The 57,671-nt window shown below is 32.6% G+C and carries 52 protein-coding genes (2 of these 52 cut by a window edge); 29 read left to right on the plus strand and 23 right to left on the minus strand.

The genetic code is table 11. The features are described 5' to 3' along the window. From secDF to R2782_RS05105, 7 genes are all read right to left on the minus strand, one after another. Positions 1-813: the 5' end (the start) of a protein translocase subunit SecDF gene (secDF, locus tag R2782_RS05075; RefSeq protein WP_371266995.1), read on the minus strand. Its footprint begins 2,151 nt before the window's first position; the window shows 813 of its 2,964 coding nt (coding positions 1-813); its start codon is at positions 811-813; its stop codon lies beyond the left edge, outside the window. A gap of 192 nt (positions 814-1,005) precedes the next feature. Then, positions 1,006-1,941 carry a malate dehydrogenase gene (gene mdh / locus R2782_RS05080; RefSeq protein ID WP_371266996.1) on the minus strand — a complete coding sequence of 312 codons (936 nt, stop codon included), beginning with the start codon at positions 1,939-1,941 and terminating at the stop codon, positions 1,006-1,008. A gap of 30 nt (positions 1,942-1,971) precedes the next feature. After that, the gene (gene gyrB, locus R2782_RS05085; protein ID WP_371266997.1) at positions 1,972-3,912 is read right to left on the minus strand and encodes a DNA topoisomerase (ATP-hydrolyzing) subunit B; all 1,941 of its coding nucleotides are present in this window, start codon (positions 3,910-3,912) and stop codon (positions 1,972-1,974) included. Positions 3,913-4,235: 323 nt separating this feature from the next. Next, the gene (asnB, locus tag R2782_RS05090; protein ID WP_371266998.1) at positions 4,236-5,858 is read right to left on the minus strand and encodes an asparagine synthase B; all 1,623 of its coding nucleotides are present in this window, start codon (positions 5,856-5,858) and stop codon (positions 4,236-4,238) included. 176 nt (positions 5,859-6,034) lie between these two features. Beyond that, positions 6,035-6,478 (minus strand): hypothetical protein, encoded by a 444-nt coding sequence (locus R2782_RS05095; protein ID WP_371266999.1) that lies wholly within the window; start codon positions 6,476-6,478, stop codon positions 6,035-6,037. A gap of 99 nt (positions 6,479-6,577) precedes the next feature. Further along, a complete protein-coding gene (locus R2782_RS05100; protein ID WP_371267000.1) occupies positions 6,578-8,344 on the minus strand; it encodes a TonB-dependent receptor in 1,767 nt (588 codons plus the stop codon). 23 nt (positions 8,345-8,367) lie between these two features. Continuing rightward, entirely contained in the window at positions 8,368-11,382 is a 3,015-nt protein-coding gene (locus R2782_RS05105) for a tetratricopeptide repeat protein (RefSeq protein ID WP_371267001.1), read from the minus strand. 301 nt (positions 11,383-11,683) lie between these two features. Here R2782_RS05105 and R2782_RS05110 point away from each other — a divergent pair, with 301 nt between their 5' ends. Further along, positions 11,684-12,367 carry a cell division ATP-binding protein FtsE gene (locus R2782_RS05110; protein WP_371267002.1) on the plus strand — a complete coding sequence of 228 codons (684 nt, stop codon included), beginning with the start codon at positions 11,684-11,686 and terminating at the stop codon, positions 12,365-12,367. Here R2782_RS05110 and R2782_RS05115 read toward each other — a convergent pair. Further along, complete coding sequence (locus R2782_RS05115) at positions 12,336-13,583, minus strand: ArnT family glycosyltransferase (RefSeq protein ID WP_371267003.1); 1,248 nt, start codon at positions 13,581-13,583, stop codon at positions 12,336-12,338. The genes R2782_RS05110 and R2782_RS05115 overlap by 32 nt on opposite strands. Before the next feature lie 92 nt (positions 13,584-13,675). Here R2782_RS05115 and R2782_RS05120 point away from each other — a divergent pair, with 92 nt between their 5' ends. The 3 genes from R2782_RS05120 to R2782_RS05130 are packed head-to-tail and all read left to right on the plus strand — an operon-like array spanning position 13,676 to position 16,243. Further along, entirely contained in the window at positions 13,676-14,407 is a 732-nt protein-coding gene (locus R2782_RS05120; protein WP_371267004.1) for a glycosyltransferase family 2 protein, read from the plus strand. A 2-nt stretch (positions 14,408-14,409) separates the two neighbouring features. Further along, positions 14,410-15,291: a glycosyltransferase family 2 protein gene (locus tag R2782_RS05125; RefSeq protein WP_371267005.1), complete on the plus strand. Its 882-nt coding sequence runs from the start codon at positions 14,410-14,412 to the stop codon at positions 15,289-15,291. 4 nt (positions 15,292-15,295) lie between these two features. Beyond that, positions 15,296-16,243 (plus strand): glycosyltransferase family 2 protein, encoded by a 948-nt coding sequence (locus R2782_RS05130; RefSeq protein WP_371267006.1) that lies wholly within the window; start codon positions 15,296-15,298, stop codon positions 16,241-16,243. Here R2782_RS05130 and R2782_RS05135 read toward each other — a convergent pair. Together R2782_RS05135 and R2782_RS05140 are read right to left on the minus strand one after the other, a co-directional pair. Continuing rightward, positions 16,237-16,653, minus strand: coding sequence for an FdtA/QdtA family cupin domain-containing protein (locus R2782_RS05135; protein WP_371267007.1), 417 nt, complete (start codon positions 16,651-16,653; stop codon positions 16,237-16,239). The two genes, R2782_RS05130 and R2782_RS05135, sit on opposite strands and share 7 nt — an antisense overlap. Next, a complete protein-coding gene (locus R2782_RS05140; RefSeq protein WP_371267008.1) occupies positions 16,628-17,452 on the minus strand; it encodes a glycosyltransferase family 2 protein in 825 nt (274 codons plus the stop codon). Before R2782_RS05140 ends, R2782_RS05135 begins: the two co-directional genes overlap by 26 nt. 43 nt (positions 17,453-17,495) lie before the next feature. On the opposite strand from R2782_RS05140, the gene R2782_RS05145 reads away from it, so the two are divergent. Then, complete coding sequence (locus tag R2782_RS05145) at positions 17,496-18,632, plus strand: glycosyltransferase (RefSeq protein ID WP_371267009.1); 1,137 nt, start codon at positions 17,496-17,498, stop codon at positions 18,630-18,632. A 23-nt stretch (positions 18,633-18,655) separates the two neighbouring features. On the opposite strand, the gene R2782_RS05150 is transcribed toward R2782_RS05145, so the two are convergent. The 4 genes from R2782_RS05150 to R2782_RS05165 are packed head-to-tail and all read right to left on the minus strand — an operon-like array spanning position 18,656 to position 22,994. Then, the gene (locus R2782_RS05150; RefSeq protein WP_371267010.1) at positions 18,656-19,669 is read right to left on the minus strand and encodes an acyltransferase family protein; all 1,014 of its coding nucleotides are present in this window, start codon (positions 19,667-19,669) and stop codon (positions 18,656-18,658) included. Beyond that, on the minus strand, positions 19,669-20,940 hold the full coding sequence (locus R2782_RS05155; protein WP_371267011.1) for an O-antigen translocase: 1,272 nt from the start codon (positions 20,938-20,940) through the stop codon (positions 19,669-19,671). The genes R2782_RS05150 and R2782_RS05155 overlap by 1 nt, the downstream gene beginning before the upstream one ends. After that, on the minus strand, positions 20,941-22,041 hold the full coding sequence (locus tag R2782_RS05160) for a DegT/DnrJ/EryC1/StrS family aminotransferase (protein ID WP_371267012.1): 1,101 nt from the start codon (positions 22,039-22,041) through the stop codon (positions 20,941-20,943). After that, complete coding sequence (locus R2782_RS05165) at positions 22,038-22,994, minus strand: FemAB family protein (RefSeq protein WP_371267013.1); 957 nt, start codon at positions 22,992-22,994, stop codon at positions 22,038-22,040. Before R2782_RS05165 ends, R2782_RS05160 begins: the two co-directional genes overlap by 4 nt. Before the next feature lie 62 nt (positions 22,995-23,056). Here R2782_RS05165 and R2782_RS05170 point away from each other — a divergent pair, with 62 nt between their 5' ends. Further along, positions 23,057-24,868, plus strand: a complete 1,812-nt coding sequence (locus R2782_RS05170; RefSeq protein WP_371267014.1) for a gliding motility-associated C-terminal domain-containing protein — start codon at positions 23,057-23,059, stop codon at positions 24,866-24,868. Here the strand turns inward: R2782_RS05170 and R2782_RS05175 are convergent. Both R2782_RS05175 and R2782_RS05180 read right to left on the minus strand, forming a co-directional pair. Continuing rightward, the gene (locus R2782_RS05175) at positions 24,865-25,467 is read right to left on the minus strand and encodes a trimeric intracellular cation channel family protein (RefSeq protein WP_371267015.1); all 603 of its coding nucleotides are present in this window, start codon (positions 25,465-25,467) and stop codon (positions 24,865-24,867) included. The two genes, R2782_RS05170 and R2782_RS05175, sit on opposite strands and share 4 nt — an antisense overlap. Before the next feature lie 27 nt (positions 25,468-25,494). Then, positions 25,495-26,238, minus strand: a complete 744-nt coding sequence (locus R2782_RS05180; protein WP_371267016.1) for an RDD family protein — start codon at positions 26,236-26,238, stop codon at positions 25,495-25,497. 20 nt (positions 26,239-26,258) lie between these two features. On the opposite strand from R2782_RS05180, the gene R2782_RS05185 reads away from it, so the two are divergent. The 10 genes from R2782_RS05185 (at position 26,259) to R2782_RS05230 (ending at position 37,620) form a co-directional block, all read left to right on the plus strand. After that, complete coding sequence (locus tag R2782_RS05185; protein ID WP_371267017.1) at positions 26,259-27,236, plus strand: stage II sporulation protein M; 978 nt, start codon at positions 26,259-26,261, stop codon at positions 27,234-27,236. A gap of 4 nt (positions 27,237-27,240) precedes the next feature. Beyond that, entirely contained in the window at positions 27,241-28,182 is a 942-nt protein-coding gene (locus R2782_RS05190; protein ID WP_371267018.1) for a hypothetical protein, read from the plus strand. Next, positions 28,175-28,936, plus strand: a complete 762-nt coding sequence (locus tag R2782_RS05195) for a DUF4129 domain-containing protein (protein WP_371267019.1) — start codon at positions 28,175-28,177, stop codon at positions 28,934-28,936. The genes R2782_RS05190 and R2782_RS05195 overlap by 8 nt, the downstream gene beginning before the upstream one ends. After that, entirely contained in the window at positions 28,933-30,141 is a 1,209-nt protein-coding gene (locus R2782_RS05200) for a DUF4350 domain-containing protein (RefSeq protein ID WP_371267020.1), read from the plus strand. The genes R2782_RS05195 and R2782_RS05200 overlap by 4 nt, the downstream gene beginning before the upstream one ends. Positions 30,142-30,160: 19 nt before the next feature. Then, positions 30,161-31,168, plus strand: coding sequence for an AAA family ATPase (locus tag R2782_RS05205; protein WP_371267021.1), 1,008 nt, complete (start codon positions 30,161-30,163; stop codon positions 31,166-31,168). Between the two features lie 12 nt (positions 31,169-31,180). Further along, positions 31,181-32,515 (plus strand): DUF58 domain-containing protein, encoded by a 1,335-nt coding sequence (locus tag R2782_RS05210; RefSeq protein WP_371267022.1) that lies wholly within the window; start codon positions 31,181-31,183, stop codon positions 32,513-32,515. A gap of 74 nt (positions 32,516-32,589) precedes the next feature. After that, on the plus strand, positions 32,590-33,375 hold the full coding sequence (locus R2782_RS05215) for a TrmH family RNA methyltransferase (RefSeq protein WP_371267023.1): 786 nt from the start codon (positions 32,590-32,592) through the stop codon (positions 33,373-33,375). Positions 33,376-33,500: 125 nt separating this feature from the next. Continuing rightward, positions 33,501-35,726 (plus strand): bifunctional (p)ppGpp synthetase/guanosine-3',5'-bis(diphosphate) 3'-pyrophosphohydrolase, encoded by a 2,226-nt coding sequence (locus R2782_RS05220; protein ID WP_371267024.1) that lies wholly within the window; start codon positions 33,501-33,503, stop codon positions 35,724-35,726. A 96-nt stretch (positions 35,727-35,822) separates the two neighbouring features. Beyond that, positions 35,823-36,293: a Fur family transcriptional regulator gene (locus R2782_RS05225; RefSeq protein ID WP_371267025.1), complete on the plus strand. Its 471-nt coding sequence runs from the start codon at positions 35,823-35,825 to the stop codon at positions 36,291-36,293. A 55-nt stretch (positions 36,294-36,348) separates the two neighbouring features. Beyond that, the gene (locus R2782_RS05230; RefSeq protein WP_371267026.1) at positions 36,349-37,620 is read left to right on the plus strand and encodes an adenylosuccinate synthase; all 1,272 of its coding nucleotides are present in this window, start codon (positions 36,349-36,351) and stop codon (positions 37,618-37,620) included. 60 nt (positions 37,621-37,680) lie between these two features. On the opposite strand, the gene R2782_RS05235 is transcribed toward R2782_RS05230, so the two are convergent. The 3 genes from R2782_RS05235 to R2782_RS05245 all read right to left on the minus strand — a co-directional run bounded on the left by R2782_RS05235 (position 37,681) and on the right by R2782_RS05245 (position 40,294). Then, positions 37,681-38,070 carry an ankyrin repeat domain-containing protein gene (locus R2782_RS05235; protein WP_371267027.1) on the minus strand — a complete coding sequence of 130 codons (390 nt, stop codon included), beginning with the start codon at positions 38,068-38,070 and terminating at the stop codon, positions 37,681-37,683. A 167-nt stretch (positions 38,071-38,237) separates the two neighbouring features. Beyond that, positions 38,238-39,185 (minus strand): phosphoribosylaminoimidazolesuccinocarboxamide synthase, encoded by a 948-nt coding sequence (locus R2782_RS05240; RefSeq protein ID WP_371267028.1) that lies wholly within the window; start codon positions 39,183-39,185, stop codon positions 38,238-38,240. Positions 39,186-39,343: 158 nt separating this feature from the next. Continuing rightward, positions 39,344-40,294, minus strand: coding sequence for a PhoH family protein (locus tag R2782_RS05245; protein ID WP_371267029.1), 951 nt, complete (start codon positions 40,292-40,294; stop codon positions 39,344-39,346). Between the two features lie 106 nt (positions 40,295-40,400). Between R2782_RS05245 and R2782_RS05250 the strand changes: the two genes are divergently transcribed. The 5 genes from R2782_RS05250 to dnaN all read left to right on the plus strand — a co-directional run bounded on the left by R2782_RS05250 (position 40,401) and on the right by dnaN (position 45,178). Then, positions 40,401-41,228 carry an S-adenosyl-l-methionine hydroxide adenosyltransferase family protein gene (locus R2782_RS05250; RefSeq protein WP_371267030.1) on the plus strand — a complete coding sequence of 276 codons (828 nt, stop codon included), beginning with the start codon at positions 40,401-40,403 and terminating at the stop codon, positions 41,226-41,228. A gap of 1 nt (position 41,229) precedes the next feature. Then, entirely contained in the window at positions 41,230-41,526 is a 297-nt protein-coding gene (locus R2782_RS05255; RefSeq protein WP_371267031.1) for a putative quinol monooxygenase, read from the plus strand. Between the two features lie 73 nt (positions 41,527-41,599). Further along, the gene (gene gldF, locus R2782_RS05260) at positions 41,600-42,328 is read left to right on the plus strand and encodes a gliding motility-associated ABC transporter permease subunit GldF (protein ID WP_371267032.1); all 729 of its coding nucleotides are present in this window, start codon (positions 41,600-41,602) and stop codon (positions 42,326-42,328) included. Further along, on the plus strand, positions 42,325-43,989 hold the full coding sequence (gene gldG, locus R2782_RS05265) for a gliding motility-associated ABC transporter substrate-binding protein GldG (protein WP_371267033.1): 1,665 nt from the start codon (positions 42,325-42,327) through the stop codon (positions 43,987-43,989). Before gldF ends, gldG begins: the two co-directional genes overlap by 4 nt. 70 nt (positions 43,990-44,059) lie before the next feature. Next, the gene (dnaN, locus tag R2782_RS05270) at positions 44,060-45,178 is read left to right on the plus strand and encodes a DNA polymerase III subunit beta (protein ID WP_371267034.1); all 1,119 of its coding nucleotides are present in this window, start codon (positions 44,060-44,062) and stop codon (positions 45,176-45,178) included. Positions 45,179-45,460: 282 nt separating this feature from the next. Here the strand turns inward: dnaN and R2782_RS05275 are convergent, their stop codons facing one another. Continuing rightward, positions 45,461-47,002, minus strand: a complete 1,542-nt coding sequence (locus tag R2782_RS05275) for an AbgT family transporter (protein ID WP_371267035.1) — start codon at positions 47,000-47,002, stop codon at positions 45,461-45,463. 186 nt (positions 47,003-47,188) lie between these two features. After that, positions 47,189-48,031 carry a universal stress protein gene (locus R2782_RS05280; RefSeq protein WP_371267036.1) on the minus strand — a complete coding sequence of 281 codons (843 nt, stop codon included), beginning with the start codon at positions 48,029-48,031 and terminating at the stop codon, positions 47,189-47,191. A 256-nt stretch (positions 48,032-48,287) separates the two neighbouring features. Here R2782_RS05280 and R2782_RS05285 point away from each other — a divergent pair, with 256 nt between their 5' ends. The 8 genes from R2782_RS05285 to R2782_RS05320 all read left to right on the plus strand — a co-directional run bounded on the left by R2782_RS05285 (position 48,288) and on the right by R2782_RS05320 (position 56,159). Then, positions 48,288-49,256 (plus strand): Gfo/Idh/MocA family protein, encoded by a 969-nt coding sequence (locus tag R2782_RS05285; RefSeq protein ID WP_371267037.1) that lies wholly within the window; start codon positions 48,288-48,290, stop codon positions 49,254-49,256. A gap of 99 nt (positions 49,257-49,355) precedes the next feature. Next, positions 49,356-50,243 (plus strand): 3-hydroxyacyl-CoA dehydrogenase family protein, encoded by an 888-nt coding sequence (locus tag R2782_RS05290; RefSeq protein WP_371267038.1) that lies wholly within the window; start codon positions 49,356-49,358, stop codon positions 50,241-50,243. 61 nt (positions 50,244-50,304) lie between these two features. After that, complete coding sequence (locus R2782_RS05295) at positions 50,305-51,522, plus strand: DUF1015 domain-containing protein (protein WP_371267039.1); 1,218 nt, start codon at positions 50,305-50,307, stop codon at positions 51,520-51,522. A gap of 22 nt (positions 51,523-51,544) precedes the next feature. Continuing rightward, positions 51,545-52,204 (plus strand): YggS family pyridoxal phosphate-dependent enzyme, encoded by a 660-nt coding sequence (locus R2782_RS05300; protein ID WP_371267040.1) that lies wholly within the window; start codon positions 51,545-51,547, stop codon positions 52,202-52,204. A gap of 67 nt (positions 52,205-52,271) precedes the next feature. Next, a complete protein-coding gene (locus R2782_RS05305; RefSeq protein WP_371267041.1) occupies positions 52,272-53,633 on the plus strand; it encodes an exonuclease domain-containing protein in 1,362 nt (453 codons plus the stop codon). 30 nt (positions 53,634-53,663) lie between these two features. Continuing rightward, on the plus strand, positions 53,664-54,494 hold the full coding sequence (locus R2782_RS05310) for an ion transporter (RefSeq protein WP_371267042.1): 831 nt from the start codon (positions 53,664-53,666) through the stop codon (positions 54,492-54,494). Next, positions 54,487-55,410 (plus strand): tRNA (adenosine(37)-N6)-dimethylallyltransferase MiaA, encoded by a 924-nt coding sequence (gene miaA, locus R2782_RS05315; RefSeq protein WP_371267043.1) that lies wholly within the window; start codon positions 54,487-54,489, stop codon positions 55,408-55,410. The genes R2782_RS05310 and miaA overlap by 8 nt, the downstream gene beginning before the upstream one ends. Before the next feature lie 5 nt (positions 55,411-55,415). Next, a complete protein-coding gene (locus R2782_RS05320; RefSeq protein ID WP_371267044.1) occupies positions 55,416-56,159 on the plus strand; it encodes an acyl-[acyl-carrier-protein] thioesterase in 744 nt (247 codons plus the stop codon). 50 nt (positions 56,160-56,209) lie between these two features. Here R2782_RS05320 and R2782_RS05325 read toward each other — a convergent pair whose 3' ends face one another. After that, positions 56,210-56,923 carry a response regulator transcription factor gene (locus R2782_RS05325; RefSeq protein WP_371267045.1) on the minus strand — a complete coding sequence of 238 codons (714 nt, stop codon included), beginning with the start codon at positions 56,921-56,923 and terminating at the stop codon, positions 56,210-56,212. Positions 56,924-56,946: 23 nt separating this feature from the next. Continuing rightward, positions 56,947-57,671 carry the 3' end of a sensor histidine kinase gene (locus tag R2782_RS05330; protein WP_371267046.1) on the minus strand. 859 nt of this gene lie beyond the right edge of the window, so 725 of the gene's 1,584 nt are visible here — the last part of the coding sequence; its start codon lies beyond the right edge, outside the window; the stop codon is at positions 56,947-56,949.

Genomic DNA, 57,671 nt, shown 5'->3' on the forward strand with positions numbered 1-57,671 from the left:
TGTTTGTGTATTTTCCTTTACTTCTACTTTTACTTCAGTAGCTTTTAATGCTTCATTTAATTGACCTAAATAGGGAGCAACTTCTTCAAATTTGTGTGTCTCCCAAAACTCTAATTGGGCTGTACTTTGTAATAATTTTTTGATTCGATCAACATCCTTTGCACCAGGTAACTCAACTAATATTCTACCGGTTTCTCCTAATTGTTGGATATTGGGTTGTGTTACACCAAATTTATCGATACGTTTTCTTAATACTTCAAATGCACTTAAAACGGATTCGTTTACTTTTCTTCGAATAACTGCTTTAACCTGCTCATCATTCATTTTTAAATCAATCTCACCATCTAAATTCTTATTGAAGAAAACATCCGGAGAAGCTAATTTTACCTTTCCTTGCGATGCAGCATCAAATGCTTCAAAAAAAGCATCCAGATAAGTTTGATTTCCTTTAATATTTGTTGTTGCATCAGCTAAAGCTTTATTAAAAACAGGGTCTTGTGACTCATTTGATAAACCAACCAAAATGTCTTTTACCGATATTTGAAGAATAACATTGATTCCCCCTTCAAGATCAAGACCTTTATTGATTTGTTTGTCTTTAACTTCATTGTAGGTGTAATCAGTAAACCCTAAGCTAAATACTTTTTCTCTGCCAATTGAATCTAAATATTTGGCTTCTTTAGCAACATCATTTCCGGCAAAAGCTTTGGCATCTGATTTGACTTTATTAGCTACGAAAGTGAATGAAAGTTGGTATATACACACCAATGCAAATAAAATTGCGAAAAATTTAATAAGTCCTTTACTCTGCATTATTACTCGAATTAATTAATTTTTGTTGGTTAAGGTTTTTTATTTATTAGCGAAAAGAAAATAAGGATGTCTTTTCGATTTTATAAAACGTGCAAATATATAATTATGAATAGGATTAACCAATAAATTTTTTGATTAATCTCAAAAAAAAGACTGCAAAAATGCAGTCTCTTATATATCAAACGAAAAAAATTAGGCTAAAACTGATTTTAAATCTCCATTCATTGCTCTAACGGCATCTGCACTTTTCGCAAATTTTGCTTTTTCATCCTCGTTCAAATCAATGCTTACAATTTTTTCTACTCCGTTTTTACCAATTATACAAGGTACACCGATACAAATATCATTTTGTCCATACTCTCCTTCTAACAATACAGAACAAGGTATCATTTTCTTTTGATCATTTAAAATACTGTCCACCAAATAAGCTACTGAAGCTCCGGGTGCGTACCACGCAGATGTCCCAAGTAAAGCAGTTAAAGTAGCTCCACCTACCATTGTATCTGCTGCCACTTTTTCTAGACGTTCTGAAGATAAAAATTCAGATACAGGTACACCATTATAAGCTGCTAAACGAGTCAATGGAATCATTGTTGTATCACCATGACCTCCAATTACCATACCGTGTATATCATTCGCAGGTTTATCTAATGCTTGAGACAAATAGGTTTTGAAGCGAGAACTATCTAGAGCTCCACCCATTCCGATGATTCTGTTTTTAGGCAATCCGGTTGCTTTTAAAGTTAAATAAGTCATGGTATCCATTGGGTTAGAAACTACAACGACAATTGCATTAGGAGAATGTTGCAACAAACTTTCAGCTACAGACTTAACGATTCCTGCATTAATTCCGATTAATTCTTCACGAGTCATTCCGGGTTTTCTAGGTATACCTGAAGTTATTACAACTACATCACTTCCGGCTGTTTTTGAATAGTCGTTTGTGCTTCCTGAAACTTTAGTATTAAACCCCAACGTTGTTTGCGTTTGCATAATATCCAATGCTTTTCCTTCAGCAAAACCTTCACGGATATCTAATAATACTATTTCGCTGGCAATTCTTCTGTAAGCAATTGCGTCGGCACATGTTGCACCAACATTTCCTGCTCCTACAATGGTAACTTTCATTTTAATTATTTTTAAATTATCTAAATTAACTTATGCATCAATATTTGCATAAACTGCATTTTTCTCTATAAACTCTCTTCTGGGTGGTACTTCATCTCCCATTAACATTGAAAAAATTCGATCAGCTTCGGTTAAACTATCAATTGTAACCTGACGTAATGTTCTAAAGTCAGGATTTAAAGTAGTTTCCCATAGTTGCTCTGCATTCATTTCTCCTAAACCTTTGTAACGCTGGATTGAAGCAGAACCTCCCATACGCTGATTAATCATATCGCGTTGATCATCATTCCATGCATATTCTTTTTTATTACCTTTTTTAACTAAGTATAAAGGTGGAGTAGCGATGTAAACGTGACCGTTTTCGATTAACTCTTTCATAAAACGGAAGAAAAAGGTTAAAATCAATGTCGATATATGACTTCCATCCACATCGGCATCACACATGATGACTACTTTGTGATAGCGTAATTTTTCCAAATTTAAGGCTTTCGAATCGTCTGCCGTTCCAACAGTTACCCCCAAAGCGGTGAAGATATTTCTAATTTCTTCGTTTTCGAATACTTTATGATGCATTGCTTTTTCTACATTCAAAATCTTTCCACGAAGAGGTAAAATTGCTTGAAAAGCCCTGTCACGACCTTGTTTAGCCGTTCCACCTGCTGAATCTCCCTCTACTAGGAAAATTTCACATTTTTGTGGATCTTGTTCAGAACAATCCGATAGTTTACCCGGTAATCCACCCCCACCTAATACGGTTTTGCGTTGTACCATCTCACGAGCTTTCTTCGCTGCGTGACGGGCTTGAGCGGCTAAAATAACTTTTTGAACAATGATTTTAGCATCATTAGGATTTTCTTCTAAATAATTTTCTAGCATTTCTGCCACAGCCTGACTTACCGGAGAAACGACTTCACGGTTACCCAACTTCGTTTTTGTTTGTCCTTCGAATTGAGGTTCTGCCACTTTTACAGAAATAATCGCTGTTAAACCTTCACGAAAATCATCCCCTGAAATTTCAAATTTCAACTTCTCTAACAACCCTGAATTATCTGCATATTTTTTCAGTGTACGGGTTAATCCCATACGAAAACCTTGCAAGTGCGTTCCACCTTCGTGTGTATTGATATTATTCACGTAGGAAAAAATGTTTTCAGAATAGCTTTCATTATAAACTAATGCTACTTCCACCGGAATTTCACCTTTATCGTTTTCCATGCTAATTACAGAAGCTATAATAGGCACTCTGTTTCCATCTAAAAACTTAACAAACTCTTTCAGACCTTCTTTAGAGTGAAAAACTTCTCCTTGAAAATTACCTTTCTCATCTTTATTTCGTCTGTCAGTTAAGGTAATGGTAATTCCTTTGTTCAAAAAAGAAAGCTCACGCATTCTTGCCGCTAACGTATCATAGGAATATTCTAATGTTTGAGTGAAAATTGTTCCATCCGGTTTAAACGTAACAATCGTTCCTCTTTTCTCTGTTGTGCCAATTTGTTTGACAGGATAGAGGGCTTTTCCTCTTTCATATTCTTGCTCATATATTTTACCATCTCTGTGAACAGTGGCTCTTAAATGATCGGAGAGTGCATTCACACAAGAAACACCAACACCATGAAGACCTCCTGAAACTTTATAAGAATCTTTATCAAACTTACCTCCGGCCCCGATTTTGGTCATTACTACCTCTAAAGCAGAAACGCCTTCTTTTTTGTGTATATCAACCGGAATACCCCGTCCATTATCTTCTACCGAAATAGAATTGTCTTCGTTAATAATTACACTAATAGTGTCGCAATGCCCGGCCAATGCCTCATCAATCGAATTATCAACCACTTCATAAACCAAGTGGTGTAACCCTCTTACACCAGTATCTCCAATATACATGGAAGGACGCATTCTAACGTGCTCCATTCCTTCTAAGGCTTGAATACTATCTGCCGAATAATTATTCTTTTTAATTTCTTCGCTCATATAAACTTTATGCTAAAATGTATTTTTTGTCAAACACGCAAATATACGGAATTGTGAGGGATTTTCTATGCTAACTCCTTCACAAAGAAGATAAGTTATTAACAAATTGTTGATTTATTTTGGCTGATTTTATTAGTATTTACTTTCTTTATTATTACAAAATTTATTTGAAGGAATTTCTCTAAACAATCTTTTAATTTATTGTTATAATTTCATTATTAAGAACCCCACTTATTAATTAATTTGGACTTGTAAATAAAAAAAGCGTTCCCCACAACGAGAACGCCTTTAACAAACAAACTAAACTTCAATCTTGAACTCTTTTAAACCGGTATATCAATTTTAATTTTTGCAATGGTTGTGTCTGCCTTTACGTGAGCCGCATTGGCTCTTCCGCTCGGATCTTGGTTTTCTTGCCATTTCGGAATCCATTTTCGAACCGTTTGAGCTGCCGCCACTTGCGGAAAATGTTTATGAAAAATACTTCTGTAAAAAAAGGCTTCTTTGGTAACTGGTGTATTGTAGGGATACAACTCAGCTGCCTTTTCAAATTCTTCATCTGTAACTTGACCGGAACAATAATCGATTAACGTATCAATCCAATTATACCCTACTCCATCTGAAAATTGCTCTTTTTGACGCCATAATACCTCATGAGGTAAATACGGTTGATCCGGAGTATCAAAAGCTTTACGAAGGATATATTTTTCAATTCCATCATAGGCTGAAGGCATTTTTTCTTCCGGTTTTACTTTAATGGCCAATTCTAAAAAGGCTTTGTCTAAAAACGGAACTCTTGCCTCTAATCCATGAGCCATCGTAGATTTGTCTGCACGCAGTAAATCGGCTGTAAATAGTTTTTGCACACGTTCAATTGTTTCTTTTTGAAAATCTTCTACACTTGGTGCATTTCTGAAGTACAAATAGCCTCCAAAAATTTCATCGGCTCCTTCTCCGGAAAGCACCACTTTGATTCCCATATCAGTAATAGCTTTCGATAAAAAGTACATAGGTGTACTGGCTCGAACCGAGGTAACATCATACGTTTCCAAATGCCAAATTAATTTATCTAAAATTTCAATTCCTTGTTGTATTGTAAAATGAATTTCGTGGTGTTGTGTCCCTAAAAACTCCGCCACTTTTCGAGCTGCTTGAGCATCCGGAGCTTCGGAATCTAAACCTATTGAAAACGAATGCAAAGTTTTACCCATCTCTTTCATGTAACGAGATGCAATAGAAGACGTTAATGATGAATCCAATCCGCCGGAAAGCAAAACACCAATTGGCACATCGCTCATCAAACGTTTCCGAACACTTTCGGATAAGGTTTCACGTATGGCTTTCAAGTCTAATTCTTCAACCGCCAATGTTTCATCTTCCCATTTCGGTTGGTAATACTTTACAAAACCGGTTTTTTCGGTGTAATAATGTCCGGGTGGAAAAGTGGAAAATGTTTTACATTGATCGGCTATTGCTTTCATTTCGGAAGCAAAGTACATTCTGCCACGCTCATCAATACCATAATAAAGAGGCTTAATACCGAGAGGGTCACGACCGGCAATAAAATCATCCCCATCAACCACTACAAAAGCAAACATTCCATCAAGCATATCGCAAAAATCGTAACCGAATTTTTCATATAAATGCACAATTACTTCCGAATCGGATGTAGTTCTGAATTTGTGATCCTTTAAAATCCCGTCTCTTAATTTTTGGTGATTATAAATTTCGCCATTGTGAATCATCCAAGCAGATGATGTTCCTTGAATAGGTTGTTTTCCGGTATGCAAATCAACAATTGATAAACGCTCATGAGCTAAAATGTGTCCATTTTCTGTTACATGCAAATCACTCTCATCCGGACCGCGGTGCGACATTCGCTTAGACAATTCTTGAACCAATGATTCATCTTTTCCTTTTCCTATAATGGCTAAAATTCCACACATAATATTTTTACTTTTCTATTATACTTTAATTGATGAAGCAAAAATGAATAATGTGTTTATTTATTTAAACACAAATAAAATAATTGATTATAAATTATAACCAATAGAATGATTTTTTATAAAATATAAAACATTAAAACTCGATTTTTGAAGTTTTCAACTACAATCTTTAAATTTTATGAAATGGATTGGATTATGTATGTTACATTATTGAGCGACATTTCGTCGCCTAAATCGCATCCTATTAACATTTGAGCTAACGGAGCTTGAGGAGAAATCGCAAAAATGGTCTTTCCTCCCAGTTCAACTTTTGGCAAACTAACCGAAATTAAAAAGTAAATATCATTGGCTAAAACCAAACTTCCGGTTGTTACTTTAGCATTCGTTTTTTCAAAATAAATGGAGTCAAAAATGGATTTTGTTTCTATAACTTCTTTCAGTTTTTGATTGAGTTTTTCTTGTTCCAAATGCATCATAGATAAAGCCGTTTCGTGTTTATCTCCGGCAGAACCTTTGGCATCGTTTTTGGCATCTTCGGTTAAATCAGTAATCATTTGACGAAGTGAATCGATTTTGGATTGGAGGAAATTGGAATAGTGTAGAATGATTTTTTGTTTCATTTTATGAAGTTGCTAAGGTTCTGAGGAACTAAGTTAAAAAGTCCGCAAGGTTCATTTAAAACTTTGCGGACTTTGAGTAATCTTTGCGGTTTAATAAACTTAAAAATCAAACTTATAATTTGCTCCTAACACCACTTGAATTTGTTGAGCCGGAAAGTTCATCCACTTTTCATACGATTGATTAAATAGGTTATTTCCTCTTAAAAACAAAGTTAAACGTTCGTTGTATTTATAACCTACATTAGCATTCACATCAAAATAACTGTCTAACGTTTTGGTTGTAAAAGCATTGAAAGCAGGATCATTCAAAATATCCGGTGCAATAACTTGGTCTTTTCTTTCTCCAACAAAGAATAGATTCAATCCGGCATACCATTTTTCTGTAATGTTAGCATCTAGATTTGCTCCAAAAGTGATGGAGGGCAAATTCCATACTTCATCTTGATTTTTGGCAGATAAGCTTCGGAAAGTTCCATTGATTCCGGCTGAAATGTTTTTGGATAAATCAGCTTTTACTTCACCAAAAAAGCTTAGTGTTTTTACATCATCATAAACAACATCAAAAGAATTTCCAAAAGCATACGGTTCAACATCATTGGGTAATGCCGGATCTGTAGCCAACGGAAATACATTATTTCTAAACAACGCTTTATCATTTTCCTGCATGAAAGAACCTCTGATGGTATAACTTATATTTCCGGCTAATTTTCCTTTTAAACCAGCAAAAATATCATACGGTCTACTCGTTGGTGCTACATACAAAGTCGGTGACAAAAACGGATTTTCGTTTGTAAAATCTCGATAGGTATTTTGCTGTAAACTTCCATCTGCCCCGGCATAAAAGATCATCAAATCACCTACTAATTTATAAGAAGCTGTAATGTTTGGATAGATAAAAAACTTACTTTCGCTATGTTCTAAATCTGCACTGTAAAAAAGCGAAACACCAATATCAAAAGCCCAATCATCTTGCGTTAGAGAAATAGAAGGATTTAATCCGAAGTTTGTAAAACCATATTTAATTTCATCCAAATCAAAATAATTGCGTTCAAAACTTCCGGAAACATAGTCTACGATTACATTTGTTTTTACGGCAGCATCGATGATATCAAACTCAAATGAAGGTTTTAGTAGAAAACGATTTTCGGCAGAACCGAAATTATCCCAAAAACGGTTAAAAAGTAAACTGGCACCGCTAAAAAAACTCTCTTCAACACCAATTTTTCCACCCAAATTAAAATTATGATATGTGTGCGAAGGATCAATTGCATTATAAAAAGTCTCGTCTTGGTTGTAATATGATTGGTTAATGCCATACCAATTATAAATTTGGTGTTGGTAACCTAAATCGGCGTTCCAATTAAAATTGCGTTGCTGACTTCCATAGGTTAAATCCAACGAAGTGTTATAGAATTTATCATCCAAAATCGCTTCTTCAATTCCGCCTTGCGAAGAATGATGTCGGAACATTCCGCCCACATAATCTGAACGACTCAATTGTTCGGTAACAAACAATTCACCTACAATTCTTGCATAATTTCCAAAACCTAGCGTAGCATAGTTAGAAAATAATTTTTCTTTTTTAGGTTTATCAACACCTGCCGCTTTACCTTTTGCCGGAGTAAATGTAGAGGCAACCGGAAATGAAAAAATATTGTATTTAATTTCTTCTTTTTTGGTATTTTCATCGTCATCTAAAGAAGGTATTTCTTTTACTTTAAACGCGTCTGATATAGTAGCAGAATACGGTTTAACAATGTTTACAACTTCGGTGCCTATATTTTCATCTTTTTTTTGAGAAAAACCAGTTTGGCTAATCAAAAAAAGAATTACTGCGATGGTTTTATTTAGATTTGAAATCTTCATGTTTATCATTTTTGTACAATAAATTAGTTTTGGATGGATGAATTGCGTTTAGATTCTTCGGCTTTTATGGCGTCTAATTCTTTTTGAGCTTCTTCAACTATATCTGGAAACTCTTCAAAATTCTTAATTACACTTTCTAAAATATAAGTTGCTTGAAAACTATCGTTCAATGCGTAATTATTTTTAGCCATTAAAACTAATCCTTTGGCACTAAAATATTTATATCCTGAATAATCTTTTGCCAATTTTTGTATCACAACATTCGACGGTTCATATTTTCCTTCTTTGTTTTTAAAATAGGCGTCATAGTATAAAGCCTCAGCAGCTAATTCACCTTTTGCAATGGCTTGCAATTTTGCATACGCTGTTTTTGCTTTCGCTTCATTGTTAGTTTTGATGGCTGAACGAGCAATAATAATTTGAGCATCACTTTTAATTCTGTCATCCACTTTCTGATTAGCTAACACTTTATCGGCATACAAAACAGCGTTTGTATAATCGTTTTGTTCATAATATGATTTCATCAAATTCGATTGTGCGAATGTGACATTTTGAGGAAAATCAGCTTCTGTTTCTAAACGTTTTAAAACCGGAATGGCTTTGGCATAATCTTTTTTCTTTAAATGAATTTCTGTTAAACGGGCCAAACTTTGTTCGGTATATTCACTTCTCGGTTTAGAAACTACAAATTCATAATGTGGAATGGCATTGTTTTCTAAACCATCTGCAAAATACAATTGAGCTAAATAAAAATTAGCTTTTAACGAATGAATTCCATTTGGAAAACGAGTAACATAGTTGCTAAATCCTGTAATTGCTCCTTTGGGGTTGTTTTGTAAATACTGTTTTTCAGCTGATTCATAGGAAGTATTATCTAGATCAGCATCGGAAACTTCTACATAATCTAATGTTTTTACCCAATCGGCATATTCATTTACATTTCCGGTATCTACATAAATTTGGCGAGCGGTATTCACTGCTTCCAATGATTCCGGTGTTCTTGGATATTCAGCTGCCACTTTTTTCAATTTTGTGATAGCCAATTGCGGTTTTTCATCGTTGTAATAAATTAATCCCTGTCGTAATATGGCTTTGGCAGCAAAAGAACCATTTTTATATTCACTAATTAATTGGTCATAGGTTTTTAAGGCCAAATCAGATTTATTATTATTAGTATATGTATTTCCTAATTCAAACAGAACATCATCACGGTATTGTGATTTAGGATAACTTTTAAGAAATGTATTCAAATCTTCTATTTTCTTGTCATTTCTGTTTACGAAACCATAACTTAATGCTTTTTGATAAGCAGCATAATCGGCATCAACACCTTTTAACTCTATGGCTTTGTTATAAGCTTCCATAGCCGGCCAATACTTAGCCGAAACAAAATAGCTATCACCCATTCGTAAATAGCTATCATTCAAACGCACTTTATCGTCTTTTACGGCATCAATATGATTTTGAAAATAGGTTCCAGCTTGTTCGTATTCTTTCAATTTAAAATGTGTATAACCAATATTATAATTGATGTTTTTGTATTCCGGGGTAGATTTAGCTTCAGCAAAACCATAAAATTGTTTAAATGTTAGCAATGCATCGGTAAAATTATCCAACACATATTCGGTCTCACCCTTCCAAAAAGTGGCACGAGCGGTAAATTTTGCATCTCTTGGCTCGGCAATTGATTTTTTAAACATTTTCATGGCTTCAGTAAAATCACCATCGGTGTATAATTCTAACCCTCTGTAAAATGTAACTTTTTGATAAGCTGCTTTATTGGAAAAATTTTTATTTCGTTCGATTAACTCTAAAGCCCCTTTGTAATTTTTTGAAGTAATGTAAGAGTTAATTAATAGGTTTTCAACTTCTAACTTGTTGGGGTTATTGGGGTATTTTTCTAAAAAAGCGGCCAAAACTCCTGGAATCGATTGGTATGAATTACCTATTTCATAACTTAATTTGGCATAATTTAAAAAAGCATCTTCTTGAATTTTTAGATCAAATTCCATTTCAGAAGCATTTTTAAATGCATTCAACGCTTGTTGTTTTTTGTCTGTCTTTAAATAACTTTCTCCCAAATGATAGTAAGCATTTTGAGCAACGCCATCATTTCCGCTTATAATCTTGTTGAATTGGTTGATTGCATTTTCATAATCCCCTTGTTTGTAATATGAATATCCAAAAAGATAGTGATCAGTATTACTCCACTTCCCTTTTTTTCCTCTATAATCTTTTAGGTAAGGAATCGCTTTGTCATATTGTTTTAAATTAAAATAACTTTCGCCTATAATTTTATTTAATTCTGATTTTTCTATGGCGTCACTTTTTGCCATAGCAACTGTTCCCAAATCAATTGCTTTTTGAAAATTTCCAAGCTTAAAGTTCATATCAGCTTGGTAGTAAGACATTTTCTCCTTGTACTTTTGCTCACCTTCCACTTGATCAAAATATTCATTGGCTACTTTATAATCGTCTTTTTCATATGACATGTAGCCCAAATAATATTTTGCCTGTGAACCATATTCTTTAGAATTTACCACTTTATTGAAATAATTGGTCGCCTCTTTTTTCTTTCCTCCGGTAAAATTGGCATACCCTTTTTGAAAATTAAATCGTTCCCGTTCACCAGCCGTAAGATTACTTTCATCTACTTTTTCAAACCATTGCAAAGCTTGCGGAAATTTTCCTTCATCAAAATAATAGTGAGCAACTTCTATGAAGGCTTGGTTATGTTTAGAACTGGTAGGATAATCCGCAACAAATTTTTCCATCAACAAATCAGCATTCGGTTGACTCAGTCGAATGGCACAATTGGCTATGTAATAGGCACAATCTGATTGTAACTCTTCGCTATCCCTTTCTTCTTTTACTTTTTTAAATATAATTTGTGCAGACAAATATTGTTTTTCCTTGTACAATTCAATAGCACGATTATATTCTTTTAAATCATGAGTGTAGATTTCGGTTTGTTGTGCTACAGCATTGTTAGATATTAACAACATTAACAGAAACAAGAACCAGTTTTTCTTTTGCATATGAATCAATTTTGTTTAAAATACAAATTTAAGGTTTGCTTATCGTTGTAACGAAGTAACAAAGGTGTTTATTATGAACAAGGTTGTAAACAATTGTTAATCCTCCCCCACTTGATTACTCCAAAGTAAAGGCTAGCCGAAATGTAGAAATCTTTATCATTTTTTTCCAACAAATTGGAGAGTAAAATTATATCAATTTAAAACTCTGTTTATCAGTAGCTCAAACACTCAGTAACTTTAAAAAAATAAAATTTTGAAAACCATCCTTAACTTAGTACTTTTACCACTTAAATTATACTTTATGTCGACTACAATTGCCTCACTAAAAAACGTAAACATCTTTCAAGACCAAAATATGGTATTAAAAAACATCTCTTTGGAAGTGAACAGAGGTGATTTTATTTACATTATAGGCAAAACAGGTTCCGGAAAGAGTAGTTTGATGAAGACTCTGTATGCAGATTTGCCTCTCACACAAGGAGAAGGCTCAATAGTAGATTTTGATTTAGCCAAATTGAAAGAAAAAGAAATTCCGTTTTTGCGGAGAAAAATTGGTATTGTGTTTCAAGATTTTAAATTATTACCAGATAGAAGTATTTTTGAAAATCTAGAATTTGTATTGAAAGCTACTGGTTGGAAAGATAAAGCAGAAATGCAGTTCAAAATAGATGAAGTTTTAGAAAAAGTAGGCATGAAATCAATGTTGCATAAAATGCCTCACCAACTTTCGGGTGGTGAGCAGCAACGTGTTGCCATTGCCAGAGCTTTGTTAAACGATCCGGAATTAATCTTAGCCGATGAACCAACCGGAAATCTTGACCCTCAAACGAGTGTTGAAGTAATGGAAGTGTTGCGAAAAATCAACCAAAACGGAAAAACTATCATTATGGCCACGCATGATTATGCCTTAATTATGAAATTCCCGGCAAAAACACTAAAATGTGAAGACAGCACTATTTTTGAAGTGGTGCAAAGAACGGTTTAGCTGTGAGATATTTTGCCAGTAAAATAAGGGTAAATGGGTATGTAATAATGTGAAAGCGATCACCTTGATTACTTGAAATACCTGAAATCCCAATAACATATAGTACCAAGAGAGCAGTAAAAAGTATAAAAAAATTATGCTTTTTATAGTTTACTAAAGTAAACATGCTCAACAAAAGTCCCAAAATTGTCATTATTCTGTTTTGATATTTTGAAACCCAAATAAGAACAGATTGGGTAACTTCAAATTTTTTAGAATTAGTAATGTTTGAATAAGCTATTGGGACAGTATTTGCAGAAATAGTATTCCAAAAAAAATTATGTAAATACGCTTTTACAACATTAACTTTATTATTCTTTAATTGCTCTTTGATATCCTCATTGACTATTTTCTTCTGTTCGTGTACCTTAAATGTAAACAGATAATCTGCTCTCGGATTATTCATTTGGTCAAATTCAGTTCCTTTTCTGTAACAATCAGCTTTAGAAAATAAATAATTATAAAAAGTAATACTATCGATATAACTGATTGTAAAATCACCAAATTGGTATTTTATACCAACTGCTTGAAATAAACATAGACCAATTGAAGCATACAAAAACATCATTATCCTTTGTTTATAATTTTTAATTAATATCCTCATAAAATAAATCAGCATCAGCAAAGCAAAAAATTTACTTGCCGGTTTTATCAACATGCTTAAAAACAGAATTGCTAAAGCAAATACTAACCACTTAAATAGTTTTGTTTGATTGTATTTTTGAAGAAAATAATAACTTAAGACTAAAAAGAACAGAAAAGGAATTTCCGCTAAAAAATGAAAATTATATAATGTAATTCCCATAAAACTGATGAATACTATTGTTAACCAAAAAGCTATTTTTTTTGTGGTTTGCTGGAGTAGAATTTCATAGAATAAAACAATTGTTAGAAGCCATAAAAAAGCATTGATAAATTGTGCAATTACATATAAATCAGTATCTGAAGCACCTAAAAGTAAAGGCAAACCGTAAATCGTTGCCATTAAAAGTGGCCTATTACAATGTCCTCTTAAATGCCAAAATAAATTTGTTGCCGATTCATTGTAATTGGAAGCATCCGGAAAAATAATTGTTTGCAAATTGATGTCTAATAACCCAATCAGCAATAGTATCCAAACTAATCCTATTCCAACTAAAAGAAAATGATTATTGTACTTTTTTAAAAAAAGTGTCATAAAATTATATAAATAAGTTTGGTTTTTGTTGAAAAGAACTAAATTGCTCATTTAAAAACACTGACCAAAAATAGGGTTTTATTTTCAATTTTATGGAAAACAAAAGCAATCCGAAAAAATTATCTATTATTATTCCAGCATATAACGAAGCTCGAACTATTCATTTCATATTAAATAAAATTAATCAGGTTGTACTTCATGATTCTTTGGTAAAAGAAATTATTATAGTGAATGACGCTTCAACCGATGATACTGAAAAAGCTGTCCTTGCATTTCAGAATAACTATTTTGAAGAGATTCGCTATTACAAACATCATTCTAATATGGGAAAAGGAGCTGCCATACAAACAGGTATCAAAGAAGCCAGCGGCGACTATATTATCATTCAGGATGCCGATTTAGAATATGACCCAAACGAATACAACATTCTACTTAAACCTGCTTTAGAAGGATATGCTGATGTTGTCTATGGCTCTCGTTTTATGGGTGGCAAGCCGCATCGAATCCTCTTTTTCTGGCACACAATTGGCAATCGATTTTTAACTTTTTTATCTAATATGTTCAGTAATTTAAACTTGACAGATATGGAAACCTGCTATAAATTGTTTGATGCTAAGATTCTAAAATCTATTCCATTAAAAGAAAAACGATTTGGATTTGAGCCCGAAATTACTCAAAAAATTGCACGTATCAAGGGAATTCGAATTTATGAAGTTGGTATTTCCTATTACGGCAGAACTTACGAAGAAGGTAAAAAAATAAATTGGAAAGATGGATTTAGAGCCATTTGGTGTATTTTTAAATATGGCTTATTCAAACTATAATAATGTTATCTATTCTCATTCCTACATATAATTATTCTGTCATTGAACTTGTTCAAAACTTACACCAACAATGTATAGCTTGTTCCATAACTTTCGAAATCATTTGTTTGGATGATAAATCTGCACCTGTTTTTCAAATTGAAACCCAAAAAGTTAAAGAATTAACCAATTGTTATTATTACACCAATGAATTAAACCTTGGCAGAACAAAAACAAGACAACTTTTAGCCGAGATGGCAACATTTGATTGGGTTTTATTTTTAGATGCTGATGTGTTGCCCGAAGATGAACGTTTTATCAAAAGATATATTGCCGAACTAAACAACAAACAAACTATCGTTTTTGGCGGATATAAGTATAAAGAAAATCAACCAAAATCTTATCAAATTCTTCGCTATACATATGGAAAGGATAGAGAAGAAAAACCTGCTTCATTTCGAAATAAAAAACCCTATCAGTTTGTTTTTTCAGGTAATATGCTCATTCAAAAAAAAATATTTTTAGAGCTGAATTACGCTGAAAACGAAAAGTTTTATGGAATGGATATTTATTTTGCTTACCAACTTTATGTAAAAAAAATACCTATTCATCACATTGATAATGCTATTTATCACCTTGGACTAGAGCCCAACGAAGTGTTTTTTGAAAAATCGCTACAAAGTGTTGTATCCAGAAAACACCATTTAGAAAACAAAAAAGCGATAGAAAAATTAAATCCTCTTCTATCCTATTACTTTTTGATAAAAAAATTTCGTTTACTTTTTATTGCACGATTTATTTTTAAAATTTCTGAACAACTTTTAAAAAAAAATATCTTGAGTAAGAAGCCAAATCTATTCCTTTTTGATTTATATCGTTTAGGTTATATTTGTTCAATAAAGTAATCTGATGCAACCTTATTTCTCTATAATTATCCCGCTTTATAACAAAGCCAATTCAATTGAAAAAACATTGAAAAGTGTTTTTAGTCAATCGTTTACCGATTATGAAGTGATTGTGATTAATGATGGTTCTACTGATAAAAGCGAGGAAACAGTAAATACATTTACAGATAATCGACTACGGTTAATTTCTACTGAAAACAAAGGTGTTTCTCAAGCCAGAAATTTGGGAATTAGCCAATCAAAAGGAAAGTTAATTGCTTTTTTAGATGCAGATGATTATTGGTTTTCACAGCATTTAGAATCTTTTTTTCAATTGCATCAGTCTTATCCTGAAGCCGGCTTATTGGCTACAAACTATCAATTTTACTATTCAGAAAAAAAAATAATTCAGCCATTTTTTGATACCATTCCAACAGAAAAATGGAGTGGAATTATCCCGGATTTTTTTCATTCGAGTATGAAATTCAGAATAGCTTGGACTAGTGCGGTAGCAGTACCTAAAAATGTGCTTGATGAAGTTGGAAATTTTGATGAAACAATTACCCTTGGTGCTGGTGAAGACACCGATCTATGGATTCGAATTGCTTTAAAATATCCTGTTGCTTTTGACAATGAAGTTTCGGTTTATTACCAAATTGCCGCTGAAAACCGAATTTCTTTGAGCAAAACCAAAAGAAGACGTTTTTCAAAATTAGATAAGTTTGCCATTGAAGAAAAAGAAAATCCTTCTTTAAAAAAATTTTTGGATTTATATCGAACAGAATATGCCTTGAAACACAGAACAATTGGTGATTTATCAACATACTGCTTTTACAAAAAAAACATTTCTTCTAACAATTTGAATTGGAAGATTAAATTGTTATTTATACTTCCTCCTTTTGTATTGCGACTACTGTATTTTGTTAAATCAAGATACAACCTTTTCGTTGCTCAACCACCTGTTTATCATTGATTTTTTGCCATCAAAAAAGAGTCAAAATTTCTGATGTAATCTTCTTCCATAAAAATTTCTGAAGCCAAAACCAAACAAACTGAACCGGATGAAAAATTTTTAAGTTCACGCCAAATGCCTTCTGTAATCAATAAACCTTCATAAGGTTTGTTTAAAGTAACTGTTTTAACAGTTTGACCATCATTTAAAATCACATCAAAACTACCGCTTAAAGCAATGAGCAATTCATTTTGCTCTATATGAGCATGACCTCCTCGCTCTGCTCCTGCCGGCACATCATATAAATAATAAACGCGTTTGACTTCAAACGGAATTAAATTATTTTCTATTACCGAGAGATTTCCACGTGTATCAGGGATTTTTGGTATTGAAATTAGTTCACAATCAGATACTGATTTTTTTATAGTCATTTTTTCCTAAAATTGCTTGTTTGTAAAGGTTTGATACATCTGAAAATGATATTTTTCTTTGCTTTAATTCGAAAAATAATTTTAAAAGTACCCAAAATTGATACGTTGAACCAAAATTACGATAAAAAAAAGCTCCGGAAGAATAATAAACCGTCGGTTTACTTGTACTTATCGAAGAGTGCTTTTCATCATGATAACATATAACTTCAGGAACAAAACCGATAGGAATATTTTCTTTATTGAAATCTAAAAGTATAGAATTTTCTTCTCCAAATTCAAATTTTGCACCTAATCCAAAGTTTTCATCATATAAAATAGTTGTTTTGTCAAAAACACTTTTTCTAAAAACAAGTTCAACCGACATCGTATTTAGTAACTCAAATTTATTTAAACTTTCAATAAAGTTTGTTGGATAGTTTCTTAAAAATTTCTTTTTAAATGATTGAACCTGAAACCTAAATATGGCTAAATTTGGTGAATTAGTAAATGCCTCAATCACTTTTTTGTAAAAATCATCAGCAAAAACAACATCATCATCGGTTAGAATCAAAATCGATTTTGTGGCATTTTTTATACCTAAATTACGACTTTTAGACAATCCTTTTTCAAACGAATTAATTACTTTAACCGATTCAAATTCAGAAGTTAACAAGTTGTTCTTGGTCGTTTGATTAATAATTAAAATAGAAAATGCTGAAAAATGACTCATCGGAAACATCGGAACTAAAAATTCCAACGAAGTTTGATTCATCGTTGAAATAATAATTTCCAAATCATGACGGCTAAAATGGTTTGTCAATTTATTTTATATTTACACAAATATAAAGATTTCATCTTCATTCATGCGAATACTTTTAATTGGAGAATATAGCCGTTTACACAATTCCCTAAAAGAAGGATTAGTTACTTTGGGTCATGAAGTATATATTGTAAGCGGTGGTGATCATTTTAAGAATTACGACACAGATTTTTCAATAAAACCAATTCTTTTTTCTAACTATTGGATTACAAAAAAAGTGCGAAATGCTTTTAAACAATTTTTTAATTTTGATTTTGAAAAAATTGAAAGAGCCATTCGATTTTATTTGATTTTACCAAAATTAAAAGGATTTGACCATGTTCAATTGATTAATTCGGATGCGTTGGAACTCTATCCGAAAGTATCCTTATTTTTTTATAAAAAATTATTTACTCAAAATAATAAGGCTTCACTTTTGGTTTGTGGAGATGAAACTCCGGTAATTGAGTATTTGTTAAAAAACGAAATGAAACATTCTATTTTGAGTCCGTATCTGAATGATTCTTCTCTTAAAAAACAATACCATTTTTCGTTAAAATACATTCAACCCAACTATTCATCTGTTTTCAATTGGGTGAAAGACAATGTAAGTTCTATTATTGTTTCGGATTTGGATTATAAAATTCCGATGGAAAAAATGAATTACAAAGTAAACTTCATTCCAAACCCCATCAATACGCAGAAAATAAATTTTTCTGCGTTAAAAATGGATGAGAAAGTAATTATTTTTTTAGGAATTAATCGATTGAGCTATAGTAAAAAAGGAATTCATTTTTTTGAAAAAGCGTTGAAAATAATCGAGGAAAAATATGCTGATAAAGTAGAAATTATTATCACCGAAAACATTCCTTATCAACACTACATTTCACTTTATAACAAAGCTCATATTCTTTTAGACCAAGTTTATGCCTATGATCAAGGTTACAATGCCTTAGAAGCAATGGCAAAAGGAAAATTGGTATTTACAGGTGCTGAACAGGAATTTATTGATTATTATAAGTTAACTGAACGAGTTGCCATCAATGCTTTGCCTGATGTGGATGAATTGGTGAAAGAACTATCCATCTTAATTGAAAACCCAAATGAAATCATCAAAATTGGAAAAAATGCGAGAGCTTTTATTGAAAAAGAACATGATTATGTGCGGATTGCGAAGAAGTATTTGGAGGTTTGGAAATAGGACAATTTCTCCTTTCCAAAAAATTAATTGATTTTATTCATAAGTTTTTTTAAATATTTGTCTTCCAATATGGTATAAAAATAACTAACAACGATTGTTAGTGTCAAACAAATCAAAAATAAAAAAATCAATTTGGCATTTCCATTATATCCAAAGTCAAAACGCTCAAAAAATCGAATAATTAATTGATGCCACATGTAAAAAGGATAACTTAAAGCTCCTAATAACAGAAATATCGATTTTTTTAAAATACAGCTAGAAATTATTCCTTTTTCTGCACTAAAAATCAATATTAAAAAACCGAGAGGTATCCAAAAATAAATTGAGTACGCAAAAGGTAAAAAAATCTCCGGAAACAAATTGGCCACTATAAAAAAGCTAAAAAAAACAAATAATGAAAAAGCTTCTAACACAGTATAATTATGTTCTTTTTTGAGGAAATAGTTACTCAATTTAAACAAATAGATTCCAAAAATAAAATCAAAAATTCTTAAAAATGGAGATATGTAGAACAATGCATGATGCAGTTTTTGGGGAACAAAAAACATCATAATAAAAATCCCAACAACAACTGAAAGAATAAAAAAGGTAAATTTTCTCAATGTAATTGTAGAAAAATACGGAACAATAAAAGGAAAAACAAAATAACAAAACATTAATACTGAGACATTCCAAGATACTCCGTTAAAACTAAAATAGATTTCACCCAAAGGGATAAAAGCTTGCAATAAAAAAAAGTTGACAAAAAACTTTGCTGAAAAAAAAATAAAATTTTCATGGATTTCATAAATCACAAATAATATAGAAACAAGCAGTGTAATGATATGAAGCGGATATATTCTCTGTAGTCGTTTTAAAAAAAACTCTTTCTTTGATATTGAATTGGAAATCAGTCTTTTTTCATAAACATACATTAAAATAAATCCACTCAAAATTATAAAAAAAGCATGCCCGACGGAAACTTTTGTTAGCCCTAAATGCCCAATAAACACCAAAAAAGAAAAGAAAAAACGCAATGAGGATAATGATTCTTTCATTAAAACAAGTATTTTCTAAAGTTAATTGAAAGTATTATTAAATAAAACACATAGGTTACTGCATGAGCTAAAACCGCTCCTTTTGCTTCAAAATAATTGATTGCAAAGTAACCGAAAATGATTAACATCGAATAAGATAGTATTTCCGTTACAAAATAGGCAAACGTTTGTCTTTTGGCTAAAAAATGTAATGCTAATATCCATGAACAAACCTTGAAAAAATCGCCTAGTAATTGCCAAAAGAATAAACTTGAAACCGGTTGAAATTCCTCTGTAAACAGAAGCGATATTATCAAATTACGACAGAAATAAATCAACACGATTCCTAACAAAAAAAAGGGAACAATTGTTTTGAAGTAATTTCGAAAAATTAATTTAGTCTCTTCTTCATTGGAAACGGCTAATTGTGGGAGAAAATACATACTCATCAACGATGACACAAAAAGCATGTAATAACTTGAAATTCTGCTCATTGACTCCCAAAATCCGGCTGTATTAATTCCGGCTGTATCAATAAGGTGATTTCGTAAAAAAATATAAATCATTGGTCCGGTTATAGCCGAAAAAAGAGCCATTGCCGAATAAGAACTTAAGTTTTTAAGAATCCTTTTATCGAAAAATTTTAATCGAATAAATTGGAATAACTTAATTTCTTTAAAAACAAAAAATGAAGCTATAAAAAAATTAGTTGTTGGAGCTAAAACCATTGCAAATAAAGCTCCTTTTACATTGAAATTTAGTACTAAAAAGAGAGAAAAAAAGAATCCTATGATGTTACCAATGATTGAAATATAAACGACTTTTTTGTATTTCTCTAATCCGTTGATTAGGGAAGTAAAAAAAAGTGAAAACCCATAAAATGGTAAACTAAAAATTATAGCTTTAATAATTATTTCATAATTGTTTTCTGAGCTAAAAAGATAGAACGAAATGGGTTCTCTGAAAATAAACAATCCAATTCCAAAAAGTAAGATGAACAGGGCAATAGTAATAGAAACTGTAGAAATTAATTTCTTAAATTGCTTGTTATCTTCTTTTAATTGTGCGGTATATTTTATAATTCCGTTCTGAAAACCAAGCGTTGCAAAGCTTTCAAGAGAAGTTTGAAAATTACGTAAATTTCCAACCAACGCCATTCCGGCAGGACCAACATAGATAGCCAAAACTTTTGAAATGACCAGTCCGAATCCGATCCTTAAAAGTATAGCAAAACTGTTCAATGAGGATATTTTGAACCAAGCTGCACCGATTATATCCTTTAAAAATTTCAATTAGTAGTGATTTAGTGCATAAATTATTCTACTCACTTCCTCCTCCGCTAACTCAGGACTAATTGGCAAACTCAATACTTCCCGATGTATTTTTTCTGTGATTGGGAAAGATAACGAATTAAATTCTTTCAAAGCTTTTTGCTGATGCGGCGGAACAGGATAATGAATCATGGTTTCAATTCCGTTTTCTTTTAAATATTCTTGTAATTCATTTCTGTTTTCTGTCCGAATGACAAATAAATGAAAAACATGATTAGTTGAACCATCATAAAAAGGTAAGGCAACTTTATCGTTTTTAATTTCATCTAAATAACGATTAGCAATTTCTCTCCGTTTTTGATTATCTGCATCTAAATCAGGTAATTTCACATTTAAAAAAGCGGCTTGCAATTCATCCAAACGCGAATTGATTCCGATAAAATCATTCACATATTTTTTCTCGGAACCATAATTTCGCATGGCTCGAATGATGCTATTCAAATCATCATCATTGGTTACCACTGCTCCTCCATCGCCTAAGCAACCTAAATTTTTAGAAGGGTAAAAGCTGTAAGCTTTCGCAATGCCGACTCCTGACTCCGAACTCTTAACTCCTGAATCCGTACCATGCGACTGGGCTGCATCTTCGATAACTAATAAGTTGTTTTGCTTTGCTATAGCTTCAATTTTATCCATTTCAGTCAATTGACCATATAAATGAACTACTAAAATGGCTTTTGTTTTAGAAGTGATTTTTTCAACTATTAAATCGGGATTTAAATTGAAGGTTTCAAGTTTTGGTTCAACTAAAACCGGAACTAAATCGGCTTGCAAAATGGCTAAAATACTGGCAATATAGGTGTTTGCAGGAACAATCACTTCATCTCCTTTCTCTAACTTTCCTAATTCGATATAGGCCTTAAAAATTAAAACCAATGCATCGAGTCCGTTTCCAACACCAACACAGTGTTTTGACTGACAATAGTTTGCAAAATTTTCTTCAAATAAAGCTACTTCATCGCCTAAAATATACCAACCTCGTTGCATGAATTGTTCGAACTTTTCATGGAAAGCTGCTTCATAACGTTGATTGACTTTTTTTAAATCGTAAAATTTAATCATAAGGCGATGGAATAATGACTTTGTGTAAAAATAGAACAACCTAATTCAACTTTTTGTTTTAGTAAACCCGGATTAAAAATTTCGCCTTGGTTTGTACTCACGGTTCCCATATCAAAAAAAGAAACTTTATCTTTCAATTCATTAATCAGATTAATAAATAAAAAATCCAATGCTCGCATTTTTTCTCCCAAAGAAGTTGTAGCTCCATATTGAGATTTCACTCCGTTTTTAAAAATAAAAAGTGTAATTCCGGCTAAAATTTCATCATCTAAATATACGTTATACTGTTTAATATGTTGAGGGAATTTTGAATGTAAATATATAATTTCCTCAACAGAATGAACCGGTTTTGCATTGTGTTTTACGTTTAATCTCGGAATCAATACATCATCCCAAAATAATTGAAAATTGTTATCAATTCTAATTTCTAAACCCAAAGAAGATACTCTTCTAAAATGTTTTAATTTACTTTTTGAAATTGAATAGTGACTTTTAAAATTAACAACCAAATTCATATCATTCCGATACAAATTGGCTTTATTTTGTGTTAATACAGATTCTATTTCAATAAAACTTCCTTCAGTGTAAAAAGGCAAAATAGGTTTTAAAAAAAGAGTTTTTAATTGATTTCTTTTTAAGTAATCTATAACAGCTTCAAAAATTGCATTGATAATTATTGGGTCTAAAATATGTTTAAAAACAAATCCGCCATATGTTAAACCTTGGTGAGAAAAAATAGCATCCTCTACTCTATTTGCCGGTAAAACCGCTACCCATGCTTTTTCATTTTCAATAATTAACGAATAATCTTCAAAGCGATCTTGATGGTATTCCATAAAATCGCGATGAAACAAAAAAGTGGCATTTTTAGCTTGAGCGATAAAGTCATTCCAAGCCGTATAATCTGCTGAAGTATATTTTCTGACGGTATAACTTGGCACGAACTTTTGCAAAATATAAATCTTAATAAATAAAAACAGTATCTTTAAATCCCAAATAAAGATAACGATTCAATATGAAACGAAAATACAATTATTTTCTGTTATGGTGGTTACATTTTTTTTTATTCCCGGCGTTCGGGCAGGAAGTACAACTATATCAGCAATTTAATGGTCGTTTTGATTTTACTTTTATTGGAAACACATTGAATACGCAGGAAAATCTTGGGATTTTGAATTCTCCTTGTATCATCAATACTTCTGCTTCGGCAGAATTGACATTACAACCGGATGATGAATTAGAAAAAGCCTACCTATACTGGGCAGGCTCAGGCCCGGGTGATTTTAATGTAAAGTTAAATGATATCGATATTACACCGGATCGCACATTTAACTTAACACAATCAACCTCAGGTTTAATTTTTTTTAGTGCCTTTAAAGATGTTACAGAACAAGTACTTTTAACCGGAAATGGCACCTATACATTATCAGAATTTGATTTATCTGAAATTATTCCTGACTACTGCACCAATGCAACCAATTTTGCAGGTTGGGCTATCGTATTGATTTATAAAAATGACAATTTGCCTTTGAATCAACTGAATGTATATGATGGTTTGGACTACATTAGTTTAGGAAATGAAAATTTAAATTTCTCTCTCAATAGTCTCAATGTAATCGATAATATAGGAGCTAAAATTGGCTTTATTGCTTGGGAAGGTGACTCTAACATCTCTGTTAATGAAACGCTACGAATTAACGAAAGTATTTTAAGTAATCCACCGTTAAATCCGTCCAACAATGCTTTTAACGGAACAAATTCTATTACCGGCAGTAACAGTTTATACAATATGGATTTGGATGTGTATGATATCCAAAATTATATTCAGCCCGGTGATCAAACGGCTGAAATAGCACTCACATCCGGTCAGGATTTTGTAATGATTAATACCGTTGTAACCAAATTAAATAGTCAGGTTCCGGATGCAACCATCACAATAGATAATTTTTATTTGGAATGTGATTCCAGAGAAATTGTTGTTGATTATACGGTTTACAATCTTGAAACGGCAACCAACCCACTTCCGGCGAATACGCCAATTTCAATTTATGCCAACGGTGTTTTGATTGAAACAACCAATACAATTAATAGTATTGAAGTAAATGACAGTGAATCTAATACCATTTTACTTTTTATTCCGAGTGAAATTTCTAATCCTTTTGAATTGACATTTTCAGTGGATGATTTAGGTGATGGAACCGGAGTTGTGAATGAAATTAACGAAAACAATAATGTTGATGTGGTAGAAATTTCGTTTTTACTTTCACCTGAATTTAATTCATTGGAACCTATTTTTAGTTGTAACGAAGGTTTCGGCATTGGAACTTTTGATATATCTGCTATTGAAAATTCTTTATTGATTGATTTTTCAAATACTGTCAGTTTCCATCAAACACTTTCGGATGCTGAACTAAATCTAAATCCAATCATCAACCTGACTAATTATCAAACAAACACAGGAACAATTCTTTACATTCGAGTAGAAAATGAATTCTGCTATAGTATCACTACGCTTGAATTGATTACTAAAAACTGTCCGCCCACGGTATATAATTTTATTTCAGCCAACGAAGATGGTTTTAACGATTTTTTCTTTATTGATGGATTGCGTAATATCTTCCTAAACTTTGAAATCGAAATTTACAATCGATGGGGACATTTAATTTGGAAAGGAAATCAAAACACCGAAGATTGGCGTGGCGAAGTCACCGAAGAAGTGAAATGGAACGGAAACATTTCTGCCGATGGAACTTATTTTTATTTACTTTTTCTAAATGATTCGGATTATCCAAAACCATTACAAGGATTTCTTTATATCACGCGTTAAACTTTTCCAATAGTTGGTAGATACCACTTAAATTTTACAGCCATCAAACGAATCGTGATGATAACTAACGAGGTAACTAAATACAACACATCGTTATTCAGATTAAAATGTTTTAAGGCAAAGAATACCATTCCACCAATAATACAAATGGTCGCGTAAATCTCTCTTCTAAAGATAATTGGAATTTCGTTACATAAAATATCACGAATAACACCGCCAAAGCAAGCCGTCATCGTTCCCAAAGCAATGCAAATGATGGGATGCAAACCTGTTTCAATTCCTTTTTCTAAACCAATTAACGTAAAAACACCTAAACCAATCGTATCAAATAAAAAAAGTGACGTTCGCAATCGGTCAAGCTTTTTCCTAAAAATTAGAGCGAGTACAAAACCAAGTAAAATCACATATACATAAGTCAGGTCTTGCATCCAGCCTACTGGTGTCCTGCCTATAAGAACATCTCGCAATGTTCCGCCGCCAACAGCTGTCACAAAAGCAATGATAAAAACACCAAACGGATCGAGTTTTTTATTCAAAGCGGTTAAAACACCGGAAATTGCAAAAGCCATGGTTCCGATAACGTCGAGGAGGTGAAACATAATTTGTTTTTTTATTCTAGATTAGAACTACATATTCTGAGTGTAAAAACTATAGTCTTTTAAAACAGTTCTAATAAAATCGGTGTCATTTCCCGAAATATTTTTAACTCCGGTTACTTCTTCAATTTTAGTACGAAGTTTAATCAACGTAGCATAATCGCGTTTGGCAACTGCAACGTTAAATGTTTCTTTAATAATTCGGGCATCATTATCGCTTAATTTGATAACCAAAGGATAAGTTGGTACATAAGCTGAATCTGTTTCCTCCAAGATAGTATGATTGATGTTGATATCATTTTTCAAACTAATTACAGCGGTTCCGGCAGTCATATCGCCTAATCGTTGTGTTTTAGAACTGGTAATCATGGTAATTAAACCAATTACTCCACTACTTAAATTTACATCAATAATGCGAAACAGCCAACGCATTAAATAATCGCCAAATGAAGCCTGATAACCATCTATTTTAACAACCTTCATTTGAAGTAATCGTTTACCTATGGTTTGTCCTTCTAATATACTTTCAAAAATTAATGAATAAAATATAACCGGAGAATACACAACAATAATAATAGCATAATATGACCAATTGTCTAAACCAAGCATTCGTTGATTAATTCCAAGATAATAAAAAAAGATACCCCAGACTACGATAACATAAGCCGATTTGATCAGAAAATCAAGTAAATAGCCCAACATTCTATGCCCAACCGAAGCAGCTGTAAAATTTATCGTAACATTTTGTGTTGTTGTAATAGATAATTCTGACATATTTTATATTTTAGCGAACCATGAGAGAAGTTGCATTCATAAAGCAAAATAAAGCAAAATGGCTCGAATTTGAGCAAGCTATTTTTGGCAAAGCTAAAAAAAATCCGGATGAAATGGCTAGTTTATATATCCATTTGGTCAATGATTTATCGTATGCACAAACCTATTACCCTAAAAGTAAGACGGTTGTATACCTCAATTATCTTGCATCACAAATTTATCAAAAGATTTATAAAACAAAACGCACAGAGCAAAATAGAATTGTTTATTTTTTCTCTACCGAAGTTCCTTTGATTGTATATGAATACAGACGTTACTTGGTCTATGCTTTTGTTTTGTTTTTTTTATGTACAGGAATTGGTGTGATTTCTGCCAAATACGATGTTGATTTTGTTCGACTCATTCTTGGTGATAATTATGTGAACATGACACTCGAAAACATCAAAGATGGTAATCCGGTAGCTGTGTATAAAAGCGGTAGTAATTGGGGTGGATTTATTGCTATTACAATGAATAATCTATATGTAGGAGCACAATGTTTTATTTGGGGAATATTTGTTGGTGTTGGCACCTTTTATATAATGTTACAAAACTGTATCATGCTTGGCTCCTTTCAATACTTTTTTTATCAAGAGGGTGTTTTTTGGGAAAGTGTTCGTGGTATTTGGATTCACGGATCCATGGAAATTTTTGCCATTGTAATTGAAACAGCGGCTGGATTTATCTTAGGAGCTTCCATCCTATTTCCTAAAACTTACTCTCGTTTAAATTCTTTCAAAATTGGTTTCAAAAACGGGTTGAAAATATTTTTGAGTACAATGCCTTTTACAATTGCAGCTGGTTTTTTAGAAGGTTTCGTTACTCGATATTCATTAGAAATGCCCAACTGGCTCAATGTAGTTATTATTTTAACCACATTGAGTCTCATTTCATTTTATTTTTTAATTTTTCCTTTTATAGTGAACAAAAAAATAAAAGCCTTTCCATTAAAAAAGTAAATCTATGTTTCAACTTTTCAAGAAAAGAAATTTTAGCGATTATATTAGTGATACCTTTAGCTTTTTTAAAGTCACCGGAAAACATTTTTTTAAAAACTATTTTATCATCAATGGTACACTTTTAATATTGCTGATGGTACTCACCTATTTTGTTTTCAAAGTGTATTTTGAAATGATGTTTGCTAATATTGGCTCTTCTGCTCCAAATTTTTTAGAAGATTATTTCAACAACAACATCGGATTGATTATTGGTGTATTCCTACTGTTTTTTCTGTTGGTGATGTTTATATCCTTACTCAATTATGCCTACCCCGTCATTTATATGAGTTTATATGACAAATACAATGGAAGCCATTTTGAATCCAAAGAGATTATTTTAGAGCTAAAATCAAAGTTTGGCAAAATGTTGATTTTTTTTATTGTCTTATTTTTATTGGGAATAACTGCCGGGTTAATTATCATGGGATTAGTGGTAGCTTTGATGTTTATTTTGGTTGGATTTTTATTACTATTTATTCTGGGTCCGGCACTACTGGCTTTTGTTCAATTGAGTTTCTACGAATACTTGAATACTGAAATTGGAATTTTCGATGCCTTTGGAAGAGGATTTGAAAAACTAAAACAGCGTTTTTGGCCAATCATTGGATCCACAATTGTGATGTATTTTATTATTCAAATTGTGGTGAGTATTTTTTCAATTATCCCATATATTCTTGGTATTGCGAGTATTTTCACAAGTTTAGAAAACCAAGGATCGCAAGAAGAAGCTTTTTCTACTTTTGCCATTATGATGGTTATTGTAATGTGTATTTCAATACTATTTAGCTTAATTTTGAATAATTTATTGCTTGTTAATAATGGCATCATATATTACAGTTTAAGAGAAGAAAATGAAAAAAGAAATACGATTAATGATATCGATTTGATTGGAACGGATAGTGAATAAGTTTCTCTACATATTCTTTTTGTTTACTTGTGTCAATTCTCTTTCGCAAGATACATTGACCTATCAAGAAGTGAATGTAGAAAAAGTTATTTTCACCGAAAGAGATATCAAAATTGATTCTTCAACTATTGAAAACAGAGTATTTGAAGAAAATTTTAAAGATAACTACCAAGACAATGACTATATTTATGAACAAGCCATAAAAGAATCAAATTGGTGGGATCGGTTTAAACAATGGTTAGCCGATTTTTTTAAAAATCTATTCAATTTGAGCAGTGACACCGTTTCCGGAAAAATGGTCGATATTTTGATCAAATCGCTTGCTGTTATTCTTATTGTTTTTGTCATTTATCTAATTGTAAAATCCATCATGAATGGTGAAGGTCAATGGATTTTTGGAAAATCATCCGATAAAAAGGTGATTCATTATGAAGATATTGAGAAAAACCTACATTTAGTTGATTTTGAAAAACTTATCAAAGAAACCCTAAACTCCGGAGAAAATAGATTAAGCATTCGCTATTACTATTTGTGGCTTTTGAAAAAAATGGCCAATCAAAACATCATCGAATGGGATATTGAAAAAACTAATTCCGATTACTTGTATGAAATTAAAGACCTTAACTTCAAATCAGATTTTGAATATGTCTCCTATTTGTACAATTACATTTGGTACGGCGAATTTGAATTGGATGAAACAACCTTTGAAAAAGCTAAAAATGCTTTTGAAAAAATTATCAAATCCATCGAATGAGTAAAACAATTAAAATATATGTTGTTTTTTTAGTTGCAATGATGGCTTTAATCGTTGTGGTAGATGCTAATCGTCCGAGACCTGTCAATTGGATGCCCAGTTTTGACATCAAATCTAAAATACCGTTTGGATTAAAAGTTTTTCAAGATGAAAAAGACAAGTATTTCAAAGGTGATACCCTAACAGAAATTCGGGTTACACCGTATGAATTTTTTGATACTCATTATGATTATGATACATTGATAAATACCTACGCTGTCAAGGGTACATTTTTATCAATTGATAATTACTATAACATCGACGAATCATCGACAGATGAAATTTTGTATTTTGTTTCGCACGGCAATAATGCTTTTTTAAGTATGAATGCTTTTTCGCAGAAACTACAAGATTCTCTTCATTTTGATAGTAATAACCATTATTTCAATGATCGAATTACAACCACTTTGGCTAATAACAAAATTGATGATAAAGAATACCAAATGAAAATGGGTGTCTCCGGCTATCATTTTTCTTCCTTTGATACTTTAAAAACAACAGTACTAGGCTACCATCACACAGAAGACTCTACCTATGTTAATTTTATCAAAGTCCCTTATGGTAATGGTCATTTCTATTTGCATACACAACCATTTGCCTTTACCAACTATTACTTACTGAAGGATAGAAATTATCAGTATGCCGAAAACGTTTTATCCTACATTCCGAAAGGAACTGTTTTTTGGTATCCGAATAAAACTTATAATAGTACTGCTTCTGAATCACCATTGCGGTTTATCCTCAGTCATGACGGATTAAAATGGGCTTGGTATCTGTTTTTAATCGGAATGATTATCTTTATGATTTTTAACGCCAAGCGGAAACAACGAATCATTCCAATCGTTAAACCTTTAGAGAACACTACCGTTGATTTTACTAAAACAATTGGAAATTTGTACTTCCAAGAGGGTAATCACGATACCATAATGGAAAAAAAGATTATCTATTTCCTTGAAAAATTAAGACAAGACTATTTAATCGACACACAAAATTTAGACGATGATTTTATCAAAAAAGTACATCAAAAAACCGGAAAAGATATTTCCCTAATTGAAAAAGTTGTTTTACTGATTAAACGTCAACGGAAAACATTTAAAAGTACAGAAGCAGATTTGATTGAATTAAATAACACACTCGAAAAGATTTTAGAAAACAAAATAAATTGAATTAAAAGAAAATAGATATATGGAAGAAAATCAAATCCCATCGCAACCAGAAGAAAACGTCAACTTTGAATCCCGCATTGACCTAAAACCCTTGCAAGAAAGTATTCAAGCCATAAAAGAAGAATTGAATACGGTAATTGTAGGTCAACACAAAATGATTGACCAATTGTTGGTAGCTATTTTATCCAATGGTCATGTTTTGCTCGAAGGTGTACCCGGTGTGGCCAAAACCATTACAGCAAAATTATTAGCCAAAACGTTGAGTATCGGATTTAGTCGAATTCAGTTTACACCCGATTTGATGCCTTCGGATATTTTAGGAACTTCAGTTTTCGATTTAAAGAAATCAGAATTTGAATTTAAAAAAGGTCCCGTTTTTTCCAACCTTATTTTAATTGATGAAATCAATCGTGCTCCTGCAAAAACTCAAGCTGCTTTGTTTGAAGTGATGGAAGAACGACAAATCACCATAGACGGAACAACGTATGCGATGACCGCTCCATTTTTGGTTATTGCCACTCAAAACCCAATTGAACAAGAAGGAACCTATCGTTTACCGGAAGCCCAATTAGACCGTTTCCTGTTCAAAATCAATATCGATTATCCAAAATTAGAAGAAGAAATTACCATTCTTCAAAAAGAACACGCCTTATTAAGTGATAATAAATTAAGTAATATCAAAACCTTACTTACTGCTGAGGATATTAAACAATTTCAGGTAGTAGTGAAACAAGTTTTAGTGGAACCTAATTTATTAGAATACATTGCCAAATTAGTAGTGAACACCAGAGAAAATGGCTTTTTGTATTTAGGAGCTTCTCCTCGTGCTTCCATTGCTATTTTAAATGCTGCTAAAGGGTTTGCAGCCCTTCGCGGACGTGATTTTGTAACACCGGAAGACATTAAAGAAGCAGCTATTCCTGTTTTGCAACACCGTGTGATTGTAACTCCTGAACGCGAAATGGAAGGCATCACAAGCAAAGAAATTATTCAACAAATTATTGAATCGATTGAGATTCCAAGATAAAACGCATTCATTTTGAAAAAAGGTTTTAAACAACTTTACATTAACAATTTCTTTTTTTACTTGCTAGGCGGCATCATAGCTGTCTTTGTGCTAAGTTTCTTTTTTCCCTTGTTTTATAATCTAGCGTGGTATTTTCTGCTTATCACATCATCTTTCTTAATATTAGATTGTATTATTCTATTTACAGCAAAAACAGGAATAGATGCAACCCGAATATCGCCTGAAAAATTATCAAATGGCGATGAAAATCCTATTAGTATTTCCATTCGAAATTATTATACATTTTCAATTTTTACTAAAGTAATTGATGAAATTCCATTTCAATTTCAAGTGAGAAATTTCAATATTAATCGAAAAATAAAAGGTTCTTCACAAGATGATATTCAGTATTTTCTTCGTCCGGTTGAACGAGGTGAATATGTTTTTGGTAATTTGAATGTGTATGTTTCTTCGCCATTGCGAATCATTTCGCGACGATTTACGTTTGATAAAGATCAAATGGTACCTACTTATCCATCTTATATTCAACTTAGAAAATATGATTTGATGGCTTTTTCAAACAATTTGTTTCAATACGGTGTAAAGAAAATTCGGCGTATCGGTCATACAATGGAATTTGAACAAATTAAAGAATACATTCAAGGTGATGACATTCGCACCTTGAATTGGAAAGCAACCGCTAAGAAAAACAGTTTGATGGTTAACCAATTTCAAGACGAAAAATCGCAATCAGTTTACATGATTATTGATAAAGGAAGAGTAATGAAAATGCCTTTTAACGGATTAAGTTTATTGGATTACGCCATCAATGCAACCTTGGTTTTATCAAACGTTATTTTAAAAAAACATGATAGAGCCGGTATGTTTACCTTCTCCAAAAAAGTAGAAAATAGAGTCGTTGCCGAAAAACGTTCCTCGCAAATGCAATTGATTATGGAATGTTTGTATAATATCAAAACCGATTTTTTTGAAAGTGATTTCAGTCGATTATATACCGATGTAAAGAAAAACATCAATCAACGTAGTTTGCTTTTGCTTTACACCAATTTTGAAACCTTAGATGGATTACACCGTCAACTTCCATATTTAAAAGGTATTGCCAAAAACCATTTACTTGTAGTTGTTTTTTTTCAAAATACAGAATTGAACGAACTTATTCATAAAAAAGCAGAAACCATCCAAGAAGTATATGATAAAGTTATTGCTGAAAAATTCATGTTCGAAAAGCGATTAATTGTCAATGAACTTAAAAAATACGGTATTTATTCTATTCTCACACAACCGGAAAATTTAACATTGGACACGATAAATAAATATTTGGAGATCAAAGCAAGAGGGATTTTGTAGGCCTGTTATCAGTTGTCGGTTGTCGGTCATCTGAAACATAAAATTACCTATCTTTGTTAACAAAATTCATCACTTTGAAAATCATTACTTCGGTACAAAATCCATTCATTAAATCATTGGTACAATTGCAGGAAAAAGTCAAAATCCGCAAGCAAACAGGTACTTTTTTAATGGAAGGAAAACGTGAAATTGATTTGGCTATCAAAGGAGGTTATCAAATAGAGACCATTTTATTTTTACCCGAATTAGTTTCTGAAAAAGAATTGAAAAAAATCGCTGTTTCCGATCACATTGAAATTTCAAAAGAAGTCTATCAAAAGTTAGCCTATCGCGACACAACCGAAGGAATTTTAGCGGTAGCGAAATGTAAATCGCATGACTTATCCGATTTACAATTATCTGATAACCCACTCATTTTAGTTGCGGAAGGAATAGAAAAACCTGGAAATATGGGTGCTTTGTTACGAACTGCCGATGCTGCTAACATCGATGCAGTGATTATAGCCAATCCAAAAAGTGATATCTACAACCCAAATGTGGTTCGTTCAAGTGTAGGATGTTTATTTACTAATCAAATAGCAGTTGCAACGAGTGAGGAAGTTATCGAATATTTAAAAAAGAAGAATATTGCCATTTATTCGGCAACGTTGCAAAACGCAAATGCATATCATCAAGAAAATTATACTTTGCCTACGGCTTTGGTTGTTGGCACAGAAGCCACCGGATTAACTGAATTATGGCGAATCAATAGCAAACAAAATATCATCATTCCCATGCAAGGTGAAATCGATTCGATGAATGTATCTGTAGCAGCGGCTATTTTATTGTTTGAAGCAAAACGCCAGAGAGGTTTTTTGTAATTTGACACAATTAAATCAGTACTCAAAAATCCCTTTTGCAGATTTCAAACTACATTAAATTTCAGCTTTTTTATTGTTGCATAATTCAAATCAATTTCCTACTTTTAGTTAGTTAAGAATTTGCTATGACAGAAGTTGAGATTGAACAAGAAAATAAAGCCATTGCTAAGGAATATAAAGAGTTACTTCGCATTAGTTACCAAACACTTACACCGGAAGATAAAAAAATAATCCGGAAAGCTTTTGATGTGGCCGTGGAGGCTCACAAAGATCAACGACGTAAATCGGGAGAAGCCTACATCTTCCACCCTATTGCTGTAGCAAAAATTGTTGCTTCCGAAATTGGTCTGGGTGCTACAGCCATTGCCGCTGCTCTAATGCATGATGTTGTGGAAGACTCACCCACAACTGTGGCAGAAATTGAAAAAATGTTTAATCCGAAAATAGCTCAATTGGTGGACGGATTAACTAAAATTGCCAAAGTAAAAACCGATCAGGAAATTTCGATGCAAGCCGAAAATTTCCGTAAAATGTTGCTCACATTAAACGACGATGTTAGGGTTATTCTCATCAAACTGGCCGACCGTTTGCACAATATGCAGACCATGGAATCGATGGTGGATTATAAACAAGCAAAGATTGCTTCGGAAACATTGTACATCTATGCTCCTTTAGCTCATCGCTTAGGGCTTTACAACATTAAATCAAAATTAGAAGATTTAGGGTTAAAATACACCGAACCTAATGTTTATTCCGATATAGTTAGCAAAATAAAAGAAAGTAAAGAAGAACAAGAGGCCTACATTGAATCTATTTCGAATGTATTAAAAAAATCCTTAGACGAAGAAGGAATTGAATACACCATTAAAGGCAGACCAAAATCAATTTATTCTATTCGTCGAAAAATGCTGGCTCAAGGAGTTACTTTTGATGAAGTGTATGATAAATTTGCTTTGCGAATTGTGTACAAATCAAACCAACACGATGAAAAATTTATTGCCTGGAAAATTTATTCAATTGTTACCGATCATTATCGTCCGAGTCCAAGCCGACTTCGTGATTGGATATCTTCGCCTAAATCAACCGGCTATGAAGCACTTCACATTACTGTAATGGGCCCCAAAGGAAGATGGGTTGAAATTCAGGTTCGCAGTGAACGAATGGATGAAATAGCAGAAAAAGGATATGCAGCACATTATAAGTATAAACAAGGAATTTCAGAAGAAAACACCTTAGATACTTGGCTTAATTTATTAAAAGAAGCCCTGGAAAATTCTACCTCGAATGCAGTTGATTTTGTAGAGGATTTTAAACTAAATCTCTATTCCAAAGAAATTTATGTTTTTACACCCAAAGGAGAAATCAAATCACTACCCAAAGGAGCAACTTCATTGGATTTTGCCTTTAGTATTCACTCTGAAATTGGTGTAAGAACACGTGGAACAAGAGTAAACGGAAAATTAGTTCCCTTAAATCACGTATTGAATAGTGGTGATCAAATTGAAGTAATTACTTCACCCAATCAAAAACCTAATTCACATTGGTTAGATTATGTAACCACTTCCAGAGCTAAAAATAAAATAAAGAATGTACTCAATGAAGATACTAAAAAAATTGCCGAAGAAGGAAAAGAATTACTCACCCGAAAGCTACGACATCTAAAAATAAGCCTAAACGAAACAACAATTAATGAACTAGTGGTTTATTTTAAACTTAAAACAAGCTTGGATTTATTTTACCGTGTGGGAATAGGCACAATAGACAACCAACAATTGAAAGATTTTGCCGCTCAAAAGAGTAGTACTTTAATGAACTTTTTCAAAAAAATTAAACGTTCACCAAGTGTAGCCCCTGAGCAAATTCAAAAATACGAAATAAGCAAAAATTTTGATATGCTCGTTTTTGGAGCAGAACAAGATAAATTAGATTACAAACTATCCAGTTGTTGTAATCCCATTCCAGGTGATGATGTTTTTGGTTTTTTAACAATAAATGATGGTATTAAAGTACATAAAAAAGATTGTCCAAACGCAATTAGTTTGCAATCAAATTACGCATATCGCATCATTCAAGCAAAATGGATTGATTCTTCCCAAGAAGACTTCAAAGCAATTTTAAAAATTACGGGAATGGATACGTTAGGATTAACCAATGAACTTACTAAAGTGATTTCCAACCAAATGCATGTAAATATTCAAAGTATTTCATTAAGTGGAGAGGCAGGTATATTTAACGGACAAGTTACTGTAATTGTTCAAAACAATACCATTTTAAAACGACTTATTGAGAATATCAAAAAAATTGATGGCATTGATAAAGTAACACGTATGACAAATGCTAAAATGAATTAATTATTGACAATTTTTGTTAATAATCTTCAGTGAAATATAGCTCACAAAATCGTCTAAATATAAAAATAATGTATCTTTGCATTTATTGAAAATCCTATGGAAAATAATAAAAATCAGGATATCGTAAAAAACGTTTTTACCAAATTTTTGGAAGAAAAAGGGCATCGCAAAACTCCTGAACGTTATGCTATTCTTCAGGAAATTTATAATAATTTGGAGCATTTTGATATTGAATCATTATATATCAAAATGAAAAACAAAAATTATCGAGTGAGTCGAGCAACTCTTTACAATACAATCGAATTGTTATTAGAATGCGGTTTAGTAAGAAGGCATCAATTTGGTCAGAATCAAGCCCATTATGAAAAATCGTATTTTGACAAACAACATGATCATATTATTATGACAGATACCGGTGAAGTTATTGAATTTTGTGACCCTAGAATTCAGCAAATAAAAAAAACAATAGAAGAAATTTTTGGTATTCATATTCACAATCATTCACTTTATTTGTATGGTAGTAAAAAAACGGACACGATAAAAAATCCGGTAGTACCATCAGAATGATAAACAAACACAAATAAATGAGGGATTCTTCCCTAAAAAAAACAACCAACAAAAAATGACTGTAGATTTATTGCTCGGCCTACAATGGGGAGATGAAGGAAAAGGAAAAATTGTAGATGTACTTACTTCAAAATATGATATTATAGCCCGCTTTCAAGGTGGACCTAATGCAGGGCATACTCTAGAATTTGACGGAATTAAACATGTATTACGGACCATTCCTTCCGGAATTTTCCATCAAAATGCCATAAATATTATCGGGAACGGAGTGGTTATGGATCCGGTGGTTTTTCAGAAAGAATTAGAAGGCTTGGAAAAATTCAATATGGATGTAAAATCTAAATTGTTGATTTCGAGAAAAGCCCATCTAATTTTACCAACACATCGTTTATTAGATGCAGCTTCTGAAGCCGCTAAAGGAAAAGCTAAAATCGGCTCAACTCTGAAAGGAATTGGACCAACCTATATGGATAAAACTGGTAGAAACGGAATTCGTATTGGCGACATTGAATTGACTGATTTTAAAGAACGCTACCGTTCTTTGGCAGACAAACACGAAGCCATGATTGCATTTTATGACGTGGATTTAGAGTACGATTTAAAAGAAATGGAAGAAGAGTTTTTTGCTTCAATTGAAATTTTAAAGTCACTCACTTTTATTGATAGTGAAGAATATTTAAACCAAGCTATAAAAGCCGGAAAATCAATTTTATGCGAAGGTGCTCAAGGTTCTTTATTAGACATTGACTTTGGTACTTATCCTTTTGTTACTTCTTCGAATACTACAGCTGCTGGTGCTTGTACCGGATTAGGTATTGCTCCTAATAAAGTAAAAGAGGTGTTTGGAATTTTTAAAGCCTATACAACTCGTGTTGGAAGCGGTCCCTTCCCTACTGAATTATTTGACGAGGATGGACAAACCATGGCCAAAGTAGGAAATGAATTTGGTTCAGTTACAGGAAGAGCAAGACGTTGTGGATGGTTAGACCTGGTTGCCTTAAAATATGCTGTGCAAGTAAACGGAGTAACTGCTTTGTATATGATGAAAAGTGACGTACTCTCTGGATTTAAAACTTTAAAAGTTTGTACTGCTTATCGTTACAAAGGTGAAGAAATAGCTCATTTTCCATACAATATCGAACCGGAAAATGTTGAACCGATTTATAAAGAGATGAAAGGATGGCAAGCCAATTTAACCGGAATGAGTTCTTATGAACAACTCCCTTCTGAATTGAAAACCTATATAGAGTTTATAGAGAATGAAGTAGGCGTACCCATCAAAGTAGTTTCTGTTGGTCCTGATCGAAAACAAACCATCATAAAATAAATAAAATCCCATCTGCTCAGTAGATGGGATTTTACATTTACAACTAACCTAAACCAATTTTTATTTTTTTGAATAATTTTTTAAAAGTGCAATTGCTTCAGTTGCTTTAGAATTCTCAGCATGATTTAACGCTGTAAAACCTCTTTCATCTTTTGCTTTAATATTTGCACCTTTTGCAAGAAGCAATTCAATAATTTCAACTTGATTGTATCGAGCAGCATACATTAACGGAGTTAATCCATTGGTTGTTTCGTTAATATCTGCACCATATTCAATAAACTTCTTTACAACATCTACTTCTCCTTTACTGATAGCAACACAAAGTGGAGTAGCATAGTATTTTGCATAAACATTTACTTCAGTTGAAGTAGTTTTAGTTGCCGGTGAAGCACTAGCTAATGTACCAAAACCCAAAAGGGCAATTCCTAAGTAAACAATTGATTTTTTCATAATGTTCGTTTTTTGATTAATGATTGATTAATTTTTGATGATTGATATAGAAATAGACGACAACAAATCCTAAAAGTTACATTTATAACTATTTATAACATTTTTTTAACATTGTAACATAAAAAAAGCCAGGCTATTGGCCTGGCTAAAGAAGTGTATAAATCAACTTATTTATTGAGATAATTTAAAACATTCTTTTCGATTCTCTCTTGAATGTTAGAAATGTCAGCTTTCACAAATTTTTCTCCGATTATATTTTCATACAATTCGATATAGCGTTCAGAGACAGTCTCAATGTAATCGTCAGTCATGTTTGGAATTTGTTGACCTTCTTTTCCCTGAAAACCATTTTCAATTAACCAACGACGAACAAACTCTTTAGAAAGTTGTTTTTGTTCTTCATTTCTATTTTGTCTTTCTTGATATCCATCAGCATAAAAATAGCGAGAAGAATCAGGAGTGTGAATCTCATCAATTAACACAATTTTACCCTCGCTTGTTTTTCCGAATTCATATTTCGTATCCACTAAAATTAATCCTCGAGATGCAGCAATTTCAGTACCGCGTTGGTATAATGCTCTTGTATATTTTTCTAAAACTAGGTAATCGTCTTCAGATACTATTCCTTGAGCTAAAATAGCCTCTCGAGAAATATCCTCATCGTGCGAACCATTAGCTGCTTTGGTAGTAGGTGTAATAATTGGATTAGGGAATTGGTCATTTTCTTTTAATCCTTCAGGCATTTCTACCCCACAAAGTAATCTTCTTCCGGCTGCATATTCTCGGGCCGCATGACCAGATAGGTAACCTCTAATGACCATTTCCACTTTAAAAGGTTCGCATAAATGCCCGATTGCAACATTAGGGTCTGGAGTGGCAATCAACCAATTAGGAACAATATCTTGTGTTAATTGCATAAATTTAGTTGCAATTTGATTAAGAATCTGTCCTTTGTAAGGAATTCCTTTTGGCAAGACAACATCAAAAGCAGATAGTCTGTCGGTAGCAATCATGACAAGAATTTTATCATTAATAGTATAAACTTCTCTGACTTTACCTCTATAGACTGATTTTTGTTTTGGAAAATTAAAATTGGTAGTTGTAATTGTGTTCATGGTTGTGTGTTGTTGTGAAGTGCAAAAATAAAAATTATAACTTACTTTTTATTTATAACACGCTTTTAAAATTCTCTAAAAAATGAATTAATAAAATATTTAAAAAGCCTTTTTCAAAAAAAGAAAAAGGCTAAATTTTGTCAAAAAATGCGAAATAATTAATCCAAGTTCTCAATACTCTTATAGGCATCAATTACTTTTTTAACCAAACGGTGACGCACAATGTCTTTATCATCAAGGTAAAGAATACCTATTCCCTCCACATCTTTTAAAATCAGAATTGCTTCTTTCAATCCTGAAATGGTTCGGCGAGGTAAATCAACTTGTCCTGGATCACCGGTGATAATGAATTTGGCGTTTTTTCCCATCCGAGTCAGAAACATTTTCATCTGAGAATGGGTAGAATTCTGAGCTTCGTCCAAAATCACAAAGGCATTATCTAAGGTTCTTCCACGCATAAATGCCAACGGAGCAATTTGAATAATGCCTTTCAGAATATAATCTTCCAACGTTTGTGGAGGTAACATATCTCGCAAAGCATCATATAATGGTTGCATATATGGATCGAGTTTTTCCTTCATATCACCGGGTAAAAAACCTAAGTTTTCCCCAGCTTCAACAGCCGGACGAGTTAAGATAATTCGCTTGACTTGTTTCTCTTTCAATGCTTTTACAGCTAACGCTACACCGGTATAAGTTTTTCCGGTTCCGGCTGGTCCAACTGCAAAAACCATATCGTTTTTGGAAACCAAATCAACCAATTTTTGTTGATTTGGAGTCATCGCTTTGATTAGCTTACCACCAATACCATGAACCAAAATTTTATCATGATCCGGCATACGTTGCTCTTCTTGCGAATTGCTTTGAATCACCCGATCAATAACATTCGTATCAATATTATTATAACGGGTAAAGTGGAGCATTAATCGGTTAAATCGATTTTCAAATTCATCTAATACTTCCTTCTCGCCGTAAGCTTTCAAGGTAGTCCCCCTAGCTATGATTTTTAGCCTTGGATAGTATTTTTTGATTGTTTCAAGATGAGTATCTTGAGCTCCCCAAAACTCTTTTGGGGCAATGTCGTGCAGTTCAATAATTCTTTCGTTCAAAAGCAACAGTTTTAAAATTAAAAAATAGTTTTTAATTAGTAGATTTGCATCACTCAAATTTAAACAAAAAACTTCGTAGGTTATACGAATAGTTATAAACAAAAGAATGTCAATAATTACGCTTACCACGGACTACGGACTCAAAGACCATTTTGTTGGTGCTTTAAAAGGTAAAATTTTATCGGAATATTCCGAAGCAAAGATTATTGACATATCTCACAACATTGACCCCTTTAATGCTGCAGAAGCAAGTTATATTATTCAAGCTGCTTATAAAAGTTTTCCTAAAGGAACTGTGCACTTAATAGGCGTTGACGCAGAACGCAATACAGAAAATGAGCATATTGCCATGCAGTGGAATGATCATTTTTTTGTGTGTGCAGACAATGGAATATTGAGTATGCTCACACAAAACATTGTTCCGCAAAAAATTGTTGCAATCAACATACATGATCGTTTGGATCAAGACGCAACAGATATGGACATTTTTAAAACTGTTGCTTGTCATTTAGCTAAAGGTGGCACACTGACTGTCATTGGCAAAGAAATTAATGCTTTAAAACAAATAACCGATTTACAACCCATAATTTCAAAAGATGGGAATTCAATTAGGGGAAATGTGATTTATATTGATCATTTTGGCAATATTGTTATCAATATTTCTAAGAAACAATTTATTGAATTAGGAAAAGGAAGACCTTACGAGATTGATATTAAGCCTAGACCGTTAAAAACAATTTTACCAAATTATTCCTCTGTAGCTGTTTCAGAAAAATTTCCTATTAAATATTATGAAGGTGAAAAATTAGCTATTTTTAACGAAGCGGGTTATTTGGAAATTGCTTTATTTAGAAGTAATGCCGCAACGGTAGGAACAGCTACAAGTTTGTTGGGAATTGGCTATCGAGATGCTATCACAATTAATTTTAAATAAAATGTTTATTCGAATTGTAAAAATGAGTTTTCATAAGGAAAATATTCCTCTATTTTTGGAAAATTTTGAATTAGTGAAAGAAAAAATACGAAATACTACAGGAAATCGTTTGTTAGAATTATATCAAGACAAAAATAATCCGGAAACTTTTTTTACCTATAGTTTTTGGGATACAGAAAAAGATTTGGAAAACTATCGCAATTCTGAATTGTTTAATGAGGTTTGGCAGTATACCAAAAAATTATTCAATGATAAACCGGAAGCTTGGAGTGTTGATAAATTAGTTTCTTTGCCTTAAGTTCGCTTAAATTGGTTTAATATTGTTCTATTGAACTTTTAAACCTTTAAACTTTTAAACAAATAAAAAATAAATGAAAGCAATTCTTCTTCGAGAAATAAAATCATTCTTTGGCTCTCCAATAGGTTATATGGTAATAGCTGTTTTTTTGATTCTAAATGGTCTTTTTTTGTGGGTTTTTGAAGGAGATTTTAATATTTTGAACAGTGGTTTTGCCGACTTAAATCCATTTTTCACATTAGCTCCTTGGATTTTAATTTTCCTTATTCCTTCCATAACGATGCGAAGTTTTTCAGACGAAAAGAAACAAGGCACAATCGAATTACTACTTACAAAACCTTTATCTGGTTGGCAAATTGTAAATGGTAAATTTTTAGGGTCATTTACTTTGATAATAATTGCTTTATTACCAACCTTAGTTTATGTTTTTGTTATTTCGAATTACGGTTCTCCTGCCGGTAGCTTTGATTTAGGAAGCACTGTTGGTTCCTATTTTGGCTTATTTTTCTTGGTTGCTGCTTACACTTCAATCGGATTATTTACTTCTACTCTATCAGAAAATCAAATTGTTGCTTTTATTATTGCTGTCTTACTCTGTTTTTTATTCTACTTTGGATTTGAGGGAGTTTCAACATTTGCCGCTTCTTTTTCAGATTTTGTAGCTTCGTTGGGAATGGATTTTCATTACAAAAGTATCAGTCGAGGTGTTATTGATACTCGCGATGTTCTCTATTTTGTTAGTGTGTCGGTTTTATTTTTGGCTGCAACTGTGTATCAACTTAAATCCCTGAAAAACGAATGAAAGTCCAAACTAAAAAAAATATACTACCCTTTTTACTGCTTTTTGCGGTAATCATTTTACTAAACATTGCAGGAAATTTCTATTTCAAACGATTTGATTTAACGCAAGATAAACGTTATACCCTGTCGGAAAGCACCGTCAATTTGATAAGAAACATTGAAGAGCCTGTTTTTATCGATGTTTTTTTAGAAGGTGATTTTCCACCAGAGTTTAAGCGTCTTCAGAATGAAACCAAACAAATTTTAGAAGAGTTCAGAAGTTATAATTCCAATTTAATCTTTCAATTTACAAACCCACTTGAGGACGAAAGTCAAGCTCAACAGTATGTTGAAGAATTAATTAGATTGGGATTTATGCCTACTAATGTCAATAGTACTAAAAAAGGGAAGAAAGAAGTAGTTCAAATTTTTCCTTGGGCCATCACCAACCAAAATGAAAGATCAGTTCGAGTTCCTCTTTTAATCAATAATTTTGGTAATTCTCCTTCAGAAAACATCAATAGCTCTGTACAATTATTAGAATATGCTTTTGCTGATGCAATTACAAAAATAACCACTGAAAAAAAGAAAAAAATTGCTGTTTTAAAAGGAAATGGTCAATTGGCAGACAAATACCAAGCCGATTTTCTGTTAAATTTGAAAGAATATTATCAACTCGGAGAATTTGATTTAGATTCATTACAAGATAATCCTCAAAAAATACTGGAAAACCTAAATAGATTTGATGCTGCCTTAATCATTAAACCCACAGATGCTTTTACAGATAGTGAAAAATACATACTCGATCAATATGTGATGAATGGTGGAAAAAGCATGTGGCTAATCGACAAAGTGGTTGCTGATATTGATTCATTGCAAAATGAAACCAACACAGCGTTAGCCTATCCAAGAGAATTGAATCTAGATGATTTATTTTTTAAATACGGAGTGCGAATCAATTACCAATTGGTTCAGGACTTACTTTCAACCCCTATTACTGCTCAATCAGCACAAGGAGATGTTCCAATAGATTGGTTATATTCACCAATCATTAAGTCGAATAACAATCATACAATTAACAAAAACATTAACCTAATAAAATTAGAATTTGCTAATACAATTGATACACTTAAAAATGGAATTAAAAAGACAATTCTTCTAAAAAGTTCTCCTCAATCTAAAGCAGTTGGTGCTCCTATTGAAATTAATTTGTATGAATTTATGGAGGAACTAAACGAAGCGTCCTTTAACAATGGTAATCAGAATATTGGGGTGCTGTTAGAAGGCAAATTTACCTCTTGTTTTAAAAATAGAATTAAACCATTTTCCATTCAAACTAACTTAGATGAAAGTAAGGGAAATAAAATGATTGTGATTGCAGACGGTGACATTGTAAACTACAATTACGTAAACAAAAAACCTCTAAATGGCGGTATAGATCAATGGACACAGCAAGTATATGGTAATAAAGAATTACTATTGAACGCCATGAATTATCTGCTGGATGATAGTGGACTTATTAACATTCGAAACAAAGAAGTTAAATTAGCTTTTCTTGATAAAGATAAAGTAGCGAATGATTACACTTTTATTCAACTGTTAACTATCGCATTACCACTTTTTTTATTGCTCCTATTCGCTATTCTATTTTCCTTTATAAGAAAAAGAAAATATGCCCATTAGATGTTAATAAATTACTTTTTTTGTTTCAATACTTACCTTTATATTTGTGGGATATAAAATTAAAACCGAAATGAAGTTTATAGTATCGAGTTCGTATTTATTAAAGCAACTACAAGTTTTAGGTAGTGTGATAAACAGTAGCAACACCCTTCCTATTTTAGATAATTTTCTTTTTCAGCTAAACAATAACAGTTTGGTAGTTTCAGCTTCAGATTTAGAAACAACTATGTCCGCAACTCTTGAGATTGACAGTAAAAGTCAAGGTAGTGTTGCAGTACCTGCCAAATTATTATTGGAAATTTTAAAAACCTTTCCAGAACAACCTCTAACGTTTACTGTAGAAGACAATAATACGATTGAAATCAGTTCAAACTCAGGAAAATATGCCTTGGCGTATGCCTCCGGTGATGAATTTCCAAAAGCAGTTGTGTTAGATGATCCGTCATCAACACTCGTTCCTGCCGAAGTATTAGCAACAGCTATTACCAAAACAATTTTTGCAGCCGGAAATGATGATTTACGCCCTGTAATGTCGGGTGTGTTCTTTCAATTTTCTCCGGAAGGATTGATTTTTGTAGCAACCGATGCTCACAAACTAGTAAAATATTCCCGAACAGACGTAAAGGCTTCAGAAGTAGCTGATTTTATAATGCCTAAAAAACCCTTAAATATATTAAAGGGGATTTTAGGAACTTCAGATAGTGAAGTGAAAATTGAATACAATGAAAGTAATGCCGTTTTCTCTTTTGATAATTATATGTTAGTTTGTAGATTAATTGATGGTAAATATCCCAATTATGAAGCTGTTATTCCTAAGGAAAACCCAAATAAATTACACATTGACAGAACACAATTCTTAAGTTCAGTTCGTCGTGTGGCTATCTTTTCGAACAAAACAACCCATCAAATCCGATTAAAAATTGCCGGAACAGAGTTAAATATTTCTGCAGAAGATATCGACTATTCAAATAAAGCAGAAGAAAGATTAACTTGTGACTATCAAGGAGATGACATGCAAATTGGATTTAACTCTCGCTTCTTAACGGAGATGTTAAACAACCTTCAATCAGATGAAATTCAATTGGAAATGTCATTGCCTAACCGTGCCGGAATTCTAACTCCTATTGACGGATTAGATGAAGGTGAGGTAATCACTATGTTGGTGATGCCGGTTATGCTAAATAATTAAACAGAAAAACAATTATACTCTACCGCAATTTCAAGAGAAATTGCGGTTTTTTTTTGCCATTCTTAAATATTACTTTTTAACTTAACTAAGTAAAATAATTTTTCTGTCAACTTCTTTAAGAAAAAGAAGATCAACCAAAATGTAGACAAGATTTGCAATCAAAATTTTGTTTCGTAAAAAATTATTATTTTGACAGAATTTGGAGCAAAATTTAAAGGTAAAAAAACCCGTATTTGAATGTAAATACGGGTTGTAAAGTATATTATTGAATCTTCTTATGTATTATGGTGTTATATATTCATAGGTTGCTTGCAAACCTAACGGAATTCCTAAAGCCCAATAAACTAAAAGGAATATCGTCCATAACACCATAAAAGCAATAGAATATGGAATCATCATAGAAACCAATGTACCAATACCAGTACTCTTAACATATTTCTGGCAATATACAACCACCAGCGGAAAATACGGCATCAAAGGTGTTACAATATTGGAAACTGAGTCTCCTACTCTATACGAAGCTTGTGTTAAATCAGGCGAAATGCCTAATTGCATCAGCATTGGTACCATAATCGGTGCCAATAATGCCCATTTAGCAGAAGCAGAACCAATAAAAAGATTTACAAAAGCCGTTAATAAAATTATACCAACTATAGTAATTTCAGGAGGCAAAGCCAAAGCTTTTAATCCGGAAGCTCCTTTAATAGCTAATAATGCTCCTAAATTTGACTTCGTAAAGGCATCAATAAACAAAGCACAGAAAAATGCCATTACTATATAATAGCTCATGCCACTCATCGATTTGGTCATACTGTCGATAATATCTTTTGATTTTGTAAAAGTGCCTGCCATCAAACCATAAACCACACCGGGAATAAGAAAAATAATAAAAATTAACGGCACAATTGAACGCATTAATGGTGCGGATAAGGCCGCTAAATCACCTGACTCTGCACGTAAAGCAGAATCTGCTGGTGCAGACCACAAAAATAAAGCCAATAAACATAGAATCATTACAAAACATGCTGTCCAAAATGCTTTCTTCTCTTTAGGCAACAATCGATCCATCGTAGGTTGTTCTTCAGTAACTTTAACAGTTACTGATTTTAAACGAGGCTCAACTATTTTATCTGTGATATACCAACCAATTAATACGATTAACAGCGTAGAAGCAGAAGTAAAAAACCAATTGTTGAGGGGGTTGAGCTCTATTACAGGATTAATTATTTGAGCTGCAGATTGTGTAAATCCTTGTAGTAAAGGATCAATACCGGAAGGCACAAAATTTGCACTAAAACCTCCTGAGACTCCAGCAAAAGCTGCCGCTATACCCGATAAAGGATGTCTACCTGCTGCATAGTAAATAACTCCTCCCAATGGTATAACCAATACATATCCGGCATCGGTTGCTGTATGAGAAACAATTGCCACCAAAATAAGCATAGGGGTTAGTAAAGCCTTAGGAGTAATACTTAACATTGATTTTAGACCCGCATTAATAAATCCGGCGTGTTCTGCCACACCAACACCTAACATCGCAACTAATACAATTCCTAATGGAGCAAAGCTGGTAAAAGTTGTAACCATATTGGATAAAAAGGCTGCTAATGATGAGCCACTTAGTAAATTAATTACTTCTATTGGAGCTTGCGAACGGGGGTCAATTACATCAAATGTAATATTGGACAAGAATGCAGAGAGGATCCAAATACCAATCATCAAACTAAAAAACAAGATAGCAGGATCTGGTAGCTTATTTCCTTTTTTTTCAATAAAGTCGAGAGCTTTGTTTACAAAACCCTTTTTTGGCTTGTTTTCTTCCATAAAATAAAAATTTATGGTACTAAAATAATACTTTTTTTTTCAGAATTCTAAATTTTGCAAACCAACAACTAAAAAAGGTTACAATAGATAACAATATATTAAGTATGATAAAAAAAATGGGGTTAGTGAAAAATGATCTACACAAAACCCCAAATAGTAATAATACAAAAATCGAAGAATTAGAATTTAATCTAATCTGTTTTCATGTATTGCCAACAAAGGGACTTGAACATGATAAGATAATTTTTGAGTAAGGCTTTGTTTAAATAATTCTTCGAAAAATCCTCTTTTGTAATTTAACATTGCCAACAAATCTACGTTATAAGAATCTACAAAATTGAGAATTGTCTGTTGAACATTTTCCTCTTCAAAAATATGGAAGACCACATTTTCTTTATTAAATAGAAATTTCCAATCTTCTATAACAACAGGATTTACATCTGTTTTTTTAGTTTTTATATACAAGCAATGTACTTTTGCTTCAAATAGCTTTGCTAACTTGAGTACTTTTTTTAAAGCTTTTAAATCTTTTTCTCTAAATCGTGTAGTAAAAACAATATTTTTTATTCCCTCATATTCTGAATTTTGAGGAACACCGATAACATAGGCATCAAGTTCTGTCATTACACTACCTGTATTAGATCCTAAAAAAGTTTCTTTTAGACCTGTAGCCCCTTTTGTCCCCATTACTACATAATCAATGTTTTCATCATTCGTAACCTTTTTAATTGTCCAAATAAGGTCACCGTGTTTTAGAATATTACTGATTTTAACGTGACTTAAATTATGTTTTTCAGCTATCTCCCGTAGCAATGGTATTTGATCTTTGAAGTTTTCAAAATTTTCTAATTCAATACTATCATATACATCTTTGAGTGTATTAGGCATACCTCCCATGTGCAATTGAGGGAGTTCATAAGCGTGTAATGTAATTAACTCTGCCTTCATTGCATCTGCTAACTTTAAAGCATACAAGAAAGCATTGTTAGACGCCTCAGAAAAATCAGTTGGAAAAAGTATACGTTTCATAATATTTAGTTTTTCAGTTGTCAATTATTAGTTGTTAATTATTGATGAACAGTCTTTATAATAATACTAATCAAAAGTACTCTCTTAAGCGTTCATTCTACAAAGTAAAGTTAGGTATATTGCAGCAATTTCTAACTGATAATTGTCAGTTATAACATTAAATTAAGATATTGATAAATTAAAAAAGGGTAATAATTTAAATCATTCTCATTTGCCAATTCTGCTATTATTACTATTTTTGATAAAATTTACTTGTATGCTTAAAGTTGGCGTTTTGGGTGCCGGTCACCTTGGAAAAATACACTTACGATTACTCAATCAATCTTCCAAATACGAATTAGTTGGCTTCTATGACGAAAATCTGGATAACGGTGCAAAAATAGCAGCCGAATTTGGCTATAAACAGTTTGATACTATCGCTAAACTTATTCATGCTGTCGACGTAATTGATATTGTTACACCTACCCTTTCACACTATAAATGTGCTAAAGTTTCAATTAAATCAGGAAAACATGTTTTTATTGAAAAACCGATTTCCACTACGGTTGAAGAAGCGGAAGAAATTATTGCTTTAGCCAAAGAATTCAATGTTAAAGGTCAAGTGGGGCATGTGGAGCGATTTAATCCGGCTTTTATTGCGGTGAAAAATCAAATTGACAACCCGATGTTTATTGAAACCCATCGTTTAGCAGAATTTAATCCGAGAGGAACAGATGTTCCGGTGGTTTTAGATTTGATGATTCACGATATAGATGCGATTTTGAGTGTGGTGAAATCGAAGGTAAAAGCGGTTCATGCCAGTGGGGTTTCAGTATTGAGTCAGTCTCCCGACATTGCGAATGCTCGAATAGAGTTTGAAAATGGTTGTGTGGCGAATGTAACTTCGAGTCGAATTTCAATGAAAAACATGCGGAAATCTCGCTTTTTTCAAAAAGATGCGTACATCTCGGTGGACTATTTAGACAAAGTGTGTGAAGTAGTAAAAATGAAAGACGCACCGGAAGTTCCGGGTGATTTTGATATGATTTTGCAAAACGCGGAAGGTGTGAAAAAACAAATTTATTTTGATAATCCTGAGGTTTCGATGAACAACGCCATTTTGGATGAATTGGAAACGTTTGCCTATGCAATCAACAACAATACAGTTCCTGTCGTTACGTTGGAAGATGGAACGGAGGCGTTGAGAGTAGCATATATGATTATTGATTCTATGAGGAAAAAATAATTTGTTTCAGGTTTCAAGTGTATGTGAACCTAAAACTTGACACGAGCCTGAAAGGCGACTAGAGAAGCAAACTTTAAACAAAAAAACTAAAAACAAATAATGAAAACAATCGCAGTAATTGGAGCAGGAACGATGGGAAATGGAATTGCCCACACCTTTGCTCAAAGCGGATTTACCGTAAAACTTATTGATATTTCTGAAAAATCGTTGGAAAAAGGAATGGCAACGATTGCTTCCAACTTGGATAGAATGGTAACGAAAGGAACGATTTCAGAAGATGATAAACACAAAACCATTTCCAATATAATCACTTATACCGACATCAAAGACGGTGTGGTGGGAACCGATTTAGTGGTGGAAGCTGCCACTGAAAACGTGGGTTTAAAAATGAATATTTTCAAACAATTGAGTGAGGTTTGTGACCATAATGTGATTTTGGCAACCAATACTTCATCCATTTCCATCACACAAATTGCTGCTCAGGTGGTTCATCCGGAACGTGTAATTGGCATGCATTTTATGAATCCGGTGCCGATTATGAAATTGGTTGAAATCATCCGTGGTTACAACACTTCGGATGAAGTGACTAAAATCATCATGGATTTATCCATAAAATTAGGCAAAACACCAACGGAAGTGAACGACTATCCCGGTTTTGTAGCGAACCGCATTTTAATGCCGATGATTAATGAATCCATCGAAACGCTTTACAATGGTGTTGCCGGTGTTCAGGAAATTGATACTGTAATGAAACTCGGAATGGCTCACCCTATGGGACCATTGCAATTAGCTGATTTTATCGGGTTGGATGTTTGTCTTTCCATCTTGAATGTCATGTACGACGGTTTCAAAAACCCAAAATATGCTCCTTGCCCACTTTTAGTGAATATGGTAATGGCCGGAAAATTAGGTGTAAAATCAGGAGAAGGATTTTATGATTATTCGGAAAGTAAGAAAGCGGAAAAAGTTTCGAAGCAGTTTATTTAATTGTTATCGGTTGTCGGTTGTCAGTTAACCGAAAACCGAGAACTGATAACCGACAACAGAAATGAGCAAAATAATCCCCTTCAAAGCTGTCCGCCCTACAGCGGATAAAGTAGGTTTAGTTACCTGTCGAAATTATGACGATTATAGTTCGGCTGAGCTGGCGGCTTGGTTGAGTTTTAATCCGTATTCATTTTTACATGTGATTCATCCGGCGTATGTTCATTCTCAAAAAATCACCTTAGATAAACGTTTTAAAGGTGTGGCTCATAAATACCAAGATTTTAAAAACGAGGGTGTTTTTGTTGAGGAAACAAAACCTGTTTTTTTTGTCTATGAAATTCAGACGAAAACCAATTCGTTTACAGGAATTGTTGCCGGAACTTCTATTGAAGATTATAAAAAAAACGTGATTAAAAAACATGAGGATACCCTACAATACAGAGTAGAATTATTTAAGGATTATTTGCATCAAACGGGATTTAATACAGAGCCCGTTTTGATTACTTATCCAGATAAAAAACAACTAACGAATTGGATTTTAAATAAAAAAAAAGAACAACCTATTTATCATTTTTCAACAACTAAAAAAGAAAGACACACCCTTTGGAAAGTTGATGCTGACAATGATATTAGCTGGCTACAAGAACAGTTTGCAAAAATTCCCGAATTATATATAGCGGACGGCCATCATCGATTAGCCTCTGCTGAATTATTGTATGATGAGTTTAAAAATACAGAAAATAAAAAGTTAAACTATTTTATGAGTTTTCTCATAGCCGAAAGTGAAGTTAAAATATACGAATTCAATAGAATTATTAGAGATTTAAATGGATTTGATGTTAAAAGTTTTCTCGCCAAGTTAGATGAGCATTTTATCATCAAAAACAAAGAACAAGAATTGTGGAGACCACAAAGTAAATTTGAATTTGGGATGTATTTGGATGGCAATTTTTACGCTTTGTTCTATAAATTAGAAAACAATAATCCTACAATTTTAGAAAATTTAGATGCCCAAATTTTGTATGATAAAGTACTTCAACCACTGCTTGGAATCGGAGATTTACGAAACGACGAACGCATCGAATACATACCGGGAAAACAATCGGTTTTAACGATAAAGGAATTAATAGACGAAGGCGAATTTGAAGTGGGTTTTATGCTTTATCCTTCGGATATTTCAGAAATAAAAGCATTGGCAGATAATAATTTGATTATGCCCCCAAAAAGCACGTATATTGAACCGAAGTTTCGAAGCGGGTTGATAGTGTATGAATTATAATACCCTAATGTGTCATTTGAAAATGAATATAGCTGACAGACTTTTGCAAATAAAATCCTCCCTTCCAGCCGACGTAACTTTAGTTGCTGTTTCCAAAACCAAACCGGTTGCAGATTTGATGGAAGCCTACAACGCCGGGCAACGCATTTTTGGTGAAAATAAAATTCAGGAAATGACGGAAAAATGGGAACAAATGCCCAAGGATATTCAATGGCACATGATTGGTCATGTTCAGACAAATAAGGTAAAATATATGATTCCCTATGTAAGTTTGATTCATGGTGTGGATAGTTTGAAATTACTGAAAGAAATTAATCGTTTGGCTGTAAAATGGCGAAGAAAAGTGGATTGTTTACTGCAAATTCACATTGCCGAAGAAGACACCAAATTTGGTTTGGATGAAATAGAATTGAATGAAATCTTGCAATCAGAAGAATTGAAAACCTTTGAAAACATTCGCATTGTCGGTTTGATGGGAATGGCTACTTTTACTGAAAATCAAGAACAAATCAAACGTGAATTTTTACATTTAAAAAACATTTTTGATCAACAAAGCCAACTGTCAACTGCCTACTGCCAACTGACCACTTTATCTATGGGCATGAGCGGCGATTACCAACTCGCTATTGAATGCGGAAGCACGATGGTTCGAATTGGAAGTAGTATCTTTGGTGTTCGATAATGTGACAATTTGAAAATGTGACAATTCGATGAAACTCTAAACTGACAACTGATAACAGACAACTGATTTGTACGCAATACTCGACATAGAGACCACCGGAGGTCAATACAACGAAGAAGGAATCACCGAAATCGCCATCTATAAATTTGATGGTCATGAAGTGGTGGATCAATTCATCAGTTTGGTTAATCCGGAAATTCCAATACAGCCTTTTGTAGTTAAATTAACCGGTATCAACAACGCTATGCTTCGTTCAGCACCTAAATTTTATGAAGTAGCCAAGCGTATTATTGAAATTACGGAAGATTGTATTGTAGTAGCTCATAATGCGTCTTTTGATTACAGAATTTTACAAACTGAATTCAAACGATTAGGTTTCAAATTCCAAAAGCCAACGTTATGCACGGTTGAATTATCTAAAAAATTATTACCGGGTCAAACTTCATACAGTCTGGGAAAATTAGTAAGAGCATTGGGAATTCCGATTGCTGACCGGCATAGGGCTAGTGGTGATGCGATGGCCACGGTGAAATTATTCAAGATGCTTTTGGCTAAAGATATTGAGAAAGAAATTTTAAAGAGTTCTGTCAAAACAGATATCAAATCGGGCATGTCTCCCAAACTATTGGATATAGTAGAAAGCCTTCCAACTAAAACCGGTATCTATTACATCCATAACGAAAAAGGTGATTTGATTTATATTGGAAAAAGTAAAAATATCAAAAAACGGGTCAATCAACATTTTACAGGAACCAATCGAAAAAGTAAAAAAATACAGCTGGAAGTTTACACGGTTACGCATGAAGAAACCGGTAGTGAACTCATTGCCCTTTTAAAAGAAAGTGAAGAAATCAAAATCAATAAACCTATTTACAATCGGGCTCAACGAAAAACGCTATTTCAATGGGCTTTATATCCTGTAAAAAACGAAAAAGGATACATTAGCCTCTCCCTTCAAAAAACGGATGGTCGAAAAAAAGAAATAACCTCCTTCTCCTCTATTCAAGAAGGAAAAAATGCGTTATATAAAATGACAGACCAATACCAACTGTGTCAGAAGATAAATGGGTTGTATGAAACACAAAGTTCGTGTTTTAAGTATAAAATAAAAGAGTGTGATGGAGCTTGTATAGGTGAAGTAAGTCCTGAAGAATATAACGAAAGAGTGCAAGAATGTATAAAAAGTAATCAATTTGAAAGTCAAAACAGAATCATTATCGATCGTGGGAGAAGCTTAGAAGAACGCTCGGCAGTGTTGATAGAAAACGGAATTTATAAAGGCTACTGTTTTTTTGATTTAAACTATCAAATTACAAATGTTGACGTTTTAAGAAACATTATCATACCAATGCAAAACAATAGAGATACCAAAAATATCATCAATGGGTATTTGCGAAAGCATAAAGTCATGAAAATTATTCCGTTTTAATTTAGTTAACTTTGACTAAATTTGTACAACATGAGAAGTATTAAATCTAAATTTGAAGTTTTCAGGCAAAAAACGCATATCATAATTTATGGTACAAATACTGTTGCTGGAAGATTGTTTGATTTAATTTTATTGGGATTAATTTTACTCAGTGTACTTATCGTAATGATGGAAACGGTAAAAGGTTTTGACCAAAAATACCATGACGAGTTGGTGTTTTGTGAATGGATTATTACCATTTTCTTTACCATCGAATATCTTTTGAGAATTATCTCAATTAATAAACCCTTTAGATACATATTTAGCTTTTATGGGATAATCGACTTAATTGCCACTTTACCAATGTATCTTTCCCTTTTTTTTGCCGGCACAAGCGTTCTGACAACGATTAGGGCTTTGCGTCTTTTGAGATTGTTTAAAATTCTGAATCACCCCCAATTTTCAAGTCAGTCTATACATTTAAAAGAATCCATATTAGCCAGTAGAGGAAGAATTTTAGTGTTTATGTATTTTGTTTTAATCAGTTGTGTAATAATTGGTTCCGTGATGTATGTGGTTGAGGGTGCAGAAGCCGGTTTTACCAGCATTCCCACTAGTATCTATTGGTGTATTGTTACACTAACAACTGTGGGATATGGAGATATTTCGCCTATCACCCCATTAGGTCAATTCATTGCATCGTTTGTGATGATTTTAGGATATGGAATTATTGCTGTTCCAACCGGAATTATAACAGCCGAGATTGCAAAAAACACCTTACTTAAAAAATCATTCAAAAAACATTGTTACAGTTGTGGATCTGAAGACCACTTAGATAATGCAAAATTTTGTCAAAATTGCGGAAGTATTTTAGATGAATAATCAATTTCTGATAACAATTATTGGTCCAACGGCTATTGGCAAAACCGCATTGAGCATTGCTTTGGCTCAACATTTTGGTTGTGCTATCATTTCGTGTGATAGTCGGCAATTTTTTAAAGAAATGGAAATTGGTACAGCAGTTCCGAATGAAGTGGAGTTGAATGCAGCTTTGCATCATTTTGTTCAGCACAAATCGATTTTTGAGCCGTATAATGTTGGTGATTTTGAACGGGAAGCACTTTTAAAATTGGATGAATTATTTGAAAAAAATAAAATTCAAATTATGGTGGGTGGTTCCGGTTTATATGTGGATGCTATTTTGAAAGGATTTGATTATTTTCCGGATATTCAACCTTCCATTCGTAAAGAAATTAAAACCGAATATGAATCAAAAGGTTTAGATTATTTACAAGAAAAATTAAAAGAATTAGATCCTGTTTATTTTGAAAAAATAAGTAGCGAAAATCCGCAAACGCTGCAAAACCCGCAACGCATGATGCGATTTGTAGAAGTTTGTTTGGGTTCCGGAAAACCGTATTCTTCTTTTTTAAATCAGAAAAAAAATAAGCGAAATTTCACTCCGATTGTTATTGGGTTAGAATCAGATAGAGAAATAATGTATAACCGAATTAACCAAAGAGTTGATTTAATGATGCAAGATGGTTTATTGGAAGAAGCCAAAAAACTATATCCAAATAAACACCTGAATGCATTGCAAACTGTTGGTTACAGAGAATTATTTGATTATTTTGATGAAAAAACAACATTAGATTTTGCAGTGGAAGAAATCAAAAAAAATACGCGTCGTTTTGCCAAACGACAATTAACGTGGTTTAAACGAACTGAAAATGTAAATTGGTTTAATTTTCAAACTAATGTAAATGAGATTATTACTTTAATAGAATCCAAAACATAATAATAATGTCCATTTCACCCCATTTTACCGCTGAATTTTCCAAAGATTGGGAAATTAATTTTATACAGTGTTACCCTAACGGACAATTAAAACACACTGAATTGTGTAATATTTTACAACTTACTGCCGGTTTACATGCTGAGTTGGGTGGATTGAGTTTTAGTGATATGCAAGTCTTTCATCAGGCTTGGGTGTTGAGTAGAATGCGTGTTGAAATAAGCAATTTACCTAAATGGCGTGATGTGGTTACCGTTAAAACGTGGATTGTAGAAATGAAAGATTCTCGTTCGGTTAGGGCTTTGGAATTGTATTTGGGTGACAAAAAATTGGCAGGAGCTCTTACCTATTGGGTGGTCATTAATACTGAATTACGCAAACCGGAAGCATTGGCTTTACCTTTTGGACATTTTACTTTATACCCTGAAAGATTGCCTACTGCTAAATCCTTTGAGAAAATAGAGCTGAATGTTACCCTTGAATTTTTAAAACATAAAACCATATTACTATCTGATTTGGATATTGTGAATCATGCCAACAATGTGAAATATTTAGAATGGTGTTTGGATTGTTTGAATGCCAATGTGATATTGAAACATCAAATTCAGGCTTTTGATATGAATTTTTTAAGGGAGCTGCATTGGAATGACGAAGTAAAAATAGAAGCTTTATCGGAAGAGAATCCGGAATTGATGACAGTGACTAAAAACGGAAAAACAAGTTTTGCTCTAAAAGTAGAATATCGCAAATAGTGAACAACCGTTAATAAAAAAGCTCTCAAAATTGAGAGCTTTTTTTAACATTATTCAACTTTATTTTTGATAACCAAACGGAAACCTTCACCATGAATGTTCAAAATTTCAACATCTTCGTCCGGTTTAAGATACTTTCTTAATTTGGCAATATAAACGTCCATACTTCTGGAAGTAAAATAGTTATCGTCTCTCCAAATTTTAGTTAAGGCTAATTCACGTGGCATTAAATCATTTTCATGAAGGGCTAACATTTTCAATAACTCGTTTTCTTTAGGTGACAATTTGATTGGTTCATCATTTTGATACGTTAGAAAACGTAATTTAGAATTCAAATGAAATTTTCCGATTTGGAATTCAAATTTCAAGTTGTCAGTTTTATTTTCGGATTGTTTGCGTTGCATAATGGCTTTGATTTTCATCAACAACACTTCAGAATCAAAAGGTTTGTTCAGATAATCATCTGCTCCCACTTTATATCCTTTTAATACGTCCTCTTTCATTGACTTGGCGGTCAAGAAAATTAACGGGACTTCTTTATTTTTTTCGCGAATTTCTTTGGCTAAAGTATAACCATCTTTATAAGGCATCATTACATCCAAAATACACAAATCATAGGTGTCTTTTTTGAATTTTTCGAATCCTTCCATTCCATTTTTGGCTAAAACGACTTCAAAATCATTTAGCATAAGGTAATCTTTTAGTATCGCACCAAAATTTGGGTCATCTTCTACTAAAAGAATTTTTTTGTTTTCTGCTTCCATAGGTTAATTTTTATTAGTGGTATTTAATTTATTAATGGTAATTTGATACTAAATGTACTTCCTTTTCCTTTTTCACTTTCAACGGTTATTTGACCGTTATGCTCTTCTACAATTCGTTTCACATAGGCCAAACCTAAACCATGTCCTTTTACATTATGAATATCTCCGGTGTGTTCTCTATAAAACTTTTCAAAAATTCTTTTTTGAGCTACTTTGCTCATCCCGGCTCCATAATCTTTTACTTTTATAATTAGAAAATCTTTAATGTTTTCTGTAAAAATTTCTATAATTGGCTTATCCGGAGAATATTTAATGGCATTGTCCAAAATATTCACTATCACATTGGTAAAATGAACCTCATTCAATAAAACCGTTGTTCTGTTAGCATCAAAATGCTTTGTAATTTTTCCTTCTCTATCTTCAATAATCAAACTTACATGGTCTACGGCATCATTAATTATTGTATTAATATCTAAAGGCTCTTTGTTAATTTCCAGTTCTTTTTTTTCAAGTTTAGAAATGCGTAAAACATTTTCAACTTGTGCATGCATTCGCTTATTTTCATCACGAATCATCTGAAGGTATCGATGTACTTTTTCTTTATCTTCAATTACTTTCGGGTTTTTAATTGCATCCAAAGCTAAATTAATAGTAGCAATTGGAGTCTTGAACTCATGTGTCATGTTATTAATGAAATCTGTTTTTATTTCAGAAATCTGACGCTGTTTGAACAATTGGTTTAACGCAT

This window comes from Flavobacterium sp. (assembly GCF_041392085.1).
GTDB lineage: Bacteria > Bacteroidota > Bacteroidia > Flavobacteriales > Flavobacteriaceae > Flavobacterium.

Coding starts and splice junctions, on each gene's coding strand:
- mdh (WP_371266996.1), bottom strand. CDS start 1,941: ATGAAAGTTACCATTGTAGGAGCAGGAAATGTTGGTGCAACATGTGCC.
- R2782_RS05180 (WP_371267016.1), bottom strand. CDS start 26,238: ATGTCAGAATTATCTATTACAACAACACAAAATGTTACGATAAATTTT.
- dnaN (WP_371267034.1), top strand. CDS start 44,060: ATGAAGTTTATAGTATCGAGTTCGTATTTATTAAAGCAACTACAAGTT.
- R2782_RS05120 (WP_371267004.1), top strand. CDS start 13,676: ATGGAAAACAAAAGCAATCCGAAAAAATTATCTATTATTATTCCAGCA.
- R2782_RS05100 (WP_371267000.1), bottom strand. CDS start 8,344: ATGAAGATTTCAAATCTAAATAAAACCATCGCAGTAATTCTTTTTTTG.
- R2782_RS05145 (WP_371267009.1), top strand. CDS start 17,496: ATGCGAATACTTTTAATTGGAGAATATAGCCGTTTACACAATTCCCTA.
- R2782_RS05160 (WP_371267012.1), bottom strand. CDS start 22,041: ATGATTAAATTTTACGATTTAAAAAAAGTCAATCAACGTTATGAAGCA.
- R2782_RS05110 (WP_371267002.1), top strand. CDS start 11,684: ATGTCGACTACAATTGCCTCACTAAAAAACGTAAACATCTTTCAAGAC.
- asnB (WP_371266998.1), bottom strand. CDS start 5,858: ATGTGTGGAATTTTAGCCATTATAGGAAAAGGAAAAGATGAATCATTG.
- R2782_RS05105 (WP_371267001.1), bottom strand. CDS start 11,382: ATGCAAAAGAAAAACTGGTTCTTGTTTCTGTTAATGTTGTTAATATCT.
- gldF (WP_371267032.1), top strand. CDS start 41,600: ATGAAAGCAATTCTTCTTCGAGAAATAAAATCATTCTTTGGCTCTCCA.
- R2782_RS05285 (WP_371267037.1), top strand. CDS start 48,288: ATGCTTAAAGTTGGCGTTTTGGGTGCCGGTCACCTTGGAAAAATACAC.
- R2782_RS05230 (WP_371267026.1), top strand. CDS start 36,349: ATGACTGTAGATTTATTGCTCGGCCTACAATGGGGAGATGAAGGAAAA.
- R2782_RS05295 (WP_371267039.1), top strand. CDS start 50,305: ATGAGCAAAATAATCCCCTTCAAAGCTGTCCGCCCTACAGCGGATAAA.
- R2782_RS05220 (WP_371267024.1), top strand. CDS start 33,501: ATGACAGAAGTTGAGATTGAACAAGAAAATAAAGCCATTGCTAAGGAA.
- R2782_RS05225 (WP_371267025.1), top strand. CDS start 35,823: ATGGAAAATAATAAAAATCAGGATATCGTAAAAAACGTTTTTACCAAA.
- R2782_RS05185 (WP_371267017.1), top strand. CDS start 26,259: ATGAGAGAAGTTGCATTCATAAAGCAAAATAAAGCAAAATGGCTCGAA.
- R2782_RS05310 (WP_371267042.1), top strand. CDS start 53,664: ATGAGAAGTATTAAATCTAAATTTGAAGTTTTCAGGCAAAAAACGCAT.
- R2782_RS05275 (WP_371267035.1), bottom strand. CDS start 47,002: ATGGAAGAAAACAAGCCAAAAAAGGGTTTTGTAAACAAAGCTCTCGAC.
- R2782_RS05135 (WP_371267007.1), bottom strand. CDS start 16,653: ATGACTATAAAAAAATCAGTATCTGATTGTGAACTAATTTCAATACCA.
- R2782_RS05150 (WP_371267010.1), bottom strand. CDS start 19,669: ATGAAAGAATCATTATCCTCATTGCGTTTTTTCTTTTCTTTTTTGGTG.
- R2782_RS05255 (WP_371267031.1), top strand. CDS start 41,230: ATGTTTATTCGAATTGTAAAAATGAGTTTTCATAAGGAAAATATTCCT.
- R2782_RS05300 (WP_371267040.1), top strand. CDS start 51,545: ATGAATATAGCTGACAGACTTTTGCAAATAAAATCCTCCCTTCCAGCC.
- R2782_RS05240 (WP_371267028.1), bottom strand. CDS start 39,185: ATGAACACAATTACAACTACCAATTTTAATTTTCCAAAACAAAAATCA.
- R2782_RS05130 (WP_371267006.1), top strand. CDS start 15,296: ATGCAACCTTATTTCTCTATAATTATCCCGCTTTATAACAAAGCCAAT.
- R2782_RS05125 (WP_371267005.1), top strand. CDS start 14,410: ATGTTATCTATTCTCATTCCTACATATAATTATTCTGTCATTGAACTT.
- R2782_RS05175 (WP_371267015.1), bottom strand. CDS start 25,467: ATGTTTCACCTCCTCGACGTTATCGGAACCATGGCTTTTGCAATTTCC.
- gyrB (WP_371266997.1), bottom strand. CDS start 3,912: ATGAGCGAAGAAATTAAAAAGAATAATTATTCGGCAGATAGTATTCAA.
- R2782_RS05290 (WP_371267038.1), top strand. CDS start 49,356: ATGAAAACAATCGCAGTAATTGGAGCAGGAACGATGGGAAATGGAATT.
- R2782_RS05320 (WP_371267044.1), top strand. CDS start 55,416: ATGTCCATTTCACCCCATTTTACCGCTGAATTTTCCAAAGATTGGGAA.
- R2782_RS05115 (WP_371267003.1), bottom strand. CDS start 13,583: ATGACACTTTTTTTAAAAAAGTACAATAATCATTTTCTTTTAGTTGGA.
- R2782_RS05235 (WP_371267027.1), bottom strand. CDS start 38,070: ATGAAAAAATCAATTGTTTACTTAGGAATTGCCCTTTTGGGTTTTGGT.
- R2782_RS05250 (WP_371267030.1), top strand. CDS start 40,401: ATGTCAATAATTACGCTTACCACGGACTACGGACTCAAAGACCATTTT.
- R2782_RS05325 (WP_371267045.1), bottom strand. CDS start 56,923: ATGGAAGCAGAAAACAAAAAAATTCTTTTAGTAGAAGATGACCCAAAT.
- miaA (WP_371267043.1), top strand. CDS start 54,487: ATGAATAATCAATTTCTGATAACAATTATTGGTCCAACGGCTATTGGC.
- R2782_RS05170 (WP_371267014.1), top strand. CDS start 23,057: ATGAAACGAAAATACAATTATTTTCTGTTATGGTGGTTACATTTTTTT.
- gldG (WP_371267033.1), top strand. CDS start 42,325: ATGAAAGTCCAAACTAAAAAAAATATACTACCCTTTTTACTGCTTTTT.
- R2782_RS05095 (WP_371266999.1), bottom strand. CDS start 6,478: ATGAAACAAAAAATCATTCTACACTATTCCAATTTCCTCCAATCCAAA.
- R2782_RS05280 (WP_371267036.1), bottom strand. CDS start 48,031: ATGAAACGTATACTTTTTCCAACTGATTTTTCTGAGGCGTCTAACAAT.
- R2782_RS05200 (WP_371267020.1), top strand. CDS start 28,933: ATGAGTAAAACAATTAAAATATATGTTGTTTTTTTAGTTGCAATGATG.
- R2782_RS05190 (WP_371267018.1), top strand. CDS start 27,241: ATGTTTCAACTTTTCAAGAAAAGAAATTTTAGCGATTATATTAGTGAT.
- R2782_RS05205 (WP_371267021.1), top strand. CDS start 30,161: ATGGAAGAAAATCAAATCCCATCGCAACCAGAAGAAAACGTCAACTTT.